Annotated in this window: 54 protein-coding genes, 2 rRNA genes and 1 pseudogene; 16 read left to right on the top strand and 41 right to left on the bottom strand. The window is 47.7% G+C overall.

Annotation, left to right across the window (positions count from 1 at the left end; translation table 11 throughout):
- From VFH06_00285 to prmC, 4 genes and pseudogenes are all read left to right on the top strand, one after another.
- Positions 1 to 215: pseudogene (locus tag VFH06_00285) on the top strand (type B 50S ribosomal protein L31).
- A gap of 165 nt (positions 216 to 380) precedes the next feature.
- On the top strand, positions 381 to 659 hold the full coding sequence (locus VFH06_00280) for a hypothetical protein (protein ID HET6746530.1): 279 nt from the start codon (positions 381 to 383) through the stop codon (positions 657 to 659).
- Position 660: 1 nt separating this feature from the next.
- Positions 661 to 1731, top strand: a complete 1071-nt coding sequence (gene prfA / locus VFH06_00275) for a peptide chain release factor 1 (protein ID HET6746529.1) — start codon at positions 661 to 663, stop codon at positions 1729 to 1731.
- Complete coding sequence (prmC, locus tag VFH06_00270) at positions 1694 to 2548, top strand: peptide chain release factor N(5)-glutamine methyltransferase (protein HET6746528.1); 855 nt, start codon at positions 1694 to 1696, stop codon at positions 2546 to 2548. The genes prfA and prmC overlap by 38 nt, the downstream gene beginning before the upstream one ends.
- Here the strand turns inward: prmC and VFH06_00265 are convergent.
- The 3 genes from VFH06_00265 to VFH06_00255 are packed head-to-tail and all read right to left on the bottom strand — an operon-like array spanning position 2545 to position 6207.
- Positions 2545 to 3732 (bottom strand): trypsin-like peptidase domain-containing protein, encoded by a 1188-nt coding sequence (locus VFH06_00265; protein HET6746527.1) that lies wholly within the window; start codon positions 3730 to 3732, stop codon positions 2545 to 2547. The two genes, prmC and VFH06_00265, sit on opposite strands and share 4 nt — an antisense overlap.
- 37 nt (positions 3733 to 3769) lie before the next feature.
- A complete protein-coding gene (locus VFH06_00260; GenBank protein ID HET6746526.1) occupies positions 3770 to 4549 on the bottom strand; it encodes a hypothetical protein in 780 nt (259 codons plus the stop codon).
- 20 nt (positions 4550 to 4569) lie between these two features.
- Complete coding sequence (locus tag VFH06_00255; protein HET6746525.1) at positions 4570 to 6207, bottom strand: LCP family protein; 1638 nt, start codon at positions 6205 to 6207, stop codon at positions 4570 to 4572.
- Between the two features lie 101 nt (positions 6208 to 6308).
- Here VFH06_00255 and lepB point away from each other — a divergent pair, with 101 nt between their 5' ends.
- A complete protein-coding gene (gene lepB, locus VFH06_00250) occupies positions 6309 to 6908 on the top strand; it encodes a signal peptidase I (protein ID HET6746524.1) in 600 nt (199 codons plus the stop codon).
- Here lepB and VFH06_00245 read toward each other — a convergent pair.
- The 5 genes from VFH06_00245 to rplU form a co-directional block, all read right to left on the bottom strand.
- A complete protein-coding gene (locus tag VFH06_00245) occupies positions 6905 to 7789 on the bottom strand; it encodes a ParB/RepB/Spo0J family partition protein (GenBank protein HET6746523.1) in 885 nt (294 codons plus the stop codon). The genes lepB and VFH06_00245 overlap by 4 nt on opposite strands.
- Positions 7779 to 8585, bottom strand: a complete 807-nt coding sequence (locus VFH06_00240) for a ParA family protein (GenBank protein ID HET6746522.1) — start codon at positions 8583 to 8585, stop codon at positions 7779 to 7781. The genes VFH06_00245 and VFH06_00240 overlap by 11 nt, the downstream gene beginning before the upstream one ends.
- 119 nt (positions 8586 to 8704) lie before the next feature.
- Complete coding sequence (locus VFH06_00235) at positions 8705 to 9079, bottom strand: VOC family protein (GenBank protein ID HET6746521.1); 375 nt, start codon at positions 9077 to 9079, stop codon at positions 8705 to 8707.
- A 74-nt stretch (positions 9080 to 9153) separates the two neighbouring features.
- On the bottom strand, positions 9154 to 9831 hold the full coding sequence (locus tag VFH06_00230) for a helix-turn-helix domain-containing protein (protein HET6746520.1): 678 nt from the start codon (positions 9829 to 9831) through the stop codon (positions 9154 to 9156).
- Positions 9832 to 9898: 67 nt separating this feature from the next.
- Entirely contained in the window at positions 9899 to 10207 is a 309-nt protein-coding gene (gene rplU, locus VFH06_00225) for a 50S ribosomal protein L21 (GenBank protein HET6746519.1), read from the bottom strand.
- A 139-nt stretch (positions 10208 to 10346) separates the two neighbouring features.
- Between rplU and VFH06_00220 the strand changes: the two genes are divergently transcribed.
- From VFH06_00220 to VFH06_00210, 3 genes are all read left to right on the top strand, one after another.
- Complete coding sequence (locus VFH06_00220; protein ID HET6746518.1) at positions 10347 to 10733, top strand: hypothetical protein; 387 nt, start codon at positions 10347 to 10349, stop codon at positions 10731 to 10733.
- 135 nt (positions 10734 to 10868) lie between these two features.
- Positions 10869 to 11252, top strand: coding sequence for a hypothetical protein (locus VFH06_00215; GenBank protein HET6746517.1), 384 nt, complete (start codon positions 10869 to 10871; stop codon positions 11250 to 11252).
- A 137-nt stretch (positions 11253 to 11389) separates the two neighbouring features.
- Complete coding sequence (locus VFH06_00210) at positions 11390 to 11749, top strand: hypothetical protein (GenBank protein ID HET6746516.1); 360 nt, start codon at positions 11390 to 11392, stop codon at positions 11747 to 11749.
- 48 nt (positions 11750 to 11797) lie between these two features.
- On the opposite strand, the gene VFH06_00205 is transcribed toward VFH06_00210, so the two are convergent.
- The 4 genes from VFH06_00205 to VFH06_00190 form a co-directional block, all read right to left on the bottom strand.
- A complete protein-coding gene (locus VFH06_00205) occupies positions 11798 to 12628 on the bottom strand; it encodes a sugar phosphate nucleotidyltransferase (GenBank protein HET6746515.1) in 831 nt (276 codons plus the stop codon).
- Positions 12629 to 12640: 12 nt separating this feature from the next.
- Positions 12641 to 14308 carry a lamin tail domain-containing protein gene (locus VFH06_00200; protein ID HET6746514.1) on the bottom strand — a complete coding sequence of 556 codons (1668 nt, stop codon included), beginning with the start codon at positions 14306 to 14308 and terminating at the stop codon, positions 12641 to 12643.
- A 133-nt stretch (positions 14309 to 14441) separates the two neighbouring features.
- Positions 14442 to 14819, bottom strand: coding sequence for a metallopeptidase family protein (locus tag VFH06_00195; protein ID HET6746513.1), 378 nt, complete (start codon positions 14817 to 14819; stop codon positions 14442 to 14444).
- Between the two features lie 18 nt (positions 14820 to 14837).
- Complete coding sequence (locus tag VFH06_00190; protein HET6746512.1) at positions 14838 to 15050, bottom strand: hypothetical protein; 213 nt, start codon at positions 15048 to 15050, stop codon at positions 14838 to 14840.
- Between the two features lie 411 nt (positions 15051 to 15461).
- Here VFH06_00190 and VFH06_00185 point away from each other — a divergent pair, with 411 nt between their 5' ends.
- Positions 15462 to 15890 carry a hypothetical protein gene (locus VFH06_00185; GenBank protein ID HET6746511.1) on the top strand — a complete coding sequence of 143 codons (429 nt, stop codon included), beginning with the start codon at positions 15462 to 15464 and terminating at the stop codon, positions 15888 to 15890.
- A gap of 63 nt (positions 15891 to 15953) precedes the next feature.
- Here VFH06_00185 and ileS read toward each other — a convergent pair whose 3' ends face one another.
- Positions 15954 to 18869 carry an isoleucine--tRNA ligase gene (gene ileS / locus VFH06_00180; GenBank protein HET6746510.1) on the bottom strand — a complete coding sequence of 972 codons (2916 nt, stop codon included), beginning with the start codon at positions 18867 to 18869 and terminating at the stop codon, positions 15954 to 15956.
- Positions 18866 to 19393: a GNAT family N-acetyltransferase gene (locus VFH06_00175; GenBank protein HET6746509.1), complete on the bottom strand. Its 528-nt coding sequence runs from the start codon at positions 19391 to 19393 to the stop codon at positions 18866 to 18868. Before VFH06_00175 ends, ileS begins: the two co-directional genes overlap by 4 nt.
- Before the next feature lie 393 nt (positions 19394 to 19786).
- Between VFH06_00175 and radC the strand changes: the two genes are divergently transcribed.
- A complete protein-coding gene (gene radC / locus VFH06_00170) occupies positions 19787 to 20452 on the top strand; it encodes a DNA repair protein RadC (GenBank protein HET6746508.1) in 666 nt (221 codons plus the stop codon).
- Positions 20453 to 20467: 15 nt separating this feature from the next.
- A complete protein-coding gene (locus VFH06_00165; GenBank protein HET6746507.1) occupies positions 20468 to 21421 on the top strand; it encodes a hypothetical protein in 954 nt (317 codons plus the stop codon).
- Here the strand turns inward: VFH06_00165 and VFH06_00160 are convergent, their stop codons facing one another.
- The 15 genes from VFH06_00160 to VFH06_00090 all read right to left on the bottom strand — a co-directional run bounded on the left by VFH06_00160 (position 21422) and on the right by VFH06_00090 (position 32147).
- Positions 21422 to 22195 (bottom strand): DUF1295 domain-containing protein, encoded by a 774-nt coding sequence (locus tag VFH06_00160; GenBank protein HET6746506.1) that lies wholly within the window; start codon positions 22193 to 22195, stop codon positions 21422 to 21424.
- Complete coding sequence (locus tag VFH06_00155) at positions 22192 to 22818, bottom strand: vitamin K epoxide reductase family protein (protein HET6746505.1); 627 nt, start codon at positions 22816 to 22818, stop codon at positions 22192 to 22194. The genes VFH06_00160 and VFH06_00155 overlap by 4 nt, the downstream gene beginning before the upstream one ends.
- The gene (locus VFH06_00150) at positions 22811 to 23053 is read right to left on the bottom strand and encodes a hypothetical protein (GenBank protein HET6746504.1); all 243 of its coding nucleotides are present in this window, start codon (positions 23051 to 23053) and stop codon (positions 22811 to 22813) included. The genes VFH06_00155 and VFH06_00150 overlap by 8 nt, the downstream gene beginning before the upstream one ends.
- Before the next feature lie 25 nt (positions 23054 to 23078).
- Complete coding sequence (nrdR, locus tag VFH06_00145) at positions 23079 to 23528, bottom strand: transcriptional regulator NrdR (protein HET6746503.1); 450 nt, start codon at positions 23526 to 23528, stop codon at positions 23079 to 23081.
- An 18-nt stretch (positions 23529 to 23546) separates the two neighbouring features.
- Positions 23547 to 24746, bottom strand: a complete 1200-nt coding sequence (gene ftsZ, locus VFH06_00140) for a cell division protein FtsZ (GenBank protein HET6746502.1) — start codon at positions 24744 to 24746, stop codon at positions 23547 to 23549.
- A gap of 64 nt (positions 24747 to 24810) precedes the next feature.
- Entirely contained in the window at positions 24811 to 26052 is a 1242-nt protein-coding gene (ftsA, locus tag VFH06_00135) for a cell division protein FtsA (protein ID HET6746501.1), read from the bottom strand.
- Positions 26053 to 26197: 145 nt separating this feature from the next.
- Positions 26198 to 26968 (bottom strand): hypothetical protein, encoded by a 771-nt coding sequence (locus VFH06_00130; protein HET6746500.1) that lies wholly within the window; start codon positions 26966 to 26968, stop codon positions 26198 to 26200.
- Between the two features lie 52 nt (positions 26969 to 27020).
- Positions 27021 to 27776, bottom strand: a complete 756-nt coding sequence (gene map / locus VFH06_00125) for a type I methionyl aminopeptidase (protein HET6746499.1) — start codon at positions 27774 to 27776, stop codon at positions 27021 to 27023.
- Complete coding sequence (locus VFH06_00120) at positions 27761 to 28306, bottom strand: nucleoside monophosphate kinase (protein ID HET6746498.1); 546 nt, start codon at positions 28304 to 28306, stop codon at positions 27761 to 27763. Before VFH06_00120 ends, map begins: the two co-directional genes overlap by 16 nt.
- A 1-nt stretch (position 28307) precedes the next feature.
- A complete protein-coding gene (locus VFH06_00115) occupies positions 28308 to 28766 on the bottom strand; it encodes a GatB/YqeY domain-containing protein (GenBank protein ID HET6746497.1) in 459 nt (152 codons plus the stop codon).
- A gap of 3 nt (positions 28767 to 28769) precedes the next feature.
- Positions 28770 to 28985 carry a hypothetical protein gene (locus tag VFH06_00110; GenBank protein HET6746496.1) on the bottom strand — a complete coding sequence of 72 codons (216 nt, stop codon included), beginning with the start codon at positions 28983 to 28985 and terminating at the stop codon, positions 28770 to 28772.
- A 117-nt stretch (positions 28986 to 29102) separates the two neighbouring features.
- Positions 29103 to 29411 (bottom strand): hypothetical protein, encoded by a 309-nt coding sequence (locus VFH06_00105; GenBank protein ID HET6746495.1) that lies wholly within the window; start codon positions 29409 to 29411, stop codon positions 29103 to 29105.
- Between the two features lie 70 nt (positions 29412 to 29481).
- Positions 29482 to 31110: a single-stranded-DNA-specific exonuclease RecJ gene (gene recJ, locus VFH06_00100; protein ID HET6746494.1), complete on the bottom strand. Its 1629-nt coding sequence runs from the start codon at positions 31108 to 31110 to the stop codon at positions 29482 to 29484.
- The gene (locus tag VFH06_00095; GenBank protein ID HET6746493.1) at positions 31110 to 31382 is read right to left on the bottom strand and encodes a winged helix-turn-helix domain-containing protein; all 273 of its coding nucleotides are present in this window, start codon (positions 31380 to 31382) and stop codon (positions 31110 to 31112) included. Before VFH06_00095 ends, recJ begins: the two co-directional genes overlap by 1 nt.
- A 108-nt stretch (positions 31383 to 31490) precedes the next feature.
- Positions 31491 to 32147 carry a phosphoribosyltransferase family protein gene (locus VFH06_00090; protein HET6746492.1) on the bottom strand — a complete coding sequence of 219 codons (657 nt, stop codon included), beginning with the start codon at positions 32145 to 32147 and terminating at the stop codon, positions 31491 to 31493.
- A gap of 31 nt (positions 32148 to 32178) precedes the next feature.
- Here VFH06_00090 and priA point away from each other — a divergent pair, with 31 nt between their 5' ends.
- From priA to VFH06_00075, 3 genes are read left to right on the top strand one after another with little or no spacing between them, the layout of a single operon-like run.
- Complete coding sequence (gene priA, locus VFH06_00085; GenBank protein HET6746491.1) at positions 32179 to 34113, top strand: primosomal protein N'; 1935 nt, start codon at positions 32179 to 32181, stop codon at positions 34111 to 34113.
- A gap of 30 nt (positions 34114 to 34143) precedes the next feature.
- Positions 34144 to 34716 (top strand): peptide deformylase, encoded by a 573-nt coding sequence (gene def, locus VFH06_00080; GenBank protein HET6746490.1) that lies wholly within the window; start codon positions 34144 to 34146, stop codon positions 34714 to 34716.
- Entirely contained in the window at positions 34679 to 35581 is a 903-nt protein-coding gene (locus VFH06_00075) for a methionyl-tRNA formyltransferase (GenBank protein ID HET6746489.1), read from the top strand. The genes def and VFH06_00075 overlap by 38 nt, the downstream gene beginning before the upstream one ends.
- On the opposite strand, the gene VFH06_00070 is transcribed toward VFH06_00075, so the two are convergent.
- Genes VFH06_00070 through VFH06_00060 form a run of 3 tightly spaced genes read right to left on the bottom strand, consistent with a single transcriptional unit; the run spans position 35569 to position 38578 of the window.
- Complete coding sequence (locus VFH06_00070) at positions 35569 to 35997, bottom strand: DUF5663 domain-containing protein (GenBank protein HET6746488.1); 429 nt, start codon at positions 35995 to 35997, stop codon at positions 35569 to 35571. The two genes, VFH06_00075 and VFH06_00070, sit on opposite strands and share 13 nt — an antisense overlap.
- 17 nt (positions 35998 to 36014) lie before the next feature.
- Positions 36015 to 36359, bottom strand: a complete 345-nt coding sequence (locus VFH06_00065) for a DUF5663 domain-containing protein (GenBank protein ID HET6746487.1) — start codon at positions 36357 to 36359, stop codon at positions 36015 to 36017.
- A gap of 38 nt (positions 36360 to 36397) precedes the next feature.
- Positions 36398 to 38578, bottom strand: a complete 2181-nt coding sequence (locus tag VFH06_00060) for a hypothetical protein (protein ID HET6746486.1) — start codon at positions 38576 to 38578, stop codon at positions 36398 to 36400.
- Between the two features lie 404 nt (positions 38579 to 38982).
- On the opposite strand from VFH06_00060, the gene VFH06_00055 reads away from it, so the two are divergent.
- Positions 38983 to 40026 (top strand): hypothetical protein, encoded by a 1044-nt coding sequence (locus VFH06_00055; GenBank protein ID HET6746485.1) that lies wholly within the window; start codon positions 38983 to 38985, stop codon positions 40024 to 40026.
- Positions 40027 to 40133: 107 nt separating this feature from the next.
- Here VFH06_00055 and infB read toward each other — a convergent pair whose 3' ends face one another.
- The 3 genes from infB to VFH06_00040 all read right to left on the bottom strand — a co-directional run bounded on the left by infB (position 40134) and on the right by VFH06_00040 (position 43531).
- The gene (gene infB, locus VFH06_00050; protein HET6746484.1) at positions 40134 to 41906 is read right to left on the bottom strand and encodes a translation initiation factor IF-2; all 1773 of its coding nucleotides are present in this window, start codon (positions 41904 to 41906) and stop codon (positions 40134 to 40136) included.
- A 65-nt stretch (positions 41907 to 41971) separates the two neighbouring features.
- Complete coding sequence (locus VFH06_00045) at positions 41972 to 43048, bottom strand: S1 RNA-binding domain-containing protein (protein HET6746483.1); 1077 nt, start codon at positions 43046 to 43048, stop codon at positions 41972 to 41974.
- A gap of 105 nt (positions 43049 to 43153) precedes the next feature.
- Positions 43154 to 43531: an LPXTG cell wall anchor domain-containing protein gene (locus VFH06_00040; GenBank protein HET6746482.1), complete on the bottom strand. Its 378-nt coding sequence runs from the start codon at positions 43529 to 43531 to the stop codon at positions 43154 to 43156.
- 80 nt (positions 43532 to 43611) lie between these two features.
- On the opposite strand from VFH06_00040, the gene VFH06_00035 reads away from it, so the two are divergent.
- Positions 43612 to 44424, top strand: a complete 813-nt coding sequence (locus VFH06_00035) for an ROK family protein (protein ID HET6746481.1) — start codon at positions 43612 to 43614, stop codon at positions 44422 to 44424.
- Between the two features lie 475 nt (positions 44425 to 44899).
- On the opposite strand, the gene VFH06_00030 is transcribed toward VFH06_00035, so the two are convergent.
- From VFH06_00030 to VFH06_00005, 6 genes are all read right to left on the bottom strand, one after another.
- Complete coding sequence (locus VFH06_00030; GenBank protein HET6746480.1) at positions 44900 to 45130, bottom strand: hypothetical protein; 231 nt, start codon at positions 45128 to 45130, stop codon at positions 44900 to 44902.
- A 245-nt stretch (positions 45131 to 45375) separates the two neighbouring features.
- On the bottom strand, positions 45376 to 46131 hold the full coding sequence (locus VFH06_00025; GenBank protein ID HET6746479.1) for a hypothetical protein: 756 nt from the start codon (positions 46129 to 46131) through the stop codon (positions 45376 to 45378).
- On the bottom strand, positions 46128 to 46883 hold the full coding sequence (locus VFH06_00020) for a DUF3152 domain-containing protein (GenBank protein ID HET6746478.1): 756 nt from the start codon (positions 46881 to 46883) through the stop codon (positions 46128 to 46130). Before VFH06_00020 ends, VFH06_00025 begins: the two co-directional genes overlap by 4 nt.
- A 17-nt stretch (positions 46884 to 46900) precedes the next feature.
- Positions 46901 to 48604, bottom strand: coding sequence for a M14 family metallopeptidase (locus VFH06_00015; GenBank protein HET6746477.1), 1704 nt, complete (start codon positions 48602 to 48604; stop codon positions 46901 to 46903).
- A 300-nt stretch (positions 48605 to 48904) separates the two neighbouring features.
- Positions 48905 to 49013: ribosomal RNA gene (rrf, locus tag VFH06_00010) — 5S ribosomal RNA — on the bottom strand.
- Positions 49014 to 49162: 149 nt separating this feature from the next.
- Positions 49163 to 49566: ribosomal RNA gene (locus VFH06_00005) — 23S ribosomal RNA — on the bottom strand; the annotation flags it as partial.

Genomic DNA, 49566 nt, shown 5'->3' with positions numbered 1-49566 from the left:
CCAACTATCGCCCTGTCGTATTTAGCGACGAGGCTGCGGGTTTTAAGTTCTTAACTCAAAGTACCGCGCAAACAAGCGAAACAATCAAATGGGAAGATGGCAATGAGTATCCACTGGTGAAAATCCACATTTCATCAGCGTCTCACCCATTCTTTACCGGTGAAGAGAAGATCATCGACACCGAAGGTCGCGTTGACCGCTTCAAGGCTAAGTTTGCTGCCGCCGAAGCTCGCAAAGAGCAGCTGGCATCAAAGGCAAAAAAGCTCAACGCCCTTAAGGCTAAGAAAGCCGCTTCAGACAAATAAAGCATCATCAAGAGGCCAGCGCACCTGTAAGCGGCCTCTTTTTGCTATACTGAGGAGGAAGGAGCAAAGAAGGCTATGGATCCACAACAAGTTCCGGCGAAAAAGTCTTATAAAAAACTTGGTATGTTACTGCTCGTCGGTCCGTCTACGCTATTTTTGCTTGCGGTTCTCCTCAATGCTATTGTCAATTTCGTCGTTGGCTCCTCGCAGCCTTCCGGTACAGACCAACTATTCCCGCAACCGACGCCTTTTTCAACAGTTGCAAGCGTTGTCACCTTTATAATGGCCGCAATGAGCATCGTCACCTGGATACCCGGCCTTATCATCGGAATCATTTTTCTAAAAAAGAAGTAATATGCCTAAAATTAACCTCGACCTCACCCTCCTCAACCAAGAAAAAACCGAATTGACGGATTTTTTGGCGTCGCCGAACGCATATAGCGATCCGCAGTTCGGTAGTAAAAACCGTCGGCTTTCAGAACTCGATACTATTATCGAAAAAGCCACTCTGCGCCAAACGCTCGAAAGTCAGCTTGAAGAAGCAAGGCACCTCGCTACCGGGAGCGATGAACTGGCCGAATTAGCCAAGCTTGAAGTAGCCGAAACCGAAGCTAAACTTGAAAAGCTTGAGGACGAATTGTTTATCATGCTCGCTCCCAAGGACCCAAATGATGAGAAGAATGTTATCGTCGAAATTCGAGCCGGTGCCGGCGGCGACGAAGCTAGCTTGTTTGCTGCCGAGCTCTACCGAATGTATTTGCGCTACTGCGAAACTCACAACCTCAAAACCGAGCTCATTAGCGAAAGTGCCAACGATACCGGCGGCTACAAAGAAGTCGTATTTAGTATTAAGGGCGATTCTCCCTATGCCCAGTTAAAGTTTGAATCCGGCGTTCACCGCGTCCAGCGTGTGCCAGCGACCGAATCTCAGGGACGAATTCATACAAGTACGGTTACTGTGGCGGTCCTTCCTGAAGCCGAAGAAACTGATATCGAAATTAATCCGAGTGATCTTCGTATTGATATTTACCGGGCAAGTGGCCATGGCGGTCAGAGTGTCAATACCACCGACAGCGCCGTGCGTATCACTCACCTTCCAAGCGGCATGGTGGTTACCAACCAAGATGAGAAGTCTCAGTTAAAAAACAAGGAGAAGGCTATGAGCGTTCTGCGTAGCCGGCTTCTCCAACAAAAGATCGACGAGGAGCAATCCAAGCTTGCGGCCGAACGCCGCAGCTTGATCGGAAGCGGCGATCGCAGCGAAAAAATTCGTACATACAACTTCCCTCAGGATCGCATCACCGATCATCGTATCGGCTATTCACGCAGCAATATTCCCGCCGCGCTAAATGGCAGTATCGAAGACATCATTGAACATTTGCAAGGATATGAACGTGAGCTTGCCGCAAAAAACGCCAACATATAGAGCCTGGGTGCAAGAGGCTGCTAAAAAACTATCAGCTGAGGGTATTTCATCGGCCCGGCTTGACGCTGAAATAATCTTAGCTCACACTATTCGCAAAAATCGTACGTATGTTCATGCCCACAACGACGAAAGGCTTGACATACGACAACTTGAAATTGCCGATGCCAGGCTAACGCTCCGCCTTGAACGGACGCCTATTGCCTACATCATCGGACATAAAGAGTTTTATGGGCGATCCTTTAAAGTAACTCCTGCAACACTTATTCCCCGACCCGAATCCGAAACGATAATTACTCTCTTAAAAGAAATCGTTGAAAACCAACCGCCCAGCCTGCTTGCTACGCCTCAACGGCTGATTGATATCGGCACGGGAAGTGGCTGTCTGGGTATTACCGCCAAACTCGAACTTCCTACCCTCCGCGTCACTCTAGCGGATATCAGTAATCATGCCCTCAAGGTTGCCGAGAGTAACGCCCAAGCACTCGGCGGCGATGTCGATATACTTCACAGCGATCTTCTTGAATCTTATCCGTTCTCTCCACACTACATTATTGCAAACCTCCCTTATGTCGACCATTCCTGGGAGCTTTCGCCCGAAACGCAGTACGAGCCGGAGCTTGCCCTTTTTGCCAGCGATAATGGCCTCCAACTCATCAACAAACTCGTTGAAGAGGCGAGCACCAGACTCGCCTCAAATGGCTATCTTTTTCTCGAAGCCGACCCCAGACAACACCAGGCTATCGTTATGTCAGCCAAAGACCATCACTTCAGCGTACATGCCACCGACGGCTTCATTATCGTTCTACAAAAAACCTAAGCCTTGTAAGCTGCCAGCGTGACTTGAAGTGTCACCGTTTTGCCATCTCGTAATACTGACACTTCTATTGTATCTCCAGGAACATACTCAGCAACCAAGCTCGAGACGCTGCCACCCACGCCAACATCCACTCCGCCGATCTTAGTGATAATATCGCCGTCTTTTATTCCGGCTTTATCAGCGGGACTTCCCGCAAGGACTGCCGCACCTCGTTCAGAATGAACGTACGCACCCTGCTTCACTCCAAGGTTATAATATTTCGCCACATCAGCCGTAATCGTCACAAAGTTAACGCCTAGGTATGCTCTCGTAACTCCTTTGCCTGCTAGCACACCTTTCATGATACCTTTGGTCGTATTGATAGGGATTGCAAACCCGATTCCCTGAGCATCTTGCACGATCGCCGTATTAATACCAATGACTTGACCACTCAGATTTAAAAGCGGACCACCTGAATTACCGAGATTAATTGCCGCGTCTGTTTGCAAAAGATCGGTAAGATTTTCAACCGTATTACCAGCTTGCGCTGAAATAGGGCGTCCGATACCAGATATAATACCGCTCGTTACCGTATTTTGATACTGCCCCAACGAATTTCCGATAGCCACAACCTGCTGACCGATACGTGTCGAAGAAGAATCTCCAAGTTGCGCCGCCGGTAAGTTAGTCACGCCATCTACTTTTAAAAAGGCCACATCATTAAGCGGATCGGTACCAACAAGTTTTACATTCTCGTGTGTCGTGCCATCAGAAAGAACTACTTTGATTGTTTTCGCGTCACTAATAACGTGTTTATTAGTGAGAATATAGCCATCACCGCTGACGATAATGCCTGTTCCCGCACCCTCTTGCTGAGCAGCTTCGCCGTTGCCATATTCCGGCCCGGCCGATTCGGTAGTAATGATGGAAACCACACTTGGTCCCACCTTCTCTACAACACTCGCGATATCCCCCTCTTGTTGCGTGACAATCTTATTCCCATCATTCGCAGGAGCCTGATGAGAGGTTAATCCATTATTGCTTTGCTGATTAAATAATTTGCCTAGCTCAAATCCAGCTACCGCACCCAGGGCAATAAGGACAACTATGCTTCCTGTGATAATCCAGATAATTTTATGATTGCGGCGCGGTCGTACCGGTGTTTCTACGGGTGTTTCTACTACTTCTTCTTTTTTCTCACTCATGATGATTCGATTCTACCCACTCAATCTGAGGGAGGGCTTAAATGCCGCCTGTATTGATGCGATTGAAGAAAATAATCAACACAAGGATGACGCTCACCGAAAAAAGCGCAGGCAATAGCACATCATTGCCACGGACTTCACCATGCTTCTCATAACTTGCGTACACACGCTCTGCGAGGAAGCTAAAGGCCAAGGCCACCAGCGCTTCTTGTACAAATTTGATATGCCCTACTCCGGGTAGATTGTATGCGAACGTCCAGTGGTACATCACCCACCCAAACTCAGCCATTACTAGTCCCCATATGAGACTATAGAAAGAGAGATGCGCTTCTTCGTAACTAGCTAAGACATGGCGCGCTACACTGAAGCCAATAAACCACATAGCCGCAACCACAAATACAACATTCCAGCTATACGAAATAAGGGCCAGGGCCGTAATACCCAAGAAAAGTGCCGTACCCGCCTGCAAAGTGATGAATGCTCGTTTTGAGCGTGGTTTTATAAAAAGTAACCATACGATGTAAAGTGCCGCGATAACACATTGCGCGATAATCGCACCACTTGCTGCGTACAGCAAAATAACCACACTGACACTCACGATAATATCAACTGAGTTGGCTTGTATATTCGCAAACCAATAGCGCGGTCGCACCGCCAATACACGCCACTTGCTCAGTAATACCAGGGCCAAGGCCGCCCACGGTGATTCAACCGCCCATACAATAGCAAGTACGGCAACAGCAAGTGCAATATTTAAAACGACATAGATGATCTCGCTGAAGAGCGATCGTTTTTTTGATAGTTTCAGGAACTCCATACTAGAGGCCATTATACCATTTATTCGCTCGCCGAACGATCTTTGCCAAATATCACGACGAAATTCGTTCCGGCAGCCGGTGTTACGGGAGGTGCTGTCGTCTTCACTTTTATACCAAAGAGCAACTCGAGCTTGCCTTTCGTAGCAGGCATACCATCACCGATCTGATACACTTCAACGTCTGCATAGGTCGCCTCAGGAGCAGTCGAAACATTACTAATGGTGAAGCCTTGCGCCTCTAGTTTATCCGCCTCTTTTTGCGCAACCCCGGCAACCCCCGAGCCATTTAATACGACAACGTTTGCTTCTTCGCTTACAACCGGATTGGAGCTGAGCTTCTTCTTTAGAAACTCCTTAAGTGGACCAAATTGGAACTTACCAGCTACGGGCTGTGCATTTCCGTTCAATATCGGATTCGCCGGATCATTAAGAACTATCGATTGTATATCGCTGTCTTTTATGTCCTTAGCAAGTGAAACCAGCGTGCGTACCTCGCTCGACTCAAAGGTCGTCCTTAAGTTATTTCCAAGAGCATCGATAATACCGCTCACTTTGCCAAAGTCGGTCAACACACCGGCACTAAGAGCTTTTTCACGAATCGCCTTAACGATCTTTTGTTGGTTTTTCTCACGGTCAAAGTTTGATTGCTCAAAGCCATACGTTGGCGCCCTGTCTCCACGCGCCTGAGCCAGATACAGAGCGTGCTCGGCATCAAGCGTCACAGGACCATTAGGATAATCGATAAAATGACCACTTGGGGGACAGCGACGCAACACTTCGGCGCGACTTACCTTACGATCACCAACGCCACACTTCCAGTCAAAGTTACTATCCATCTGACCTCTCGGGTCACGACTTTCAATTGTTACCGTAATACCACCAACAGCGTTCACCAATTCACGCATCACCGTGTAGTTAACATTGACGCCATACTGGATATCAAGCCCAGTGATACCACCAATAAAGGCTTGTTCTTTAGCAAGAGCCGCCCGCTCAGAATCAATATTGTCAGTCCCACCACCGACACAGTTATAGTACGCATTTATCTTTCCCGAGTAGCCAGACATACAGCCTTGACCATATTGTACTTCCATATCACGAGGAATACTGACCATGTACGCATTCTTATTTTTTTGGTCAACGCTAATGATCATGATTGAATCCGTAAGGTATCCCGCTTCGTGTCCCGGGTCGTCTTGAGATGTCCCGAGAACCAATATGTTACTACGCCCATTTTCGTCCTGCTTGAGCGGCTTGTTCTGAATAATATCGAGGATACTACCTTTGAATATTTGGCTTCCCGCATTCATACTTTTGTATACAAAATATCCCGCAATACCTATGATAGCGACAGCGAGTACAATAAGTACCCACTTGATAATGCGACGAAGTTTGCTCTTGGGTTTTTTATCACCCCGACGTTTCTTTCCTTTTTTACCTTGCTCAGGCTCATCGATACCTTTAAGCGACTCGTCGAGATCCCGCTTGGCAATTGGTGTCACTACCCCAACTCGACGCCTAGATGAAGTCTCCGGGTTATTAATAACCGGACGGGTTTGGTTAAACCTATTTGCCGCCTGGGCCATAGGCTCATCCACCTTGGGAGTGTTCGAACGACGAGGCACAAAGCCATCCATGGAGTTTCGCTGCTGTGTCATAAATACTTCTCCTACTATATACGACTCATGCGTTTTTTAAAACGAAAAATCATAAACTTTTTGCTTTTACAGTCACCGCTAAAGTGTGTATAGTAAGAGCAATGGAAGCATCGTTTATGCAACGTCATCCTTTTGTTAAGGATGTTCTCAATATAGCAATCTTTATCGCCTGTGTTCTCATCGGTACACTAGTTATAAATACATACGTTTTTCGTAGTTTCAATGTCGTCGGGCCAAGCATGGAAAAGACGCTCTTTACCGGGGATCGTCTTATTATTGATCGCCTCCCAGTCACGTGGTCCCAGCTTCAAAATAAACCATATATTCCCTCGCGCGGGCAAATCATCGTCTTTAGAAACCCTATGTACAATCCCGGTACGGGCGACGAATACATCGTCAAACGCGTTATCGCCTTCGAGGGCGAACGAGTCACCGTAAAGAACGGGATTTTGACCGTTTACAATACCGAGCATCCCGAAGGTTTCCATCCCGACGATAATAATCACGGCGAGCCAGGGTCACCAACCAGCGGTGAAGTAGACACTACCGTTACGGCTGGAACAATTTTCGTATCCGGAGACCACCGCCAAGGCGACTTCTCGTATGACTCACGAAACGGTCTCGGCCTCATCCCTCTCTATGATGTCGTCGGGCCTGTCGCCTTCCGCATTTACCCACTTAATGGTATACGCGGATTTTAAGCATCAAGTAACTTCTTGAGCCGCTGAAATTCCTTATCGTCTTTAAATCGAATGACGATCTGGCCCGCGCCTTTTGCGGTCGTTTTGATACTTACATCGGTACTAAAGCGTTTTTTAAACTGATCCGTGTCCTTTTCGTAGAGCGAGGCCGCTCGAGGCTGGCTATCTTTAAGCGCATTCCCTTTCGCATTCTTGGCTTCGTTTGCATATTGCTCAATCTTACGAGCACTCCATTCTTCGCTTAAAATCCTAGGGAGAATCTCTTCTGCCGCGCCAGGGTCGACACTCACTAATGGGCGCGCCTGACCTTCGCGCAGCTTACCGTCAGCCAATGCCTCACGCACGGACTCAGGTAAACGAAGTAATCGCAACGTATTACTGATACTGCTCGGCGATTTACCTCCCACGCGCTGCCCGATTTCATCAAGGGTCATATTAAACTGGTCGCGTAGCTTTAGATATGCCGTTGCCGTCTCAAGAATATTGAGATCTTGGCGCTGTAAATTTTCAATCAACGAAAGTTCAAGTCTATGCTGATCACTTAGTGTACGTACAAGTGCTGGAATCTTCTCAAGGCCCGCCTTGGTAGCCGCGCGCCATCGCCGCTCACCCGCAACAATCCGATAGTGGCCGCCGTAAGGCGTCACAACAATGGGCTGCACAACGCCATGCTCGGCGATAGAAATCGCCAGTTCATCAAGAGCGATCTCATCAAAAACTCGGCGTGGCTGATCCGGGTCGGCCTCAATTTGATCAAGTCGGATTTGGCGCAGCTCACTGACCTTCTCATCTTGCTCGGCTGTCGGATCAAATGACTCATCAAATAGTTCCGTCGGAATAAGCGAATCAAACCCTCTCCCAAGCCCTTTTTTAGCCGACACGATCAAGCACCTCCTTCGTTACAGATTTATACGCGCGAGCACCCTTAGAAAACCGATCGTATGCCCCTACGGGAAGGCCATGGCTCGGCGCTTCGGCGAGTCGTATATTGCGTGGAATAACTGTTTTAAACACCTTTCCCGGAAAATGCTTCTTAATTTCTTCATGCACCTGGCCACTCAGTGTCGTCCGACCGTCTACCATCGTTGGAAGCACCCCAATAAGATCAAGTGTCGGATTCATACTTTTGCGGATAAGCTTCATCGTTTCAAGAAGTTGCCCCAAGCCTTCAAGCGCATAAAATTCCGCCTGTACCGGAAGCAACACAAACCTAGCGGCAATCAGCCCATTCACCGTGAGCAAACTGAGACTCGGCGGGTTATCAATCAGTACAAAATCATACCCTTGTACTGTGCCTATAGCGTTTTTAAGGCGAGTAAACCGACGATTCGCTTGCGCCAACTCTACCTCCGTATTTGCTAAGTGTGGTGTCGTTGGGGCTAAAAATAAATTCTTGTGCTTGGTCGGCAGAATAACATCCACGAGCTGCTTTGTCTCTAAGATAACATCGCTCATCGTTCCTTCAAGCTCTTGTTTATCAAAGCCAAGGCCACTTGTCGCGTTTCCCTGAGGATCAAAGTCGACCAGTAGCGTTTTTTTGCCCTGTTTAGCTAAAAAGTAAGCGATGTTGACGGCGCTGGTCGTTTTACCTACCCCACCTTTTTGGTTGGTCACTGAGATGACGGTTGTCACTGGTTTTCTTCCCTCTTCTTTACTCCCTAGTATAGCACGAGCCATGCTTCTTGTGCTGAGAAAATCGCACCCCGAGATCACGAAATACATCATGATGCCCAGGGTGCGAGCTAAGAAAGATCCTAGCCGCCCTACGTAAGGCTAGGAAGAAAAATACCTAATTCTCAAGACTTTCCGACAATCTGTTGTACTGCCCAAGTGTTACCGTCTGGATCATTAAAGCGCGTGAAGATACCCCATGGCATCTCTTCGACTTCGGTTGCGTCAACTCCGTTTTGCCGTAGCATTTCATAAATCGCACGAGTATCTTCGACCACCATTTGCAATCCCTGTTGGCTTCCCGGCTTCATCTCAGTTATACCTTCTCCAATAACAATAGAACATGCCGAGCCCTCCGGCGTTAACTGCACGAACCTCAGCGATTCATTAACGCGGTGATCGTGATCAAGGGTAAAACCGACTTTATTTACATAAAAATCGATAGCCACATCAACATCGCTTACTGGCACAGGTACGAGCTCTAACTTCATTTTCATCATTCTTCTCCTTTAGTGTTTTATAGGTCTATTTAATCACCTCATAAAAAATAAGTTTTGTAAAAAAACGACAATAATTAAAGCTTATGGATGTAATCGGTGTTTATGGTGCCCGACCCCATAATATTCTTCAAATCTTTTGTCAGATGCGCCTGATCCGTATAGCCGACCTCCGCAGCCACTTCAGCCGAGGCTGTGCCTGTCTGGAGTAATTTTACTGCTTCTTGGGCACGGCTGATTTTTTCTAAACCCTTGCGGCTAATCCCTGTTACATCATGAAAGTGACGTTGCATTGTCCGACTCGACATCGCCCTAGGTTCACCGCTTAAAATCGAAGCAACAACGTCATCCTGTTTTAAAATTCCTGCTTCCACCATCGCCTGTGCAAGCTCTTCTGCTTCGTCATAATTTGGAAAACGGAACACACGACCAAGCAGTACAAAATGATCCCTATCCATATTTGGCAGCATTACCGTTGCATCAAGCAACTCGTCACCTTTCATACCAGCTAAGTAAGCACTCGCATCAAACGAAATAACAACCGCGCTCGTCCCCGCCCTATACGGCACGCGCAAGAACGTGGTCTGCTGGCCTGCAAGCATCATGTGGCGGGACCCGTCTTCTAGTTCTAGTGCCAACAGATCCCACGCACAATCTGGTGTCGCAACATACACGCCATCTTCGATGTTTTTCGTATGCCATACACGATCTATAAGCGGATGTGATGATGGGCGGTTTATATGTCGCTGCGTCATTTGCACCTATTATAAACAAAATCTCCGCGTGTCAAACCGACAAACGGAGATTTTAGAGATTTCACGGTTACTTGATCGAAGTGATTTCGAGCTTTGAGTATTTCTGGCGATGACCATTTTCCTTGTGAACACGCTTTTTTGATTTGTAGCGGATCACGCGGATCTTATCGCCCTTTACGAGATCTTCCACCACCTTGGCAATTACCTTCACGTCTTTAACCGTTGGCGTGCCGACAGTGGTTTTTTCACCATCAATAACCAACAGTGCATCAAGCGTGAGCTCTTTTGTTCCTTCCGGGAGGAGGTCCACCAGGAGGGTCTCTTTTTCGGCCGCAACATATTGTTTGCCACCAACCTTAATGACTGCTTTCTTCATTATGATTCCTTTAATTGTTAATCAATCTTGTCTATTGTAACAGATAGAGAGCTCTCTGTAAACCTTTCGCTTTTTGACACAATATAGGTTCGATGATAGGGTATAGAAAGCTCTTGTTTTCTATCGGAAGGAGCCTGGCATGGCCGAATCGGAAGAGGTTGCCGAAGTTCAGACCATCGCAGAAACGTTGAATGTCGCAGACGCTCAGGAAGTCATGAGCTGGTTCGAAAAAGCCGTCCAGGTCACGGTGAAGTACGAGAAGGAGCTCGATCCAAAGGCACGCAGATTTCTGATCATGAACATGGAGGAGACCTGGGGCGCCACCCCAGCCAGAGCTCCTTCCATCGATGCATCTGAGGATGATCTGCGCAATCTTCTAACTTACTTCAGATGGGTCATGAGGCACATCATGTTCCTGATCCATCCCGACAACGATGAGTACGATGCCTGGATCTCTCACGCCGAACAGACCATGAACGATTGCCGGGAATTCCTGGGGTTACCAGCGCTCAAATTGCCGCGTTAAACAACAAGAGCCCGCCCGGCATGCATGAAGTGTCGGGCGTTGCTCCCTGAAATTATTTCTTATTTATTGACTACTTTGTATATTTATGGTATAGTGGTAAGGCTCTTTTTCCTACTAGAGATCGGAGTGATTATCGTGGCAGAGCAAGAAGAGGTGCAGGAGGTTCTCCGCACCGCGCAGAGCCTGGTCGTCGCGAACTACCGCCTCGTCATGACCTGGTTCGAAAAGGCCGTCCAGGTGAGGCTGAGGTACGAAATGGAACTGGACCGAAGGGCCCGCAGGTTCATCGTGGGCAACATGGAAGAGGTGTGGGGGTCGACCCCATTCTACGCACCGTCCCTCACGCCGCCCGGCGCGCACTGCGACGAGGAATACGTCAACTGGGTGATGAGCAGCATCATGTATCTGCTCGATCCCAAGAACGACGACTACAGCAAGTGGTCAAGCCACGCCTTCATCATCATGAACGAATGCCGCGAGCATCTCGGCTTGCCCAAACTCGAACAGATCTCCGCGTAGGCAGAGCTCGCCCGGTGTGCCTCCATGGACACCGGGCGAAGTTCCTTAGAATTTATTTCTTCTCTTATGTATTGATCCTTCAATAACATGATGGTACTGTAAAAAAGCTCTTTTTTCTAGACAGGACGGAGTTTATTGTGTCGGAGTTATCCGATCGTGCAAAGCTGCTTGATGAAGCAGCCAACCTCAACCTCACCCACGTCCAGGACACTGCCCGGTGGTTCAACAACATCGCGGAGTACTGGCTCAAAACCGGTATCAAGATTGACCCGACCCAAGTGCGACACCATATCTTCTCGGAGATGCGAGAGCTGTGGAAAACCAATCGGCCCGTGCTTGTCCCTCCTGCCACGAGGAACAGCCGCGAGTACGACTGCTGGGTGCGCAGCTGGGTCGTGTACTTCCTGAGGGATGACGACGCCGATCGCAACAACATCATCCTGGTGCTCGGCGAGCTGCGTGAATGGCTTAGCCTCCCGCGTCTCGACGTTCAGTAGCAGAAAAACGAGCTGCCCGGTTATCCTACATGATACCGGGCAAAGCTCCTAGAATTTATTTTGCGTAAGGACAACTTGATTGGCATGGAGCCAGCCCTCAACACTGCCGGCATCCAAATACTCTCCCTTTGCCTCTCCCACGATTATCTGCTTTCCACCCGCGACATATTCATTGATCGGATCAATGATCATATATTCACCAGTATGAAGGGTGTTCATGTCACGCTCCAAATAATCAAACATTACACGATCAAATAGGTAAAAGCTGGCATTGTTGAGGTTGCTTGGTGCTGTTTCTGGAGTGGGGTGTTCAACAATTCGTTTATAAAAATTGTTCTCATCCTTATCAATCACCCCGTACTTCTGGACTTCTTCAATTGGAACAGGCACGCCAAAAAGTCCTACGGTAAGATTATTCTCGGCAACGAGCCTTATCAAATCAGCGGCGTTCGAACCACCGTCAGTACGATAGAAGAATTGATCACCCATTATCACGAGCACTTGCTCTTCTGGTTCAATAAATTCTCTACATAGCCATACCGGCACCGTCGTACCGTATTTATCAGTAGTATCTTGAGTAATGTAATGGAAGTTTATCTCGCTAGGTGGAGTTATCTGTGGCAGCATCGCCTCCTTCCCATTTTTTCGCAGATATACCTCAAGTTGTTCATTGCGTGCATAATAGTTTTTAAGTTGCGGCGCATCACCGCTCACTACAAAGTAGATATCTTTTATTCCCGCACGCATACAATCTTGTACGACAAAATCAATCACAGGTATATTCCCTATAGGCAACATACATTTTTCAATAGCTTTGGTAATTGGCAGCCGACGCGTCCCCCAGCCAGCCACAGGTATAATTGCTTTGGTTACATTCATATACGTAGTGTACTACACGCTATCCGGTAATGGAGTACGAACTGCCCGACGGGCTCTATAAAATGTCACGATAATGGTCACTATTAATAAAAACCACCAGTACCACAAAACTCCAAAGATACGCCAGCCACTCTCTGTTGGAGCAACGGCAGTAAGTTTTGTGTTCTGATCAGTTGCGGGAAGCGATACGGGGGTTGTTCGAGCTGTACTGCTCAATTGATCGCTCGTATTTACCACTTCAACAGAGGGAAGATCGAGCGGCTTAGGCACCACAAAAGGTTGAGCAAGTTGTTTACTTAATTGGTCAAGCAATGGGTCTATTGCTTGGGACGAAAGGACTAGCGAACCTCCTCCAGGTGTATTATCCACTGTCACTGTCCGCGTTAAAAAAGCTTCGTTTCCTGCCGCATCCACTCCACGAAAACGTATCTCATACACTCCATCTTCTTCCGTTTTTGTATCCCATAGATACGAAAGGACGGTCGAACCGCTCTCTGTTTCAGCCGTATCACTTTGGTCCTTTGCGTCCATGGTTACGGATTTTCCGCTATGCTCAATGGCTATGTCATATTCCCCAGGGTGCTCCTCTTGAGCCATTAAAGTCACCTGCACCTTTCCCTCCACTATCGCACCTTCACCTATGTTGGTTGACAATTCCGGAGCCGATCTATCAACCACAAACGACAGCACCTGCTCACCGGGGTTACCCACGTCGTCAATCGCCCGCAATTTTAATATATGTATGCCCTCGTTCAGGTTCCCTGCCGTAAATGAGCCTGTTATATGCAAGCGCCCTTCATTATCCCAAGCGCTTGAAACTTGCTGAGTAACATCAGTCCCGTCCAGCTCAAGAGTAAATGGCGTTTCTTCGCGAGCTCCAATGATCGAGGCCTGAAAAGGAATAGTCTGACCCATAGGGCCGCCAAAGAGCTCCGTCATACCAGGTCGTTCAATTGTTATTCCGGGTCCGTTAGTGTCAACTCGCACACGCCATACGGTGCTCCAATCGCTATAATTCTGCGATTGATCAACTGCCCGCACTTGCCAATACCATTCGCCGTCTCCAGCATCAATATTATTGCGAAACGCAATACTTGTCCCGTCTACTCCAGATGAGAAGCCTGATCCCAAAAGCTCCGGGCTAGTAGCCATACGAAACTCGTATGTTACCGGCCCACTATTATCACTTGCCGGCTGCCATGAGAAGGCAAAATCCAGCGTCGTTTCTGCTGTATCATTGGGTGCCCCACCGCCCGGAACACTAGGGGAAAGAAAATCAGTCTTATTAGAGAAGCCTTTGGTTGAAGTGCCCACCGCCCATACCGCACCTCCGTCCACCCGACGAGCCAGGCTCTGAAGCGCTCCCGGCGCTTCAAGCGTGCTTCCCTCGCTGTAGGCTACCTCATTTATAAGCATCTCTCCTTCGTCAAAGAGCCGGATCATATCACCAGAAGTTTCGAGTGTGATGTTTACTACTACAAATCCATGCGAAGCAAGAACCGTATTTATTGTTTCTGTCTGTGTTTTTGACTGAAGCCGCCAACCAGTCAGTGTGATGGGAGTTTCTGTCATATTATAAAGCTCCACCCACCCAGGCTGCGTGCTTAGCTCATTAATAACGACCTCTCCAGGTTGGATAGTACTCGCATAGGCAGGCAGCGAAAAGAAGGGTTGTAGCATACACAGCCACCCCATTGCGATGATCCCTATCCGACGTATCTTACGCCTTTTCGCTAGCCACACGTTTTTACTCCCTCACACTCTATATATAGAGCATACTAATTCTAGTATACCATAGGCCCAAGGGGTCAGACTATTGGCGCTGCTGAAGCTCGTCCATACGCTTATGGCTTAGACCATAGTAGTGGGCGATTTCGTGCCAAAGCGTTCGCTTTACTTGCTCAAATAATTGAACCTCATCTCGCACGACCGCAAGAATGGAATGCTTAAACAGAGTAATTTTATCCGGTAATACAAAAGTATATCCACTTCCACGCTGTGTCAGCGGAATACCTTCGTACAAACCAAGCAAAAGATGGTTCTGGTCAATTTTCATTTTTACTTTTTGCTCTTCGGTTGGCTCATCTTCATATACGATCGCCACATTTTCAAGGCCACGAATATATTCTTGAGGAAGCTCATCCATGGCACGCGTGATCAGCTGGTCAAATTGTTCGTCAGATAATTGCATTACTATAAAAAGTATAGTTTATTCTTTTGTAAAATCAAACCATTCGGGGTCTTTTTGAATATCTTGCTGAACCGACTGCCAATACGCCTCTATCTCTCCCTCGTTGAGACCCTCTTCAAGTGTAATAGCTTCAGCCTCAAGTTGCTCTGCCTCTATCTCTTCGCTAAGACCGTTACCGAGCGGGTCAACCCTACTAAATGATACTGGTGAGTGAAATAAGTGAAATTTCATGTTTTTTGTTTTGTTTATAATTTACTTTTAGATTAGCATAAAATTGGTAAAAAGTCAATATTTCTGTTCGAGTGCCTTGTGAAGCTTATGCTACTAGCAAGGAAACAGCGCTTGAGCTCTTCGCCTTTATGGTGGAAATCGGTATTAAACACCGAGATCTTTGAAACAAAATCAATTATACCTGGCTTTCAGGTGTAATTTTTATTGCTATATGCTATAAAAATGTTATAATAATGCTTGGTGCTGCCTTTTGTATATGTGAAGTATTACTTGTAAATCACGTTTGGAACACATATATAATCTGGCAAATAAGCACTCATTGGTAGTTTTGCAAACTATGGCATTTAGCTCGGGCAGCACCACTCCCGACTCTCACTCCAACCCGGAATGAGTCCTGAAAAGGAGAGTGCCATGAATGGAAACACCCCCCTTCTCGATGAGATATTCGCGCGCGCCTGCGCGTTTGTCGAGGAGAATCGTGAGGTGACACTCCGTGGGATCAACTTCCACGGGTGCACCCACAGCGGAATCGAGTGGACGGTGAAGGCTTACAGTCATCACCCCGAGGTCACGGGCAACCTGCCTGTCATCGGCGCTCCCCCATTCGACCCGCAGCAGTGGCTGGCCGAGCTGGCCAGCACAGGTCGCAAGGCCTACAACCCGGGACCGTGGGAGGGAGTTGTCTTCTTCGTGTGGGGCGGCGCCATCGCCGACCTGCCGAAGCAACTCGCCCGCATCCTGGTGGCCGACTACCTCACCGATCGGATCCGCCGCGAGCGCTCCGACCTTCTCGAGCTCGAGATGGAGCGGCGCGAGCAGCGTACGAAGGTGAAGCACTAGTCAGTCGACCCGGTTCGGGACTCTGGATACTTCGGTATCGGGGTCCCGGCCGGGATTTTCTTTTTAAGCAGTTTTTTCTAGAGATACAACCAAAACCATACCCTCTATTTTTACTTCGGTCTTATATTCAAGCTCGCCGTCTTTCACGCCGTTCGCTAACGTTTCCGCTGCGATGACATCGCGGTGTTCTTCAATCGCTTTTTGCAATTCGTTGTCGGCTGTTTCAAGACCTAGGATAATCCGATCATCCACACTAAGTCCGGCTGATTTACGGGCACTTTGTACATGACGGATCACTTCGCGCACGAGACCTTCGCGCTTCAGTTCTGGCGTCAGTGCAAAATCCAATTCAACCGAAGGATTTGGACTGCCTCCGACTTCAGGTCCACTCACCGCCTCAACTTTCTTCACATTGAGCTCATCCTTCACGATTTCAACAAGTTCAGCGTTAAGCTTTTCGGGTACCGCACTGCTCAATACACTTACCAGAGTTGCTTTAGCAAGCGGCTGGCGAACTTTTACTTTTTCAGCTGCGCGCTTGGAAAGACCGTCATTAATCGCCTGGCGAATAGCCCCCATTTCTTTGAGTATCAACTCGTTAATATGTCCCGCAACTGGCCAGTCAAGTAAATGAACACTCTCACCGCCCGTCAATTTCTGGTACAATTCCTCAGCTAAGAACGGTGTAAATGGTGCGATTATCTGCGACAAATGAACCAGCACATAATGAAGCGTCTTGTAAGCGTCGTCCTTATCTTCTTGCTCGTCGCTCTTCCAGAACCGGCGGCGACTGCGGCGTACGTACCAGTTGGATGCGTCTTCTATAAATGGCAAAATCGGTTTGGTCGCATTTGGGATATCGTACGTATCCATATTTTTCTGAATCTCAAGATTGAGCTGGTGAACGCGACTCACAATCCACTGATCAAGCGGATTTTTAAGCTGTTCAGTCGGATCATTCATGTCGCCGTTCCATTCCCAACCATCAACTTCGGCATACATCGTTAAGAAATCATACATGTTCCAGATCATACTCAGCTTACGCGCAACGTCACTTACGTCCTTATCGATGAGTGCGAAGTCTTCGCCGTTTAACACCGGAGAGCTGAGGAGCAAAAAGCGCAAGCTATCAGCCGAGTACTGATCCATGAGCTCGTTCGGGTCGGTAAAGTTACCAAAGCTTTTACTCATTTTGCGCCCGTCATTCCCCGCTAGCGTACCCGTCGTAATGACATTTTTAAATGCATTGCGGCCGAACAATCCCACATTTACAGCATGCACATAATAAAACCAGGCGCGAACCTGACCCACGTATTCAACAATGAAATCACCGGGGAAATTCTGTTCGAATTTTTCAACGTTTTCAAATGGATAGTGGAACTGCGCAAATGGCATGCTACCACTCTCAAACCAACAATCGATCACCTTTTCGATGCGCTTGTAATGCACGCCATCAAGATCAAATTCAATGTCATCAACCCAAGGACGATGATAATCTTCAAGCTCAATCCCACTTAATTCCTTCAGCTCGGCGTAACTTCCCACAACTTTGATATGCTCTTTACCGTTGCTATCCGTTCCTTTCCAAACAGGCATGGCCGTCGCCCAAAAACGATCACGTGAAAGGTTCCAATCGGGCGCCTGGAGTACCGTTTTTTCAAAGCGACCGTGCTTAATATGCTCTGGAAACCAGTTGATATTCTCCGTATTTTGCTCTAGCATTTCTTCGCGCTGGCCATCGATATCCATAAACCAACTCGGGTGGGCCCGGTACATAAGGCGATTACCATTGCGAAGGTTGTGAGGGTATTCATGCTGAATATACTCGATTTTCCAAACAACGCCGCGCTCTTTTAATTCCTTCGCAATTGCCTTGTTCGTTTCCCAAACATCTTGCCCCCGCCAGTCGCCTTCAGTATATTTGCCGTATTCGTCGAGAACATGAATAACCGGAATATTTTTTTCTTGTGCCAATATGAAGTCCTCTTCGCCATAAGCCGGCGCAAGATGAACGATACCGGTACCAGAATCTGTCGTGACATAATCCGCCGCCCAGATCTTATGCGCGTTCTTCCCCCTGTTCGCAAAAAGTGGTTCGTACGTTTTACCTACAAGTTCACCGCCTTTCAGCTCACGAACAACTTTATACGGCAACACATTGTGCTTCTCATCGGTAAGAGCTTTGTCAAGTAATTCTTTTGCCAAGACAAATCGTTCGCCATCCAATTCAACTTCTGCATATTCGGTTTCTTTATTGATAGCAAGGGCCGTATTGCCGGGCAACGTCCATGGCGTTGTTGTCCACGCCAATAAGTAAACATCTTCATCTGTCATTTTAAACTTCACATAAACGCTTGGATCAGTCACTACCTGGTACGCGCCAGCGTCCATGGTTACCTCGGCTTTTGAGAGTGGCGTCGCCCATTTGGTGTCGTACATAAGCACGCGCTCACCTTCATAAATTTTGCCCTTCTCGTAGAGTTGTTTAAACGCCCACCACACACTTTCCATGTAGTCCTTATCCATGGTTTTGTACGCGCCTTTAAAATCAACCCAACGACCGATACGGTCAATCGTGTCTTCCCATAAACCACCCGTCTGAATCATACTTTCACGAGCTGTCGTAATATACTCGGCAAGGCTAATTTTGGTCCCGATTTCATGCCGATCAGTAATACCAAGTTTTTTTTCAACGAAATTCTCAGCCGGCAGTCCATGCGTATCCCAGCCCCATACGCGCTCTACTCGTTTGCCTTTCATTGTCTGATAGCGCGGAACTGCGTCCTTAACGATTGAGCTGAGAAGAGTCCCATGATGCGGCACGCCTGTGATAAATGGTGGACCATCGTAAAATACATAGCCGTTGCTTTCCGATCGATTTTCAACCGACTTTTCAAACGTTTTGTTTTTTTTCCAGAAATCAACGAGGGCTTTCTCGTATTCAAGTGCTCGCCTTCTCGTATTTGCTTTGAATTTCATCCCTTTTCTCCTTCCCGCACCATTGTTATAACTGGCAAAATTTCATGCAAAATATGATCTGATCCCTCAACTTCTCTAAATCCGTACTTACGATAGAATGCTTTTGCGCGCTCGTTATACGAAACGACTTCAAGCTCGATCGTAGCTGGGCCGGCCCAAGACAGAAGTTTCTCCATCAACCGATGTGCAACCCCCGAACCATGATGAGCTACATCAACGTAAAGTGCACCAAGACGGTATTTTCCCGCTTCATTACGGCAGATTCCAAGGCCAACGATCACCCCCTTTTCATTCTCAGCAACAATATATAACGAATCACCTTTATTACTAGCACGGATAAATTCTCGACGCTTCTTCAGATTCTCATCAGTCATCCACTGTTTTGTCCTGGCTTCTACCCATTCTTTCGATACCCCTTTTTCTGGGTTAGGGTATGTATCAAGCCAGGATTTTGCCTGCATAGCCAAAACTGGCAGCTGATCAGCTTCTTGGATGGTTCTAATCGTATACACGCCGGTCTTCATCTTTTGCCTTTCTTAAAACAAAAATCTCTATTTAGTCACTGGAATCCGCTTGCGGCGGACGGTACCATCCAGTTTCTAAAAAGAGATTCTTTCTAGCGCTTGATTGTCTGCTGTAACGTCGCGTATACACGCTGGGTTCTACTCTCTAAAAAGATTTCTTCCCAGTAACTTCGCGGGTGATAGCCGCTCATCTCCTGTAGGCATACAAAAGAACGTTGCTCTTATTTTACCTCATTTCTCCCTGATATGCCAGAGGCAATAGATAGCTTAGAACTAAAAATCTCGCCCAAAGCCGAGCGTATTATGAAATATTTATTAAATACGTGCCAGTTTCTGATCCGTTCTGGCATTATCCTTAGACAAAAGTACATTTTCTGTTACACTGTTGCCAGTATGGCGAGACGAAAAGTGTCACAGTTGCCGACCGAAGATCGGCCTCGTGAGAAATTGGCCCGAAAAGGAACTGCGAGCCTTTCAGACTTCGAGCTGCTTGAAGTAGTTATCGGAAGTGGTAGCCGTGGCACTGATGTCAGTTATCTCGCACGCCAGGTCCAAAAATTACTTGCAAAAGGTACGGACGGCCTCAACCTTGAGAAGCTCACCGCACTTAAAGGCGTTAGTATTGCCACCGCAGGCAAATTGCTCGCCTCTCTTGAGCTTGCCAAGAGATATCTTGTAAAAGACGTTGAGCCGCTACGTACCCAAAAAGATATCCTTACCCGCCTTGCCGATATCCGCGATAAGCAGCAAGAATATTGCGTTTGTCTCGCATTAGACGGTGGGCAACGACTTATCGCACAACGGACTATAACTATAGGCACATTGGATAGTGTTCTCACCCACCCACGTGAAATCTACAGTGATGCCATCGTAGACCGAGCCGCTTCAGTTATCGTGGCTCACAATCATCCTTCAGGCAATGCTCGCCCAAGTGCCAAGGATATTACACTTACGCAACAGCTCGCTGCGGCGGGTCAGCTCCTCGGTATTCCTCTTCGTGATCATATTATTATCACAAAATTAGATCATTTTAGCTTTCGCCAGCATCACATGCTGTGATATAGTAATGAATCAATGAGGGAAAAACCGCTTGCGTATCTGGAAATGAAACGCCCGCCCAAGACGGACACTGCTCTGGCCTCCAATATCGTGCACCATTGGCAGACCAGACATCTATACGGTAAAGCACTTGTTGTTTCTCTTTCTCCCGAGCCCGTAGCCAAGCTTATTCGAAAACAATGGCTCTCTTTGCTTCAATCGCTTCAGCACGAACGCTCCAGGACAATCGATGCCGACCAGCTGCTTCAACTTACCCATAGCATTACCCGCATGCAACAAATGGTAGTAACTATTGATGCCCCGCACGAGTTTCCAGCCGCTCATATATGGTGCATTACGCCCGAGCAGCTATTAAAAAGTGAATTGCCTCGCACCTGCCAGAGCATTTACATTGGTACACAAGTTTCCACCAATCTGAAAGACCATCTTTATGAAATTCTTCCCGCTCATAGTCTCGTCGTCGACTTCGCCCAAAACGAGCCTTGGCTACTAGCGAGCAAATCAATACTGGACGATAAAGTGCATCACGCCTGGGAAGAATTACAGACTTTTTTCTCACAGCATGATATCGATATCCAGCAATTATCTCTCGATTCTATGGATATTGATCGTATTGATGATGCACTCGATGCCTTGCTTGATAGTAGCAGTTCTTTTTTGCGACATGCGCGGCATTTTCAAGAAGCACTCCATCTTGCCCAGCCATTACGGCCAAACTTTAAGCTAAAGGAACAGTACGAATTAGCAAATATGCTGGCTCGTCGGGTGGCGATGCTCACACCAGGTATGCTTCATCATTCGTTCATTCAGTCTGAAAACGACACATTCTCACTATACGACATCGTCTCATCTCAGCGGCACACTCGCGAGTCGCTCACCGCTATGATCGCCCGTCATCTTCAAGCTGGGCGCAAAAATCTCGCGCGCGCACTCGAGACAGCCTTTGTTAATAATACGTTGACGCTCTAATTATTTTGAGCGCGGAGGAAGCGGCACAAACGCGCTCGTGCGATGTTTGTATTCCTTCCATCCCGGTCTCCCCTCAAAATGACGTTCGGTAAGCGGTACGCCAGACACAAACAAAAGCAGAATTGTAATCGTAAGCGGCGCAACAATCGTCAGCCATCCGTACGGTACGGCAAGGGCCATCACATATATTCCCCACCACTGCGTTGCTTCTCCAAAATAATTCGGGTGTCGAGTGTATCGCCATAGTCCTGATGTCATAAGCTTGCCTTTATTTTTAGAGTCAGCTAAGTGGTGCCGCAACTGAGCGTCGCCTACTGACTCAAATATAAACCCAATAATCCATATGGCAGCTCCGACATATACATTCAGGGAAATACCGTGTACATACGAAAGGTTCACGACGATAACCGATAAAGAAATGAGCGTGGCAAGAAACGCTTGCACCAAAAAAATATGCAAGTAAGACTTAAGTGCAAAATGATGATGCCAGCGCTGCTGCATGGCTGCGTACCGCGGATCCTCTTTAGAAGAAGCCAAGAAACGTTTTAGTAGTGAAGAGCTGAGCCGCACAGCCCATACGACAACGAGAGTTGTGACTATGTATTGCAACCATCCAGGCTCACCCCAAAGCAAACTTATCAGCGCAGCAACAATAAATGCTCCACCCCAGGCAACATCGACAATATCTAAACGCCGCCGCCGCCACGCAATGATAAACACGATACTCATGTAAATTATCACCATCACGAGCACCGCTGTTATAAGGAGCATCATAAGAATAAACTATCACCAAATTTAATGAGTACGAGTGCTATCATTAAGACAATCCACGCAGCTGTCGCAATCTTGCCTACGTCACGCGCCATCAGTTCTTGGATTTTTTTATTGATGCTTTCCGAAAAACGAAACGTATTTTCACGTAAATTAAGGTGGGTCAAACTCGCAAAAATCAGCGTGGTCGAAAACGTCACCACCAGACACCATGGGCAAAGCACTTGTATAACATACACGCTACTAAAGAATAGCCAGTAGGCAAAAATAGCTCCTAGTCCATAACAAATATTTGCCACAATCAAGAACCAACGCTTAAACTGCACGCCAGAAAGCCCTGCGACTGCGACGGTTATTACTACAGGGTAAGCCATCAGCCCGATATATGGGTTGGGAAAGCCAAACAGGCTCGCCTGCCATGTCTGCATTACTGTTGCGCAATTTAATACCAAATTAATTGAGCATGTCAGGACGGCATCAGGGTGTTCAAGCAGATGAATTCGCTCTACAGACAAGTCAAAGGCGGAAATAAGACCAGCCACACCAAAAACCAGCATCACACCAAAAAGCCACTTATTTGATCTCTCAGTCGCCTTTTTCTTGCCCCTATTTAAAAATTTAAACATAGTAACTCACCTCGCTAATCGTCGGGAGCGGCAACCCCCTCCACTGCTGCTGCAAAGCTCCATCGTCACTTAGGGCGATAAGTGTTGGATATTCAACAATGTCATAGGCCCTACAAAAAGAAGTGCCATCTGGCGTATCAGGATCAATCACTTCAAGTTCATGCCCCGTTTGGCGTGTAAAATCACGAAGATACTCAGAGACCGTCCGCGCGTAGTCGGTCTCATTTTTTGTCACGATAATCACCCTCATCTTTAAGGCCCTATTTCTTGCGACGTTGCTTTAGAATTTCTTCAAACTCATCAAGTGTCTTAAATTCATGATATACACTAGCAAATCGCACGTACGCAACTTCATTTCGCTCGGCTAACTCATCGAGTACTAAATCACCAATCTGTCGTGAGGTGACCTCACCATCGCCTGATGCATAAAGCATATCTTCGACACGATCGACCATTTCGTCAATTTCCATCTCTGAAGCAAAAAACTTCCCAACCGATCGCTTCACGGCCGTAGAAAGTTTTTCTCTATCAAAAAGCTCACGAGTACTATCTTTTTTCACCACAACTAAGTTGGGGCGTTCGATTCTTTCATAAGTCGTGAACCGATGCTTGCCATCCAACGATTCCCGCCGACGACGAATCGTTAATCCATCGCTTGATTCTCGTGATTCAATCACACGACTATCGCCAATTTTTAGTTTTGGGCGCATACAAACTTACAAGCCTCCTTAGGATTCGTCTGATTTTTTCTTGCGGCGTCGTAGAAAGGCGGGCATGTCAGACTCGTCTTCTTCTTGCGCTGGCGTATTCCAAATATCCTGTGGCGTATCATCCGCAAAAGCCGCAGCAGCATCAGTTTGATCCAATTCCATATTGATGTCTTTTACGGCATCTTCAGAGACAGATTCAGTAACCGTTGGCGTAGGCTCAGCTGTTGCCGCATCAAGCTGTGCAGCTTGCTCGTGGAAGTAGGCACTGTCAAAACCAGTTGCAATAACAGTAATGATCAGTTCATCTTCAAGCTCAGGCTTTAAGGTTGCACCAAAGATAATATTTGCATCTGGAGAAACGGCGCTGGTGATAATTTCAGCAGCTTCTTGAATCTCACTCATGCTCATGTCGTAACCACCAGTTACGTTAAACAGAACGCCCTTTGCACCGTCGATCGAAACTTCAATAAGCGGTGATTCGATAGCCTGCTGAGCGGCCTGCGCAGCACGATCATCGCCACTTGCACGGCCAATCCCCATAAGCGCCGAGCCTGCATTGCTCATGATCGCCTTTACATCGGCAAAGTCCAGATTAATCAATCCATGTTCAGTAATAAGCTCTGAAATACCTTGCACCCCCTGGCGAAGCACGTCATCGGCAATCTTGAAGGTTTCAAGAAGTGGCGTACGACGATCGATTGTCTGCAAAAGTCGATCATTCGGGATTGTAATAAGTGTATCAACATTGCGTCCAAGTTGAACGATTGCACGTTCTGCATTTTGGCGGCGCTTTTCACCCTCAAAACTAAATGGCTTCGTGGCAACACCAACCACCAAAATACCGAGCTCACGAGCGACCTCAGCAACGACCGGGCCCGCACCGCTTCCAGTTCCACCACCTGCACCGATGGTGACAAATACCATATCGGCGCCCTCAAGTGCATCGCGAATTTCATTACGCGATTCATCGGCCGCCGCTTCGCCTGTCGTAGGGTCCGCACCGGCACCCAGCCCATTCGTCGTTGAATGTCCTAAGTGAATCTTCACGTCGGCTTTTGAGTTATGGAGTGCCTGGGCGTCAGTGTTCATAGCAATGAACTGCACACCGGCCAGCCCAGCATCTTTCATGCGGTTTACAGCAGAACCACCGGCGCCACCGACACCGACAACTTTAATGCTCGCAAATGTTTGAATTTCAGTTGGTTTCACTTCAGGCATGGAACTATGCTCTCCCCCAATATTCTCTTCTTACCCAGTATAACATTTATTGTTCAAAAACAAATTACGCCTTAAAACGGCCCAAAAACGACGAAATCATTCCGCCAGCCTTCTTCAACGCGTCCTTGCCATTTTCACCCTTGCCACTCGTGCCCGCCTTCGATGCGGCACCTTCGGCATCAAGCAACATAAGCCCCACGGCCGTGGCAAATTGTGGCTCTTCTATGCTTTCTGCAACTCCACCAAAGCCGGCAGGTTTACCCACTCGTGCGGCAAGCCCCAGCTTTTCCTTGGCGTACTCAGCAATACCTTTGATTTTAGCGGATCCACCCGTCAGGACGATTCCACTTGGAAGCTGACCGGCACGACCGGCACGCTTCAATTCTTTCTGAATAGCATCGAAGATCTCATCAAGTCTCGCCTCTACGATCTCATCCACGTCGTTCGAATCAAAATAAATTGTTTCTTTATCTTGTTTTAAAGAGATACGCTCGTCATTTTTACGAGCGACGGCTGTCCCGTGGCCTACTTTTACTTTTTCCGCAATCTCAGGGTCCGTCTTAAGCCCAATGGCAAGATCATTGGTGATGTTAACACCACCTAGTGGAATGACCGCAACATACTGAAGATCACCCTCTTCAAAAACAGCAATACTGGTCGTGGCACCGCCTAAGTCTACTACCGCTACGCCATTTTCTTTCTGCTGCTCCGTTAAAACGGCCCTCGCCGCCCCCAGCACGGATGGCGTCACCATTTTAAGAGCGACTTTTGCCATTTCAGCAGATTTTTCGAGGTTATGAAGATGTGGCCCCAGAGCAGATACGACGTTGGCGTTGATTTCGAGCCGGGTGCCAGTCATGCCGAGTGGATCCTTAATATTATCTTGGCCGTCAAGGCGATAGCTGTGTGGGACAACTTCAAGAATCTCGCGATTAGCGGGTACTTTGCCTAATGTCGCTACTTCTTCAATACGTGCCAAATCCGCCTGAACAATCTCATGATCCATTGCACCAACCGCTATCATGCCGTCGGCTTTAGTGCTTATTATATGCGATCCATTAATACTTAGTACGGCAGCATCTACTTGGTAGCCGCTCATCCGCTCTGCTTCACCAAGCGCCTCATCAATTGCCTGCGCAGGACCCGCTAAGTGGGCTACAACTCCTTTACGCATGCCACTATTTGCCGCCGAACCCACTCCAACAACGGTGGGAGTCCCTGTAGTTGCATCGATATGGCCAACCACGCAGCGTATAGTAGTCGTACCGATATCAATACCGACGGCATATCGAGAAGTTTCTTGCATACGCTACAGTATAACGCTTATGCACTGTTTTGCCTAGTTTTTCATGCTGCTAAGGCCTTCATCCTGGTGATGTTGTATATCTCCTAATAATAGACACCTGGTGTCGTTTGATACCAGGTGTCCGCTTTTCTCTTTTACAATACTTTTAATATATAGGCGTGGATTTATCGATTTTATCGAGTTCTTTATCAATATTACCCGCAATTTTTTGAGCTCGCTCAACGTCTTTATCAAGGTCATCATAATTGCGATAGTTGTACGTATTGTACGAGTCGAGTCCATCACCACCAGTTTTTTTACTAGGATCATTAAAGGTAACTGATGCACCCCAATATCCTTTATTAAAAACGGGGTCATCTTTGGCTATAGAAACAACCGAATTGATGCCCGGGTTCGTGTCTGTTTTGGGATTTGTCTCCCATATCTCAGCAGACTTTACCTGCGTAACATCCGGCTTACCTTGGGCATCTTCACCAACAACAGCTCTCACTCGGTATTCACCGCCATTAACTTCTTTTGAATAAGAAAGGATCGAATTAGCACTATTTGATGAATCCTCAGTGACAGATGCGATGCCGCTCTTGCTATCCCAGCCATTTTTGTTCATTGCTTCTACTTTATCCATAACGAAACGAGCAGTTTTTTCGGCTGTGGGTTTTAGGGCTGGCTCAAACCGTTCATTCATCTGCGCGACCTCTTCCGTACGCTCAGACTTGCTAAGCTGATCCAAGCCATAACCGGCACCAGCGAGTATACCACCTGCAAGGGTCCCTGCTAAAATCCTTTTACCCCACTTGCGCAAACGAGATTCAGATCGAGACTCTCGCTCTTCTCCCTCAGGACGATCGTAGCCTGGCTCAGTGAGACCATTAAATATTTCTTTGAAAGTAGGTGCGTGATTTTTTATTTTTGCCATGCCATAATGTATTTATTTATAGCATAAGCTTTACAAAAAAGCAATAGCAGTATTACAGGTGAGTGAGTATTTCGGCGCCAGTCTCTGTCACAAGCACCGTGTGTTCAAAGTGTGCCGCGAGGCTGCCATCGCGCGTTGAGATGGTCCAACCATCATCTTCATTCACTATTCTTTCGCCGCCAAGTGTTGCCATCGGTTCGATGGCAACTGTGTCTCCTGGCTTTAGGAGAACACCCGTTCCTCTCCGGCCATAATTGGGAAGTTCTGGCGGCATATGCATTTCAAAGCCAACACCGTGACCCACCAGCTCCCTTACAATGCCAAGCTTACCTTCATGAAGCACTTTCTCGATCGCAGCTGCGATATCACCCGTATACGTCGAGCCTTTGATAGCATCAATACCCGCGTAAAGACTTCGCTCCGTGTAGCTTAATAGGTGTTTTTTTGCGCCGCTTGGCTTTTCACCGACAATCGTCGTAAATGCCGAGTCTGTCTTCATATTTTTATATGCGATCACCAAGTCAAAACTTACAACATCGCCCGTTTCGAACTCGTAATCCGTAGGGATACCATGAACGATCTGCTCATTTATACTGATGCAAATAACATTTGGGAACTGCACTTCGCTTGTTTTATACGTCGCAATCGCACCGTGCGCCTTAATCTCTTTTTCTACCCATGCATCAAGCTCTAGCCCCGTGACACCCGGCTTCACTTGTTTTTTCAACCCATCAAAAATCGTGGCAAGGATTTTGCCGCCTTCGCGCATCGCATCAAGCTGAGCGGGTGTTTTTAAACCAGTTTGCATGCCTCAAGCTCTTCCATAATTCGATCGTGCACTTGCCCAACGGTGCCTGTTCCATCAATGTGTGCAATATTCACACCTTGCTCAGTCAGGTAGGTGAGAATCGGGTAAATTTCAGTTCGGTAAATCTTAAGACGCTCATCAACCGCTTCGGGAGTATCATCAACTCGGCCGCGTACCTCAATGCGCTTGAGGAGTTCGCTGCGAGGCACTTCCAAAACGATTACGATAGCGATCGAACGTTCGTGCTCTGGCTGCGTTTCAACAAGCCATTTAGCCTGCGAAAGTTGGCGGGGAAATCCATCTAAGATAACACGATCGATGTTTTTGGCCCGCTTAAGCGCTTGGCCCATCAGCTTGTTTACCTTTTCGGTATCAACAAGTTTGCCCGTTTGCATATCTTTAATAAGTTCGATGTCGTGGGTATCGCGCAGCAGCTGTCCAGCGCTAAGCCAGCGCCACCCATTACGCGCAGCCAACATTTGCCCCTGGACGCTTTTTCCCGCTCCCGCCGGACCAAAAAATACGATCATACTACTCCTTCGCTAGTGTTTCTTTTACGATGCGAGCCAAGCTGGCACCATCAGCCGCATTGCCTACTTCTTTTTTAACAGCACCAATCACTTGGCCCATCATCTTTATATCAGTCGCACCAAGCTCAGCAACCTTTGCGTCAATCACTGTTTTCAGTTCCGCCTCGCTCAATTGCTCGGGTAAATAACGGCTCAGAACCTCAGCTTCTCGTCGCTCTTGATCCGCCGCATCCTCACGCATGTTTTGATCGTAAATAGCTGCGCTTTCGTAGCGTTTCTTTACTTCTTTTGCAATAATCTGCTCAATCGTGGCGTCATCAAGGCCCGTATCGCGTTTGCCTTGAGCTACTTCTTCATTAAGAATAGCCGCCTTAAGATTTCTGAGTGTCTCGCCCACAAAACGATCGCCGCCTAACAAGGCGGCTTTCATATCGTCTGCAATGCGCTGATTAAGCGCCATAATTTAGCGGATCCCCAAGCGAGCTTTAGCCAACTTGTCAGCTTTTCGCTCTTTGCGAATAATTGCCTTCTTGCGACGCTCAACCTTGCTCTCGTCCTTGCTAAAGCGCATTTTTGCCTTAGCCTGAGCAAGCACACCACTCTGCAACACCTTGCGGTTGAAGCGACGAATGATGTTTGCGTTTGCTTCGCGTTCGTCTTTACGTGTAACTTGTACCATATCGCTTGCTATTGTAACAGAGATCCCTTCTCTATGCAATGGCCTCCAAAAATGAAATTGAGCCCGCCCCGAAGGAGCTTTTGGAAGAAAACTTCCTAGGCTCAACTTCGAAGCGGGCTATACCAGCAGGTCACCCAGGACTTCCTTCGCCTTCTCGTCAAAGACCAGGGAGATGGCCCGTATAACCATCGGGTCCAGTTCGGGGTGCTGCTTGCGGAGGCTCCGAGACTTCGTCGAGTAGTAGAGGTTCACGGTCGGCTCGCCACCTTCGACGGTGAATTCGACTTGGTCGAGTTCGGGACCGAACCCCGCGATAAGAGGCTCCATCTTGTCTTCCAGCTTACGCTGGAGTCGTTCCCAGTCGGCGACTTCGGGAAGCCGTGTCATGCTCCTGCCGGTTTTGTAACCTCCGGTCTTGGGGTACATATCTCACTCGTTTCTTCCGAGAATGGATATTGTTCCATTATTAAAACTCCTGGCAAGAAAATATACAAGCTTAAAAACTTTCCAGGTGAAGTAGTCGCCCTTCAACACTTCGTCGCCCTTGCCATTCGTTCAAGGTTGGATGAAACCACGCTTTTACTCGTTCACCTGGTTTAACAAAAAAATGGGCTGGCGCGTTAAACGCCAAAAACTGCATAGCCTGGTGCAAACCATCCTCAAGCTCTAACTTTACATGCTGCGCGTCCGCTCCCATCCTACGAATTCCAGTAACAAGCAGGCCATCAGCCCGAAGAACCGGCTCGGGATTGCCATTACCGAACGGTTCAAGTTGCTGAAGCTGCTTTAAAAGATCCTCGCTAATATCTGTTAGTTTTTCAATCACCACATCTTCTTTTGGAAGTAAAAGTGCCGCCTGATTTAACAAATTCTGCGATCGATAAAACTCGTTCACACGCTGCCGAAAGGCACCAATATTTTCCGTCGGCAGTGTAACGCCTGCCGCTAGCTTATGCCCACCGCCCTTTGTGATAATGTCATCCGCTGCTCGTATCGCATCGGCTGCACTGAAATCCCCGTAGCTCCTTGCCGAGCCTTTACTCTCTTCACCCATTTCCTGAAGCACGTACGTGGGTTTTTGATATTTTTCGAGCAGTTTTGCGGCCACAATCCCGATGATTCCATGATTCCAGTCTGTATGACTTACTACAAGTACTGGATCGTCTGTGTGTTGTTCCGCCTGAAGAATAGCCGCCTTAAAAATAGCATCTTGGTCGCGTCTTCTCGAAACATTTAATGCATCCAACTGCTGCGCTTTTTCAAGCGCGAGAAGAGACTCCGTGGCCCGTAGCATATCAAGCGAATACTGGGCGGTTTCGAGTCGTCCGGCAGCATTCATACGCGGACCCAACCCAAATCCCAAACTTCTGGCATTCACCATACCTGGATCTACGCCAGCAACCGCCATCAGGGCGCGGAGCCCGGGTCGACGCGTTTTTGAGAGCACCTTGAGCCCCCAATACACATTCGCACGATTTTCATCAACCAGCGTTACTACGTCACATACTGTACCTAGCGCCACCAAATCAAGAAGCCATTTTTCTTGCCCGGGCGGTAGTCCGTCCAGTCGCGTCTGTAGGGCCTGTACTAGCTTAAATGCTACCCCCACGCCCGCCAAATCGATAAATGGGTATGAATGATCGGGGCGCTTCGGATTAATGACCGCGACGGCGGGAGGCTGTACTGGAGCAACGTTGTGATGATCGGTCACAATCACATCCATTCCCAGTTCATTTGCTCGTATAATCTCTTTTTCGCTCAAGCTTCCGCAGTCTACCGTCACGATCAGTTGTGCACCAGTCGCAGCGATTTTCTCAACCGCCTCAACCGTCAAACCATAGCCTTCAACAAACCGATTAGGAATAAATGCTTCTACATTTTTAAACCCAAAAGACTGAAACGCGTCCAGCAACACCGTGGTCGCCGTTAAGCCGTCAATATCATAATCACCGTAGATCATAATTGAATCCTGGCGCTCCCTAGCCTCTACCAGTCGATCGACTGCTGCTTGCATATCCGGTAATAAAAACGGATCGTGCATCGCTTCATATTTTGGTGACAAAAAAATACTCGCCGACTCTTCATCGAGCCCACGAGCTTTCAAAATCTGCCAAAAAAGCGACATTAGATATCAGCAGATGAGCGCTTTGGCCGTGACGCCTGCTGCTGCGATTTAATCACGATACTTTGCAGTTCTTTAAATATGGGAAACTGCTTATTGGTTGAATAAATCTTCGTATTACCCTGCTTCTCACTAGCCAGAAAGCCCACTTTTTCGAGGCGTTTCAGCTCACGCTGGATATTACCTGGATCCTCTTTAATAAGTTTGGCTAAACCCCTTACGTGCGTATGGAAATCAGGATACTTTGCGTAGACAACTACGATTTTCCGTCGCACCCTAGAAGTAATGAAAACATCTAACATTTAATCCCTCGTCTCTAAAATCACTGACACTTCCGTTGCTTTTTATTCTACACTTCATGCGGTACCAAATGCAAGTCTTCATTAGCGCCAATTCAAAATAATTTGGTTAATTTTTGCAATAGTTTCTTCATGTGTCGGTATGTCATTCTTTTCATAATAATGATCGACGCCAAGGAAATTTTCCTTCACATCAAGCACATGCAATTCGTCTGCCATAATATGCAGCTTATCTACTATAGGTACCGTAGCAATGGGTGTCGCAACTACCAGCTTATTGACCCTTACCGGCTTTAGGAATTCTACCGCCACATCCAAAGGACCGCTCGAGTCCAATCCGTCCGACACAAGGATGACCGTATGATCACGCAGCATATCGGCATCAATAATACCCCCTTCTCCAACCAATCGATTAATACGTTGCATCGCCTCTCGCTTCTGCTCTTCTAGATAGCCGTGAAATTCGCCCGTATATTCTTCGAGTTCGCCCGGACTAAGCGAAGTATTGTATGTTAAATTACCCGACTGCGACATTGCTCCAAAACTCATATTTTCACCGGGAATCTGAATATTTTCAATCACCAGCATGGTTAAGATACAGTGCAGCGCAGAAGCAATCTGCTCACCTACTTGAACAGCCCCATCACTGAGAGCAACTACCGCACAGTTCTCGTAACGATACTTTTCTACCAATTGCTCGGCGAGCATATACCCTGCCTGGGCACGACTTTCAAAATACATATGATTTCAGTTTAGCAGTATACTGAAAACTATGCACTACTATGAGGTGGCTCCAAATCAAATTATTCGCGCAGGCAGCAATGTCTTTACATATGCATCCGATACGACTCTCTCAATAGGGGCATTGGTTGAGATTCCCATAGGGAAAAAGCTGCTCGTGGGTATTGTAGTGCGTGAAGTAAAAAAGCCCTCATTTGTTACAAAACCCGTTTCAAAAATCATCGAAGACACTCCCCTCCCCAAGCCTCTTGTTTCTACAGCCTTATGGATCAGCAACTATTATGCCACACCTCTCGCACTTGTCTTGCAAGCATTACTCCCAAGAGGCCTCCAGAAGAAACGCCGCGAGCGAACGCAATCCCTCCGCTCGTCGATTCGAGAGCGAACACAAATTTTACTCAATAAAGATCAGTCTCGAGCAGTAGAATACTTTGAAGCGATGCCTCCCGGCACCGCTCTGCTTCACGGTGTCACAGGCTCCGGCAAAACCCGAGTATACATTGAGCTGGCACAAAAAGCATATAAACGAGGGCAATCTATCATTCTTCTCGTGCCTGAGATCGCCCTCACTTCGCAACTCGTCGATGAATTCTCGTCACACTTTTCCAACGTAATCCTCACACACTCAAAACAAACGGAAGCCGAGCGTCATAACCTATGGAGCACCGTTCTTCACAGTACTCGGCCTCAAATTATCATCGGCCCACGATCCGCTCTTTTTCTTCCCGCCAAAAATCTTGGTTTTATCATTATAGATGAGTTTCACGAGCCAAGTTTTAAGCAAGAACAATCGCCGCGATATTCGGCTCTTCGCGTAGCCAGTATACTTGGCAATAGTCACGGAGCAAAGGTGATTTTCGGAAGCGCTACACCTCCCGTAGCCGACTATTATGCTCTAAAGCAATCCAACCGACCCATTATCACACTACCAACGCAGGCCCAAAAAGATACAGTTAAGCCAGACATTCAACTCGTTGATATGACGAAGCGAGCAAACTTCAAAAAGCACCGCTTCCTCTCTGAGACTCTTGTTCAAGCCATGGAAAATACTCTTAGCGAAAACAAACAGGTGCTTATTTTTCACAATAGACGCGGCAGTGCCAGCACAACATTATGTGAAAACTGTGGCTGGACAGCAATCTGTCCTCACTGTTTTATCCCATTTACCCTCCATACCGACACCCACACTTTGCGCTGCCATATCTGTGATACCACCGAGAAAATTCCTACACACTGCCCTTTTTGTCAGAGCGTCGATATCATATACAAAGGTATAGGCACAAAACTGATCGAATCGGAATTAAAGAAAAAATTCCCGAATAAAAAAATTGTTCGATTTGATGCAGACAGCGATTCCGATAAGACGGTGGAGAAAATGTATAAGGAATTGTACGATGGAACAATCGATATCATTATTGGCACCCAGGTTATCGCCAAAGGTCTTGATCTTCCCCATTTGCGAACAGTTGGCGTTATCCAAGCCGATGCGGGGCTCGTCCTTCCGGACTACAGCACAAGTGAACGCACATTCCAGCTCCTCGCCCAGGTTGTCGGTCGTGTTGGCCGGTCACATCACTCTACACAAGTAGTCGTGCAGAGCTACCAGCCCAATCACCCCGCAGTTAGAGACGGTCTGACACAAAATTATAATGACTTTTACAAGAACATGCTTCGCATACGTAGGGATGGTCGCTTTCCACCTTTTGCGTATCTATTGAAACTCACGTGCATATACAAAACCGAAGCTGCTGCGATTCGTAATGCAACAGAATTTGCAAAAAAACTTCGCCAAAACCCTTCAACCCAAATACTCGGCCCCACGCCAGCATTTTATGAGCGGCAAGGCGATTCTTTCCGCTGGCAACTTACTATTAAGTCGGCTCGTCGCTCAGACCTTGTCGCGATCATACCCACGCTTCCGGCCACACATTGGCAATTCGAGCTTGATCCTCCCAGCCTACTGTAAGATTACCCTGTATCTGTTATAATAACCCTAATGAAAAAAGAAAATATTATTACGCTGCCCAATCCTCACCTTCGGGAAAAGTCAGCCAAGATTCATGTTGTTACAGATAATGTTATTGAACTTATCGATGACATGACAAGCGCATCAATAGACTGGGAAGACTCTCGTCCGCACGAAATTAGCGCGGCGCTCGCCGCCGTTCAGGTTGATAAATTGGAGCGGGTCGTCATCGTTCGCAGCGACTTCGATGACAAAGCCATCCGTGAGTTCACAGCACTTATTAACCCAGAGATCGTCAAACTTGAAGGCGACATCACCTATGACTACGAGGGTTGCCTCAGTGTTAACAATATCTATGGTCGGGTTCCGCGCCATTCGAAAATCCGCGTCAAAGCACTTGATGTTCAGGGCCGCGAAGTTCGCTTCAAGGCGGAAGGATTCCTTGCTCGCGTCCTTCAGCACGAAATCGATCATACCAACGGCATTCTGTTTATTGATCACATTAAAAACGTAAAAGATGCTTTCTTTAAGCTCGACGACAAAGGCGAGCTACAACCGCTAGACTATGAAAAACACATCCATAAAAATACTATTCTTTGGTAATGAACGCCTTGTCAGTGGCCTGAAACGCACGGATGCGCCTGTTTTAAAGGGCCTCATCGAACGTGGGTATGACATTCGGGCAATCATATCCCACCACAGTAATTCCCACTCGCGAAATCAACGCCTCTTAGAGGTAGCCGAGATTGGCAAACAAAACGACATTCCCGTCCTACTTCCAAGTAAGCCGACTGATATATTCGACCAGATTGCCGGATATAAGGCCGACGTCGCAATACTTGTTGCTTACGGACGGATCATCCCCCAAAAAATCATCGATCTCTTTCCCATGGGTATCATAAATATTCACCCTTCCCTCCTGCCAAAGTATCGAGGACCTACCCCTATAGAGTCAGCCATCATTAATGGCGATTCTCAAACAGGCGTTTCCATCATGCGACTAACCGCAGGCATGGATAGCGGTCCCGTATACGGTCAAACAGCCGTCCCGCTTAGTCAAACCGAAGATAAGTTCGATGCATACGGCAAGCTCTCACAAGCCGGCTCTGAGCTACTATTCAAGCTTCTCCCTTCTATTCTTGATGGATCGCTTCAGCCATCCAACCAAAATGAATCAGAGGCCACCTATAGCCCCCTGCTTAATAAAGCTGATGGCCAACTCGACCTAACGACCCTTACGGCCACCCAAGCCGAAAGGCGCATCCGCGCCTATCTGGGCTTTCCAAAAACAAATCTGATAATCAACAATTATTCAGTCATCGTGACCAAGGCGCACACGGTCAAAACTAAAGAAACATCTCTTGATCTTGAATGCAAGGATGCTTCATATCTTCATATTGATGAACTCATCGCACCTAGTGGGCGAATAATGGACGGTGAGGCGTTCCTAAGAGGCTATACTGCCTGAGAGCCCAAGATGCTATCACGGCTTGAAGCGATTTCTCGCTTAAGTTCGTCGAGCACCTGTGCGACCACGTCACGATAATTAGGCCTGTTCTTTTCCAGCCACTTAGTTGCCGCGAACTCCGAACGAAGCGCAGGATCTTCGGAAGAAAGCTTAGTTACTTCTTGAAGACGGGCAAATGCGGGATCAGCCTGATAACTTGGAAAATTCTGCGTAAGCCATGAGTCAACGATCTCCATTTTCCTGTCTATAATCGACTCGAACTCTTGGAGTTGAGCGTCACTCATACCGTCGCTAAGACGCGTACCCACGCGGAGCTCAAGCTCGTCATAAACATGTTGCAAAAAAGGCTGCTTTTGATCGTCCGGCAAACTTGCCAAACCTACATCACTGAGAAACGTATCGTCTAACTGAAACATTACGTTCAGTATAGCAACTAGTGCGCTTCTGTGTCAAAGACATCCCGAAGACTTGTAGCAAGCTCACCCTTTAGAGTATCGAGCTCCTCAGCAATCACAGCCTCATGATTGGGATGATTCGCCTTAAGCCATTCAGTCATCTGAGTCTGCTTTTGTTCCACAACCTCAGGCGCATCGTCTTCCGCTGGAGCGAGTCGTTCAAACTCATCAATTTGTTCATCGCTCAATTCTTCTGCAAGTCGAGTACCTACTCGCATTTCAAGTGTTTGAAGAATCTGTGTCATGAGTGCCTGCTTTTGATCGTCGGATGCGTTTGCAAGCCCTAAGTCGCTCATGAAGTTATCGTCGATTTGTATTGCCATTTCATTTCCCTCTTTTTATTTTACTACGTTGTTAGATTCTATAACCGGGCGCGAACACCAGCAGGTATACCGTTATTCAGTATATCAGCCATTGTTGCGGGCGGAATATCGGTGGTTGTAAATCTCAAGTAGCCATCTGGATTTACCGTAAACACGTTACTATAGAGTGTATTATGCTCGATCGTAACCTGATGAGCGATGTAATCTTGAAGTTGGTCCCACTCAGTGGCACGGAGACCAAGGTGCTGACCCATCATTTCAGGGGTCATACCACGTACATGCGTAAAGGTGTTAAAGTTGGGGTTACTTTCGATATCACTGGGTTGAATGACTTGCCTATGAATGATGTTTTGAATACCACCACGATCGGCTGGCGCTGCCAGAGTATCAACACTCGCAGGCGCATCCGGCGTTACATTTTGCGCAGCTTCAGCAACCGATAAACCGCTTGGAGTTGATCCAGTTGAAGTTTCGATACCGGCTCCTGTTGAAGTAGGCGTACCGTTCATTTGATCATGTGCATGAGAAATGAGATCGAGAGCGGATTTTGGCATATGGCCATCTGGGGTCATACGAATACCCCAATCACCATTAGGCATACGATACGCCAAAGGGTGACCATCAACCTGGACATCATGGAGCTGAGGACCAACCTTGCCAAGAAGATCGTGCCACTGATCCTTAGGGATGCCCATATCCTTAAACGTTTGATACCAACCCTCACCGGCTTTGATATTTAAAGCGTTAGGACTATATACTGTTTCGGATACGGAGGGCTTTGGAACCTCAACCGGAGGAGTAGGGCCTGCGGCAGACTGTGCATGGACATCAGGATTTCCAGCTATTAGGCTGTGGGCTCCTTTGATGTGACCCGTAAATGCGTTTACACCAAGGTTAATGCCTTCTGCGAGCGTCGCACCGATGGCAACAACTCCCAGAGCTTTAAAAGTAGATTTTCGACGCTTACCTTGTTCAACTTTCGTATCGTTTTCCAGGCGGGCCATCAAATGCCGGTGAACAAGATCAACTGCTTCATCGCGCGACTTGCCTTCCGCACCAGATTCTTTCATCGTCTTAAGGCTAAAAGCACTATTTGGATCGTTATCGTCAATATCAACGATGCCCATACCTCGGCCTTCTTTATTATCATAGGCAGCGAATCCACGTGCAAACGCTGCGGCCCTGGTGCCCGCAAAGGCGAGTCCGGCACCAACAGCACCACCGGCTGTGCCCAGAGTAAAGGTAGTAATCGCAGCACCCACAGCACCTACGGCACCACCAACAAGAAGCCCCTTAGCGAGACGTTTTACGGTACCACCGGTTGTAAGCCAGGTGATCATCTTACCCACCTTGGTGTTTTTTAGCGTCTCAACTGCCTCAGCTTGAAGATCATGAAATTGCTTCACGACCCTAAAAGCAGCTTCCGTTCGCTCATCGTCCTCACTCAGTTCTCGACCGGCGGTCTTTTCAGCATCCAGCTCAATACGAGTAAGTAATGCGATGGCTTTTTTGTACTGCGCCTCAACTTCATCATATTCTTCCTGTAACTTTCCGCCTTCACGGTTAAACAACCGGCCTTGGCGCTTAGCAGAGAGTTTAGCTAACCGTGAACGAAGATTGTCGACATTCTGACGAGCAGCTTGAACCGCAGGGTTAGCATCAACTGTATTTTTAATTTCTTCCGGCGTCTTCTTTTTGTCCTTATCAGGGTCCTCAGGTTCAGGTTCGGGAGGTAGTATTGGTTCGGGGTCGGGCACTGCATGAATAGCGGCCTCGTATTCATCGTTCATCCCTTGAAGAAGATCATTGTACGAGTTCATGGCTCGGTCACGGCCACTCACCGTACCACCACTTCCATCAGGAGCCGCGGACCTTCCTACAAGCCACTCGTCATCACCCATGTTATTTACGGAGTTTTCGCTCAAAATATCTAAGTATCTGTGCCAGTTTGGATCTCTGGCTCGATCAACACCAAAGTCTTCGAGGTATTGCTCAGCCAGAGATCCAAACTGCGCATAAGCATCTTGCTCAGCCTGATCATAGGCCGCCCTATCCGTCATAGGATCGATATCTTTTTGTGCTTCATGAATAAGTTCGGCCTGCTTTTTGCGGAGAAGTTCGATTGCCTCAGGATTGAGGAAAGGAAGAGGGAGGTTCCTTCGCTCTGGAAAATCATATAATTTGTCTGGTGCTGATGGACCGTGATCTGGACTACTCATGGTGTTCCTAATTATTTACTATTTTTGTTTTTACTATTTTATATGTTCTGCTTTGTTTATAGCACAAAAGATAATAAATGTCAATAACGGGTCTTGGCACTATACAAGTACATTGACATTTAGTCATTTAAATGATATACTACATATTGTTCCCTCATAGAGAACGTTCATTAAAAACGATTTAGTTGATAGTGTAGCACAAACTCCTCTGCGGAGTTATGAGCACACTATATCCCTACAATCACATTATTCACCTTCCACAATCGTGGGTGTGGGAAATGTGTTGGCTATGTTATAACTATAACCAATGCATTCCCCACACCTACTCGAGTGGTGTGGGACGGAAATCCAACCGTCTACCGCCCCATTCGGGGCAGATTGCGAGCATTACAATGGGTTCTGCCATGCGCACCGCGCTCAACGCCAAGCGTGGCTACGACGCCGACATGAACATCGACTCCACCGAGGTGGAGGCCGTCGATGCGGCCCTCAGCCGGATCGAGGAGATGCTCCTGGAGGTCGCCGACACCAACTCGACCAAGGACACCGTCGCCATCGTGCAGGTGGTGGAGCTCATGCTCCCCTCCATCCTCACGAACATCGACGGTCCCACGGCCCGCAAGCTCCTCGCCGCCTACAACAACGGCGAGGAGATCAAGGCCGGAACCGACCCGGAGCTGGCCCGCAAGGCCAAGCTCTACGACGAGGTCACGGACGAGGACAACGAGGACTCGCTCGCGGCGCAGCTCAAGAAGCTCCAGGACACCGCCAACAACGGTGGTACCCGGCAGCTCGGGAGTGGCTCGACCACGCCCGACCCGGCAGTCGAGGCAGTCATCGACCGGATCCGTCCGCTCGTGACCAACGCCACCGCTGCTCGCGTCGACGGCCTCATCGACCTCATCACCACGACCAACGGGCTCAGCCCGCAGGTCGCCGGTGAGCGTTCGGAGCTGGCCCTCCTCATCATGGAGGGTGGCAACCACCCCCGCCTGGGCAACTGGGCGATCGTGGACGACCCGAACGGTTCGCACCGCAAGCCGCAGATCCTGGTGGACGCCTTGGCCAAGGTCAAGACGCTCACCACCGAGCGGGACGACGCCAAGTCGGCCCTCACGAGCGAGCGCGACGACAAGAAGGACGGTTCGCTCGCGAAGAAGCTGAAGGACGCCGAAGCCGCCAAGGTCACCGCCGAGACGGCGAAGACCGCCGCGGAAACGGCACTGACGAACGAGAGGGACGAGAACAAGTCCGGCTCGCTCGCGCAGCAGCTGAAGGCGGCCAAGGTCACCACTGCCCCCACCAACATGGTGGACAAGGCGACGGTGAAGGCCGAGGTCGCCAAGGTGGCCGCCGAACTGCGCGAAGTGAGGAACGGTTTCCCGAGGCCCAAGAACCTCCAGGAGACCATGGTCGCGCTGCGCAAGGTCAACGACCTGGTGAAGTGATGTAGGGATCCCCGAGCGGGTGGCATAGATCTGTACTCCTAGAGTACATGAACTGTGACCACTCGCTCGGGATAATTCCCGTTTTGCTAGATTATCAACTGAATCGTTTATTGAAGTGTGCGCTTTACAAGTTCACGCGTGAAGAATTCGAGTGTATCCCCTACTTCTAGGAGGATTTTTTTATCTGTCTCAAGGCTAAGACCGCACATCTCACCTTCAAACACCTCTTTGGCTTCTTGCTGCTGCCGCTGGACACTGGTGACTTCAACTTCGGCAACTTGTTCACCGTTTCGTTTTACACGAGCCAACACATTGGCAGTTACCTTGCCTTTTGTCACTTCGCCGCCGGCAATTACTACATCTTTAAGCGTTCGGAAGACACCCTTAACTGTCAGTTGGCCGACTTCTGTCTCCACTACCTCTGGCGCAAGAAGATTCTCCATGGAAGTTTTAGCGTCATCAAGCAATTCGTAGATAACTTTATAGAGACGGACTTGTACTTTATCGCGCATTGCGAGGCGCTTAACAGCTGGTGGTAGTTCAACATTAAACCCATAGATGATGGTTTCTTCATTTGCCGCGAGACGAATGTCATTCTCAGAAATATTGCCTACACCGCTTCCGACGATCCTCAGCGTGATCTCGCCATTTGTTTCAACAAGCTTAAGACTATCAATAACAGAGGTGAGTGAGCCTTGTACGTCGGCTTTTATAATAACATTGAAGTCTTTAGCATCATGTTGCTGGTTCATCATTTTGAGGAGGTCTGCTCCGGTAACATTCGTGCTCGCTCGCTCTCGCTCGCGTTCTTGCCGTGTTTTTTCAGCTTGATGACGAGCATCTTTTTCGTTCTTTACGATTGAGAACGTGTCGCCAAACTGAGGAAGCTCCTTGAAACCAGTGACTGTTACTGGTGTTGAAGGGCCGGCGACGCGGATAGTTTTACCGGCAAAGTCATTAAGTGTACGGACCTTACCGTATGCCGTACCTGCAACCAGGAAGTGCCCTGGTTTGAGCTCGCCCTGCTCGACAAGGAGCCCAACAACGGCACCGCGACCTGTTTCCATGTGTGCCTCTATGACAAGCCCTTCGGCAGGCACATGGACATCCGCCTTGAGCTCTTCAAGGTCAGCAACAAGGAGAACCATATCAAGAAGCTTGTCGATATTTTGACCGGTTTTGGCACTTACCTCTACCATTACTATATCTCCACCCCATTCCTCAGGGTTAAGACCATATTCGGTAGCAAGTTGGGTTTTTACGAGCTGTGGATTGGCGGTATCTTTATCAATTTTGTTGATTGCGACAACGATTTTCGCATTTGCATTCTGAGCAAAACGGATCGCTTCTACGGTTTGCGGCTTCACTCCATCGTCGGCGGCGACAACAATAATAACGACGTCCGTAAGCGTAGCACCATGCTGACGAAGTGCGGCGAAGGCTTCGTGGCCTGGTGTGTCAAGAAGGGTTATGGAACGGCCTTTGCGCTCTGTTTGGTATGCACTGATGTGCTGAGTGATACCGCCCGCTTCTCCTTCAACTGCTTTTGTGTGAAGGACGGCGTCAAGAAGGCTGGTCTTTCCGTGATCAACGTGGCCCATTACGGCAACAATCGGCGGCCGGTCAACTGCTTTGTCTGAAAGCTCATGTTTTTTACGCTCAACACCACTAGCAGACTCTTTACGCTGGAGCTGGACGTCTAACCCCAGCTCTTCGACAATAATGGTGGCTGTTTCAAAATCAATTCGTTGGTTGATCGTCGCAACGATTCCGTTCTTAAAAAGCTCCCCAATAAGCGTTGTGATAGGCAGATTAAGGGCTTCGGCCAACTCACCTACCGTTACCGAGTCGGCGATAACAAGTACCTTTTCTTGGCTCATATATGCTCCTTTCTGCCCGTCACACGCTCTATGAGGACGAACAACTCTTTTTAACTAAGAGATTCTTACTTCTTTTTGTCTGCAAGACTTAGTGAGATCTTGCGGTTTTCTTTATCAACGTCAAGGATGACAAAGTTCTTGCGCTCGTTGAGCGTGAATACCTTTTCAGGATCTACGTCGTTACCGTCGCCAAGTTCAGAGATATGAACCAGAGCTTCGACGGCTGGGCTGATTTGTACAAATGCACCGAACGGCGTGATACGCGTCACGGTACCCTCAACTTTATCACCTGGCTTAAACTGTTCAACTTCGTCGAGCCATGGGTCCTGGGTAAGTTGCTTCATGCTCAGGCTGAGGCGATCTTTATCGATAGCAATAATCTTTGCTTCAATAGTTTGACCAACCTTTACGTAATCGCCTGGGTTGTTTACACGCTCCCAACTGATTTCAGAGATGTGCACGAGGCCTTCAATACCTTCGACGTTTACAAATACACCGAAGTCAACAACACCGGTAACAACGCCCGTTACTTTGTCGCCGATCTTAAGCTGTGCGAAACGGGTTGCGAGGCCGTCCTTGATTGCTTCCTTCTCGCTGAAGATAAGCTTGTTTGCCTTGCGGTCGCTATCAAGGATACGAACCTTGAGGGTTTGGCCAACAAGCGCATTAAGACGCTGGAGGATTTCATCCTTATCGCTTGAGCCGACACGTGGGTAGTGTTCAGCAGAAAGCTGCGAAACAGGCAGGAAACCACGAACGCCTTCGTATTCTACAAGCAGACCACCACGGTTTGCATCGTATGGAGATACTTCGATGATGTCGCCGCTTTCGAGCTTAGCTGCCACCTCTTCCCATCCACGGTCCTTAGCGGCCTTACGGAGTGAAAGGAGTGAGTAGCCATTCTCAAGTTCTGCATCTACAACACTAGCGGTCACTTCATCGCCCTGAGCAAGATTCTTCGAGAATCCAACTTCGCGGCGAGGAACGTATCCTACACCTTGTGCTCCAAGATCAATAAGCACCTCGTGCTTCCGAACCGAAAGTACCTTTCCTGTAATTACTTCGCCTGCGGTAAGCTGTTTTACGCTTTCATCAGCGCCAGCCAGCAGGTCATCCATTGTTATTGAGGCTTTAGTTGCCATAAGTCTTTATAAGACTCCTTCCTTAAATTGTATTTCTGAAGCTATACTTCCTGGAAGTAAAATGCTCCTAGATTACCTCTATTGTACCTCAGATGGAAAGACAAGTCAAAGAGAGGCCAGTGTGCGACGGGAGCGCACGTAGGAAACGAGGACTCCGCTAAGAATCGTCAGACCAACTAGTGTGGCGAACGTTTGTTCGGGACCCGTTTGTGGAAGCTGATGTGACTCAGGATTGGCCGATGGAAGCTGAGTTGGAGTTGGAGTTGGGGTTGACTGCCGAGGGGTTGGAGTGTCCGGCTTTTTTTCATCGCCGTCGGACGAAGGAGGTGAACTGACGGGCTGGTCCTGAGGCTTTTCAGATGGCTGTGAAGCTGAGGAGCTCTGTAAATGTACAAGATACACACCGCCCGCCAGCAGTGCCGTCAACACGACAGCAGCAATAATAAATCCAAGTAGTGAGCCACCCTGACCCGTTCTTCTCATAATATTCTCCCCTGTTTTCCGTACTATAACATTTAAACTACCCTCCATGCAAGTTACAGGGATATGGTACACTAAATCATATGATAGTGGCGGTAGATACAGGGGGTACGAAGACGCTTGTTGCAAGCTTTGATACCCATGGTCAGGTGCAAGAAACCATACGGTTCGCAACTCCTAAGTCTCAAAAAGAATACGTCGAGCTGCTGACTTCTACGCTTAAGAAAAACTACGGCAAATCTGATGTCGACGCGCTTGTTATTGCGCTTCCGGGAATCGTGAAGGAAGGTGTTGCTATATGGTGCAACAACCTTAAGTGGAAAAACTTTGATGCATACAGCGCTTTTTCCGGAGTACTCGAGGGAGTGCCTGTCTATATCGAAAATGACGCGAATCTTGCTGGTCTCGCTGAAGCTCGGACGCTTGATCCCATTCCTGTATCTGTTTTGTATGTCACGATCAGTACAGGAATTGGCACGGGCATAATAACAAACGGTAAGATTGACCCTGGTCTTCGCTTAAGCGAAGGAGGGCGCACTATGGTAGAGTTTGATGGAGTTATACGCGAATGGGAAACCTTTGCCTCTGGGAAAGCCATCCACAATACATATGGCAAATATGCGCGTGACATTACAGACGGACGTACTTGGTACCAGATTGCCAACCGTATCAGCCGCGGCTTTCTCGCTATGATACCTGTCATTCAGCCGGAGGTTGTTGTGATTGGCGGAAGCGTAGGGACTTTTTTCTCTCACTTTGGGCCTCAGTTGGAAGGAATATTGCAAGAGAAGTTACCTCCGCATATCCCCTGCCCTCGTTTTATTGAGGCAACCCACCCAGATCAAGCCGTTATTTACGGAGGTTATTACTATGGGGTCGATGCACTCTCTCATTAATTTACTTAAGAAAAACTATCCTTTGTTTCATTTTCAGGCTGGAGAGGCATTTCAATGGTCTCCGGATAGTGTGACTATTTTTTATGGAAGAGAGGAAGACCCGGTTGCGTTACTTCACGAGCTAGCACATGCGATTTTAGGACATCGATATTATTCAAGGGATGTTGAACTTCTTGAAATGGAGCGTGAGGCGTGGGAATACGCAAGAGATAGGCTTTCGAAAGAGTATGTCATTGTCATAGAGGATGACATAGTTGAACAAGCTCTCGATACTTATAGAGACTGGTTACATGCTAGAAGTAATTGCACCACTTGCAGCTCTACAGGTATTCAGATAAGCCCGAATATTTACAAGTGTGTCGCATGTGGAACCTCTTGGCGGGTAAATGAGGCGCGCCTATGCGCGCTAAGGCGCTATACCCTAACAACCTAAAAACACTCCTATATAGGAGTGTTTTTATTTGGATTTACAGGATTAGGCAGCAGCCTGAGTTTGCTCTTCAGACGCAACCGTAGTAACAGCTTTTTTACGGCGTGAGATACGACCGCCTTTTGCGCCAGCGATTCGCGCTAGCGCAGGGTTGGCAGCAAAGCCTCCCGTTCGCCCGTTACGACCGCCTTTTGCGCCGATCTTAGCGTAAAAATCCGGGTCTTTTGATACATTTTTAGCCGCAGCCTTAAGGCCACCTTTGCGTGTTCCAGCCATATAGTTATATCTCCCGCAGAGTCTCATCTCTGCTGTTAACTCACACGTGATATGTGTTATAAGCCATATTAACATTTCTTATGCTTTTTGTCAATATTTACATGAGCTTTATTATATTTTATTAAATCATTGCAATAATCCTCACAGTGCTATAATATTAATAAGCGCCTGTTTGGATCCAAATTAGATTCAAATCAAATACGACCGAATCTGCGAGATCGGTCGTATTTTTATCTGTAATGGGTCTATAACTTTATGTAATCATTTTCAAATGATTTAACTAACACCTGAAAATGATCTGAAGAAACTTTGCCTATATTTGATAAAGCATCATAGCCTTGGCTTAAGGTTGCGACAGCTTTTGTGAAGCGAACTTTATCTTTTGCCCCGTGGGCAGCCAATATCTCTTCCCATGCGGCGACAATCCCATTTAACTTCTCTTCGGCCATCTGCTTTACGGGTGCAAATTCATTGCTCACTGTACGCTCGGCTATATGCTTTTGGGCCGCCCGATAGCCGTCCCGCTGCCCTACCCATGCATCTTCAGCTATTTCACCACCAGCAGGAATTGTGCCTAGCGATTCGGCAAGAATATGATCATTTTCAAGATACTCGATTATCTTATCTAGGGCATCCCGAAGATGGACTAGCTTTGTCTGAACTTCGTTACACTTCTGCTTCTGATCCTTCAGGTTTCCAATAAAACTCTGCCAGTCTACTAACATATTCACTCGACATAGAGAATTATCATCAGCAAGTATATCACGAGAGCTGCGCAATGAGTCCAACTTCTTCATACGATCTTCATTTGTCTCAACTTTAAGCTCTAGAGAGCCCTTAATCTTGCTTCGCGCCTCATCTTGAAGACGGGTAAAATGCATCTGATAGTCACTCCATGTCGTACCACTCCAAAAAATGTACGCACCCATAGCCAGCAAGATAAGTCCCGCGGGTGCTCCGAACCGAAACCACCTTGACCGTATCCAGAGAGGTATTGTCATCTTCTGTTAATCCCCAACTGTGATGACCAAAGCTCATTTGCAAGAGGCCATGGATTAAACTGGCACCCGTTCAAGCTGATTGACTGCTGTTGCATTACAGGTGCTGCCTGCCCTACACCTCCGCAAGACTCATGATCATGGCCCAACCAATGACCCGTTTCATGATTCACAACCATGTGCCGATAATCTCTTAGAGATCCGCCTGCTTGATTCCAAGAAGGAGTTGCACCAATCCATCTATCCTGATTAATAATAACGTATCGGCCGGCACGACAGCTATAATCCGGGCTACAACCAGGAGAAAACGAAGGCAATTGACTCGCCTCAGCAAGCACCAGCGTAAACATACCCCCGCTTGCTACTTCTTTAAACGCTACTCCCATGCGAGCCCACCCACGTGAGTCATTGAGGGTAGCATTGGTTTGATTTTTAAATTCGGCTAAATTAGCAGTTATTATCCCTTTAGTTGTAACATCATAGGTGACTGTCTTTGTTACAGGCTTATTACTGGCCACTGCTCGCGCTGCCGCTTCGGCAGCATTTTGCTGGACAAGCCATCCCGGCTCTTTAGGTGTTGGTGCTTTCATTGAGGCCAATATCTTAGGTGTCTCCTGAAGTTCGGATAGCTGAGAAGAAACTTGCTCGCTGTCAACTTGAGCGCTTGCGAGATTTCCCATCACAGGGATTCCACTACTCGTAACTAGCACCGCCAAGCCAGCCGCCGTATACTTTACCGAACACATAACGCACATATATGCTTCACTATACTCTACATGGTAAGCATACGCCACAAGGCTTTTTGATTACGATCGAATTGAGCTGAGGTGTGGCTGCTTAATTCTACGAGTACGCTTGAGATACCGAGTTTTTCCGCATACCAATCGTCTGCTGTTCCGGTAATTGAGTAGTCGAATGTTTCAGCGGTCCGGCCCGTCGTATTACGATACCCACTCATCTGCGAGTAGGTGGTTGCCCTTGAGGAAGAATCACCTGCTTGATTCGCCGCTAAAACACCGCCGATACTATGAAACGACATCACAAATATTGGACGAGTGCGGCTAACCAGAGATGCGATAGCTTTTACTTCAGGCTCAGACATGGGTGCTTCACCACCTCCTCCTGGGAATGGTTTGTTATTTACATCCGTTATATCCTTCTGCCAGTCACTCACTGCAAAATTACGGTTTAGATCCACGTTACGGCGATTTGTTCGTGTACCCGCAGCGACACCGTCCGGATTAAGCTGAGGAATCACGATAACTGATTTATCAGCGGGGATAGAACGGGCATTTGCCTCTAAGTCTTGCACCCAGCGGTCCATTAAATACTTAGTACCGACCTCATTTCCATGGATCGCCCCCGTATATACAATGGTTTTCGGGCCGTTACCAAAATAATATGCGTTGATGGCTCGCCCAGCCACGGAATACCCTATAGTGCCTATGGTATGGCAAAGAGTCCTCCCTAGAAAACTCCAGGAAGAGCCCCCTGTAATGTCGTAACTACTGAGCAGTGAGTTTGTGAATTCTATACTGTAGTCGCCACACTTTGGCGTATCTTTTAGCGAAACAAAGACCTGGTTTGCGTTCTTTCCCGCGTAGGCAGCTCCTCCGCTTAGTTTCATTGCCTTAGATGTATCTTGAGGGCCCGAAATAGGCTGATCAAATGTAATTGTCACTGTAGAACCTACAGGGGTACCTGTCTTCTTGGCACTTATACTAACCACTTTTGGACCACCGGAAGTAGTAAATGGTACAATAACGGAGTCCTCTAGCCCGCTGCCATCGATGGCTTCAATCGAATTAAGCTCTAATTCATATATAGATTCCCTGGGCAGATCTTGCGAAAGTATGAGGGTCACACCTTTATCGCTGAGCTTACTTTGTGTGGTAATCTCCTCTTTTTTATCTGCGATTTTTTTATACAGCTTTACATCATACCTTACGAGCCTCTTGTCGAAAACCAGATCAATAGTTTTTGGCTTCGCAAAAACAACTTCACCGGGCTGGATAGAACTATTTATAAGTCGAGTAGCGGGTAGCGTTTGTATAGAATGCTTGGCCAGAGTATCCATATCTTTACCCTTGAAGGAGCGACTTAGTGTCATGTCGTAAGAGACTCCCTGCGCGAGACCAAGCTTGGCTACATCACAAACAATTCCTTTGTCTTCTACTGGACATCCTGTTGTTTTATCACCAACTTTTAAAGCATAGGAGAAGACTCCATCTATACTGCTAAGAGGCAATGAAAGACTTTTTGTGACGGGAAGAGGTTTTGAAAGCACTTCAACACTTGCTTTTGGCGGGGATGGCACAGAGAGATTGAAAGTTTTTTTCGCAAAAACGCCACCAAATGGAGATACTGCCAGCTTCTCTTGGCCTTCTTTTGGCGCTTGAGCTGCCGTAAAGCAAATGGAGGTTGAGATAAGTGAGATACCCCCAAGCCTTACGCGGCCTTCTGCTTTCACACTCATGGAAGTTGAGCTTGCCTTATATAGATCTGGTAGCGGCAATAAGTGCGAAACACAGGTATTACCCGCATACGAAAAGGAAATATGCTTTTCGGGTAGAAAAATAATCAAGTAAATAACGAGGTCTACGAATACAACGAAAGAGGTTACCACAATCCACTGAGGGTACTTACTGATCACTTCCTTTAGTTTGGGTATCCATGTCAAAGTCACTTTTTTTATTTTACCATGAGCGTTTTTTATATAGCGATGGTAGTTTTTGCACAAAGATTAAAGCCATCCTATTCGGATGGCTTTAATATAATTCGGCACCGTGCTAGTTTCCCACTAATGCAGTATAATCGCCGCTACTGAGCTTAACTTCTGTGTTCGGAATGGGAACAGGTGTTTCCTCAGTGCCATGGGCACCGAGATGCATTCCCTCGTAAGGAAAGGCGTCTCGACGTCCACTCTAGCGTTGGTACAATTGTTAAAATCGACGATTGGTGATACTCACCAATTACTAGTCAAGTCTACCTCATCACCATCGTTACTGTCAAGCAATAACAGGGGTGACAAGGACATAAAAAGGCAATGGGACTATTAGTATGCTTCAGCTCCATGTATTGCTACACTTCCACCTTGCACCTATCAAACTGATCGTCTTTCAGTGTCCTCATAGGGAAATCTCATCTTGAGGTTAGTTTCGCGCTTAATATGCTTTCAGCGCTTATCTATTCCGAACATAGCTACTCGACAATGCAGCAGGTGGCCACAATCGATACACCAGAGGTTCGTCCACCCCGGTCCTCTCGTACTAAGGGCAGATCCTCTCAAATTTCCTGACGTCCGTACCGGATATAAACCGAACTGTCTCACGACGTTCTGAACCCAGCTCGCGTACCACTTTAATCGGCGAACAGCCGAACCCTTGGAAGGTGCTCCCCCTCCAGGATGTGATGAGCCGACATCGAGGTGCCAAACAG

The organism is Candidatus Saccharimonadales bacterium (genome assembly GCA_035697325.1).
Lineage (GTDB): Bacteria > Patescibacteriota > Saccharimonadia > Saccharimonadales > Saccharimonadaceae > JALRBM01.
Note: the sequence above shows the minus strand (reverse complement) of the source record. Positions and strands in the feature narration are given on the sequence as shown.

Coding starts and splice junctions, on each gene's coding strand:
- VFH06_00155 (HET6746505.1), bottom strand. CDS start 22,818: ATGTTTAAATTTTTAAATAGGGGCAAGAAAAAGGCGACTGAGAGATCA.
- nrdR (HET6746503.1), bottom strand. CDS start 23,528: ATGCGCCCAAAACTAAAAATTGGCGATAGTCGTGTGATTGAATCACGA.
- VFH06_00020 (HET6746478.1), bottom strand. CDS start 46,883: ATGTGCGTTATGTGTTCGGTAAAGTATACGGCGGCTGGCTTGGCGGTG.
- VFH06_00205 (HET6746515.1), bottom strand. CDS start 12,628: ATGAATGTAACCAAAGCAATTATACCTGTGGCTGGCTGGGGGACGCGT.
- VFH06_00045 (HET6746483.1), bottom strand. CDS start 43,048: ATGGCAACTAAAGCCTCAATAACAATGGATGACCTGCTGGCTGGCGCT.
- recJ (HET6746494.1), bottom strand. CDS start 31,110: ATGTCGCTTTTTTGGCAGATTTTGAAAGCTCGTGGGCTCGATGAAGAG.
- ftsZ (HET6746502.1), bottom strand. CDS start 24,746: ATGCCTGAAGTGAAACCAACTGAAATTCAAACATTTGCGAGCATTAAA.
- VFH06_00115 (HET6746497.1), bottom strand. CDS start 28,766: ATGGCGCTTAATCAGCGCATTGCAGACGATATGAAAGCCGCCTTGTTA.
- VFH06_00220 (HET6746518.1), top strand. CDS start 10,347: ATGGCCGAATCGGAAGAGGTTGCCGAAGTTCAGACCATCGCAGAAACG.
- VFH06_00070 (HET6746488.1), bottom strand. CDS start 35,997: ATGTTTCAGTTAGACGATACGTTTCTCAGTGATGTAGGTTTGGCAAGT.
- priA (HET6746491.1), top strand. CDS start 32,179: ATGCACTACTATGAGGTGGCTCCAAATCAAATTATTCGCGCAGGCAGC.
- VFH06_00280 (HET6746530.1), top strand. CDS start 381: ATGGATCCACAACAAGTTCCGGCGAAAAAGTCTTATAAAAAACTTGGT.
- VFH06_00075 (HET6746489.1), top strand. CDS start 34,679: ATGAAAAACACATCCATAAAAATACTATTCTTTGGTAATGAACGCCTT.
- radC (HET6746508.1), top strand. CDS start 19,787: ATGGCGAGACGAAAAGTGTCACAGTTGCCGACCGAAGATCGGCCTCGT.
- VFH06_00255 (HET6746525.1), bottom strand. CDS start 6,207: ATGACACAGCAGCGAAACTCCATGGATGGCTTTGTGCCTCGTCGTTCG.
- VFH06_00200 (HET6746514.1), bottom strand. CDS start 14,308: ATGCTACAACCCTTCTTTTCGCTGCCTGCCTATGCGAGTACTATCCAA.
- VFH06_00110 (HET6746496.1), bottom strand. CDS start 28,985: ATGGTACAAGTTACACGTAAAGACGAACGCGAAGCAAACGCAAACATC.
- VFH06_00240 (HET6746522.1), bottom strand. CDS start 8,585: ATGGCTCGTGCTATACTAGGGAGTAAAGAAGAGGGAAGAAAACCAGTG.
- ftsA (HET6746501.1), bottom strand. CDS start 26,052: ATGCAAGAAACTTCTCGATATGCCGTCGGTATTGATATCGGTACGACT.
- VFH06_00230 (HET6746520.1), bottom strand. CDS start 9,831: ATGACGCAGCGACATATAAACCGCCCATCATCACATCCGCTTATAGAT.
- VFH06_00190 (HET6746512.1), bottom strand. CDS start 15,050: ATGAAATTTCACTTATTTCACTCACCAGTATCATTTAGTAGGGTTGAC.
- VFH06_00030 (HET6746480.1), bottom strand. CDS start 45,130: ATGGCTGGAACACGCAAAGGTGGCCTTAAGGCTGCGGCTAAAAATGTA.
- VFH06_00265 (HET6746527.1), bottom strand. CDS start 3,732: ATGAGTGAGAAAAAAGAAGAAGTAGTAGAAACACCCGTAGAAACACCG.
- VFH06_00040 (HET6746482.1), bottom strand. CDS start 43,531: ATGAGAAGAACGGGTCAGGGTGGCTCACTACTTGGATTTATTATTGCT.
- VFH06_00130 (HET6746500.1), bottom strand. CDS start 26,968: ATGGCAAAAATAAAAAATCACGCACCTACTTTCAAAGAAATATTTAAT.
- VFH06_00260 (HET6746526.1), bottom strand. CDS start 4,549: ATGGAGTTCCTGAAACTATCAAAAAAACGATCGCTCTTCAGCGAGATC.
- VFH06_00090 (HET6746492.1), bottom strand. CDS start 32,147: ATGTATTTTGAAAGTCGTGCCCAGGCAGGGTATATGCTCGCCGAGCAA.
- VFH06_00235 (HET6746521.1), bottom strand. CDS start 9,079: ATGATGAAAATGAAGTTAGAGCTCGTACCTGTGCCAGTAAGCGATGTT.
- VFH06_00060 (HET6746486.1), bottom strand. CDS start 38,578: ATGAGTAGTCCAGATCACGGTCCATCAGCACCAGACAAATTATATGAT.
- VFH06_00165 (HET6746507.1), top strand. CDS start 20,468: ATGAGGGAAAAACCGCTTGCGTATCTGGAAATGAAACGCCCGCCCAAG.
- def (HET6746490.1), top strand. CDS start 34,144: ATGAAAAAAGAAAATATTATTACGCTGCCCAATCCTCACCTTCGGGAA.
- VFH06_00195 (HET6746513.1), bottom strand. CDS start 14,819: ATGCAATTATCTGACGAACAATTTGACCAGCTGATCACGCGTGCCATG.
- VFH06_00160 (HET6746506.1), bottom strand. CDS start 22,195: ATGATGCTCCTTATAACAGCGGTGCTCGTGATGGTGATAATTTACATG.
- prmC (HET6746528.1), top strand. CDS start 1,694: ATGAACGTGAGCTTGCCGCAAAAAACGCCAACATATAGAGCCTGGGTG.
- infB (HET6746484.1), bottom strand. CDS start 41,906: ATGAGCCAAGAAAAGGTACTTGTTATCGCCGACTCGGTAACGGTAGGT.
- VFH06_00015 (HET6746477.1), bottom strand. CDS start 48,604: ATGAGTGTGAAAGCAGAAGGCCGCGTAAGGCTTGGGGGTATCTCACTT.
- VFH06_00055 (HET6746485.1), top strand. CDS start 38,983: ATGCGCACCGCGCTCAACGCCAAGCGTGGCTACGACGCCGACATGAAC.
- VFH06_00175 (HET6746509.1), bottom strand. CDS start 19,393: ATGAAGACCGGCGTGTATACGATTAGAACCATCCAAGAAGCTGATCAG.
- lepB (HET6746524.1), top strand. CDS start 6,309: ATGGAAGCATCGTTTATGCAACGTCATCCTTTTGTTAAGGATGTTCTC.
- VFH06_00120 (HET6746498.1), bottom strand. CDS start 28,306: ATGATCGTATTTTTTGGTCCGGCGGGAGCGGGAAAAAGCGTCCAGGGG.
- map (HET6746499.1), bottom strand. CDS start 27,776: ATGCAAACTGGTTTAAAAACACCCGCTCAGCTTGATGCGATGCGCGAA.
- prfA (HET6746529.1), top strand. CDS start 661: ATGCCTAAAATTAACCTCGACCTCACCCTCCTCAACCAAGAAAAAACC.
- VFH06_00035 (HET6746481.1), top strand. CDS start 43,612: ATGATAGTGGCGGTAGATACAGGGGGTACGAAGACGCTTGTTGCAAGC.
- VFH06_00185 (HET6746511.1), top strand. CDS start 15,462: ATGAATGGAAACACCCCCCTTCTCGATGAGATATTCGCGCGCGCCTGC.
- VFH06_00025 (HET6746479.1), bottom strand. CDS start 46,131: ATGACAATACCTCTCTGGATACGGTCAAGGTGGTTTCGGTTCGGAGCA.
- rplU (HET6746519.1), bottom strand. CDS start 10,207: ATGAAGAAAGCAGTCATTAAGGTTGGTGGCAAACAATATGTTGCGGCC.
- VFH06_00065 (HET6746487.1), bottom strand. CDS start 36,359: ATGGCAATACAAATCGACGATAACTTCATGAGCGACTTAGGGCTTGCA.
- ileS (HET6746510.1), bottom strand. CDS start 18,869: ATGAAATTCAAAGCAAATACGAGAAGGCGAGCACTTGAATACGAGAAA.
- VFH06_00105 (HET6746495.1), bottom strand. CDS start 29,411: ATGTACCCCAAGACCGGAGGTTACAAAACCGGCAGGAGCATGACACGG.